This is a genomic window from Geobacillus sp. YHL (genome assembly GCF_022341265.1).
GTDB classification, from domain to species: Bacteria; Bacillota; Bacilli; order Bacillales; family Anoxybacillaceae; genus Geobacillus; species Geobacillus thermoleovorans.
This window is the reverse complement of sequence record NZ_JAEIGB010000019.1, coordinates 1-54,148: the sequence shown is the minus strand read 5'-3', so window position 1 is coordinate 54,148 and position 54,148 is coordinate 1. Positions and strand designations below refer to the sequence as shown.

65 protein-coding genes and 1 riboswitch are annotated in these 54,148 nt (G+C 54.0%); of the genes, 51 read left to right on the top strand and 14 right to left on the bottom strand.

What is annotated here, in order from left to right; all coding sequences use genetic code 11:
• Window positions 1-267: 267 nt before the first annotated feature.
• Both JCR24_RS14100 and JCR24_RS14095 read right to left on the bottom strand, forming a co-directional pair.
• Complete coding sequence (locus tag JCR24_RS14100) at window positions 268-603, bottom strand: spore coat protein (RefSeq protein WP_025949929.1); 336 nt, start codon at window positions 601-603, stop codon at window positions 268-270.
• Window positions 604-618: 15 nt separating this feature from the next.
• On the bottom strand, window positions 619-876 hold the full coding sequence (locus tag JCR24_RS14095) for a hypothetical protein (RefSeq protein WP_081130799.1): 258 nt from the start codon (window positions 874-876) through the stop codon (window positions 619-621).
• 164 nt (window positions 877-1,040) lie between these two features.
• Here JCR24_RS14095 and JCR24_RS14090 point away from each other — a divergent pair, with 164 nt between their 5' ends.
• Window positions 1,041-1,958, top strand: a complete 918-nt coding sequence (locus tag JCR24_RS14090) for a proline dehydrogenase family protein (RefSeq protein ID WP_238980834.1) — start codon at window positions 1,041-1,043, stop codon at window positions 1,956-1,958.
• A gap of 217 nt (window positions 1,959-2,175) precedes the next feature.
• Here JCR24_RS14090 and JCR24_RS14085 read toward each other — a convergent pair whose 3' ends face one another.
• Complete coding sequence (locus JCR24_RS14085; RefSeq protein WP_011232479.1) at window positions 2,176-2,325, bottom strand: YuzL family protein; 150 nt, start codon at window positions 2,323-2,325, stop codon at window positions 2,176-2,178.
• Window positions 2,326-2,512: 187 nt separating this feature from the next.
• Here JCR24_RS14085 and JCR24_RS14080 point away from each other — a divergent pair, with 187 nt between their 5' ends.
• The 12 genes from JCR24_RS14080 to JCR24_RS14025 all read left to right on the top strand — a co-directional run bounded on the left by JCR24_RS14080 (window position 2,513) and on the right by JCR24_RS14025 (window position 13,348).
• Window positions 2,513-4,900, top strand: coding sequence for a 3-hydroxyacyl-CoA dehydrogenase/enoyl-CoA hydratase family protein (locus JCR24_RS14080; protein WP_013524556.1), 2,388 nt, complete (start codon window positions 2,513-2,515; stop codon window positions 4,898-4,900).
• Between the two features lie 27 nt (window positions 4,901-4,927).
• Complete coding sequence (locus JCR24_RS14075; protein WP_011232477.1) at window positions 4,928-6,100, top strand: acetyl-CoA C-acetyltransferase; 1,173 nt, start codon at window positions 4,928-4,930, stop codon at window positions 6,098-6,100.
• A gap of 137 nt (window positions 6,101-6,237) precedes the next feature.
• Window positions 6,238-8,022 carry an acyl-CoA dehydrogenase family protein gene (locus JCR24_RS14070; RefSeq protein WP_011232476.1) on the top strand — a complete coding sequence of 595 codons (1,785 nt, stop codon included), beginning with the start codon at window positions 6,238-6,240 and terminating at the stop codon, window positions 8,020-8,022.
• A gap of 78 nt (window positions 8,023-8,100) precedes the next feature.
• The gene (locus tag JCR24_RS14065) at window positions 8,101-8,466 is read left to right on the top strand and encodes an arsenate reductase family protein (protein ID WP_238980833.1); all 366 of its coding nucleotides are present in this window, start codon (window positions 8,101-8,103) and stop codon (window positions 8,464-8,466) included.
• Window positions 8,467-8,562: 96 nt separating this feature from the next.
• Entirely contained in the window at window positions 8,563-8,946 is a 384-nt protein-coding gene (gene gcvH / locus JCR24_RS14060; protein ID WP_011232474.1) for a glycine cleavage system protein GcvH, read from the top strand.
• Between the two features lie 75 nt (window positions 8,947-9,021).
• Entirely contained in the window at window positions 9,022-9,258 is a 237-nt protein-coding gene (locus tag JCR24_RS14055) for a YusG family protein (protein WP_013144299.1), read from the top strand.
• Between the two features lie 98 nt (window positions 9,259-9,356).
• On the top strand, window positions 9,357-9,716 hold the full coding sequence (locus JCR24_RS14050; RefSeq protein ID WP_013524554.1) for a toprim domain-containing protein: 360 nt from the start codon (window positions 9,357-9,359) through the stop codon (window positions 9,714-9,716).
• A complete protein-coding gene (locus JCR24_RS14045; RefSeq protein WP_160270187.1) occupies window positions 9,713-10,030 on the top strand; it encodes a thioredoxin family protein in 318 nt (105 codons plus the stop codon). The genes JCR24_RS14050 and JCR24_RS14045 overlap by 4 nt, the downstream gene beginning before the upstream one ends.
• Window positions 10,031-10,176: 146 nt before the next feature.
• Window positions 10,177-10,524: a hypothetical protein gene (locus tag JCR24_RS14040; RefSeq protein ID WP_025039296.1), complete on the top strand. Its 348-nt coding sequence runs from the start codon at window positions 10,177-10,179 to the stop codon at window positions 10,522-10,524.
• 73 nt (window positions 10,525-10,597) lie between these two features.
• Window positions 10,598-10,707, top strand: a riboswitch (SAM riboswitch).
• Window positions 10,708-10,794: 87 nt separating this feature from the next.
• On the top strand, window positions 10,795-11,823 hold the full coding sequence (locus JCR24_RS14035; protein ID WP_160270183.1) for a methionine ABC transporter ATP-binding protein: 1,029 nt from the start codon (window positions 10,795-10,797) through the stop codon (window positions 11,821-11,823).
• On the top strand, window positions 11,813-12,481 hold the full coding sequence (locus JCR24_RS14030; RefSeq protein WP_011232468.1) for a methionine ABC transporter permease: 669 nt from the start codon (window positions 11,813-11,815) through the stop codon (window positions 12,479-12,481). The genes JCR24_RS14035 and JCR24_RS14030 overlap by 11 nt, the downstream gene beginning before the upstream one ends.
• Window positions 12,482-12,496: 15 nt before the next feature.
• The gene (locus JCR24_RS14025; protein ID WP_014196684.1) at window positions 12,497-13,348 is read left to right on the top strand and encodes a MetQ/NlpA family ABC transporter substrate-binding protein; all 852 of its coding nucleotides are present in this window, start codon (window positions 12,497-12,499) and stop codon (window positions 13,346-13,348) included.
• A 127-nt stretch (window positions 13,349-13,475) separates the two neighbouring features.
• Here JCR24_RS14025 and JCR24_RS14020 read toward each other — a convergent pair whose 3' ends face one another.
• Window positions 13,476-13,667 carry a hypothetical protein gene (locus JCR24_RS14020; protein ID WP_081130782.1) on the bottom strand — a complete coding sequence of 64 codons (192 nt, stop codon included), beginning with the start codon at window positions 13,665-13,667 and terminating at the stop codon, window positions 13,476-13,478.
• 177 nt (window positions 13,668-13,844) lie between these two features.
• Between JCR24_RS14020 and JCR24_RS14015 the strand changes: the two genes are divergently transcribed.
• From JCR24_RS14015 to JCR24_RS13980, 8 genes are all read left to right on the top strand, one after another.
• The gene (locus tag JCR24_RS14015) at window positions 13,845-14,207 is read left to right on the top strand and encodes a carboxymuconolactone decarboxylase family protein (RefSeq protein WP_238980832.1); all 363 of its coding nucleotides are present in this window, start codon (window positions 13,845-13,847) and stop codon (window positions 14,205-14,207) included.
• A gap of 232 nt (window positions 14,208-14,439) precedes the next feature.
• The gene (gene sufC / locus JCR24_RS14010; protein WP_011232465.1) at window positions 14,440-15,219 is read left to right on the top strand and encodes a Fe-S cluster assembly ATPase SufC; all 780 of its coding nucleotides are present in this window, start codon (window positions 14,440-14,442) and stop codon (window positions 15,217-15,219) included.
• Window positions 15,220-15,236: 17 nt separating this feature from the next.
• Window positions 15,237-16,547, top strand: coding sequence for a Fe-S cluster assembly protein SufD (sufD, locus tag JCR24_RS14005; RefSeq protein ID WP_011232464.1), 1,311 nt, complete (start codon window positions 15,237-15,239; stop codon window positions 16,545-16,547).
• On the top strand, window positions 16,544-17,764 hold the full coding sequence (locus JCR24_RS14000) for a cysteine desulfurase (protein ID WP_062898907.1): 1,221 nt from the start codon (window positions 16,544-16,546) through the stop codon (window positions 17,762-17,764). The genes sufD and JCR24_RS14000 overlap by 4 nt, the downstream gene beginning before the upstream one ends.
• Entirely contained in the window at window positions 17,754-18,203 is a 450-nt protein-coding gene (gene sufU, locus JCR24_RS13995; RefSeq protein ID WP_013144310.1) for a Fe-S cluster assembly sulfur transfer protein SufU, read from the top strand. The genes JCR24_RS14000 and sufU overlap by 11 nt, the downstream gene beginning before the upstream one ends.
• Window positions 18,204-18,209: 6 nt before the next feature.
• Window positions 18,210-19,607, top strand: coding sequence for a Fe-S cluster assembly protein SufB (gene sufB, locus JCR24_RS13990; protein WP_015375743.1), 1,398 nt, complete (start codon window positions 18,210-18,212; stop codon window positions 19,605-19,607).
• 478 nt (window positions 19,608-20,085) lie between these two features.
• The gene (locus JCR24_RS13985) at window positions 20,086-20,286 is read left to right on the top strand and encodes a transposase (protein WP_223810853.1); all 201 of its coding nucleotides are present in this window, start codon (window positions 20,086-20,088) and stop codon (window positions 20,284-20,286) included.
• A gap of 18 nt (window positions 20,287-20,304) precedes the next feature.
• Window positions 20,305-20,727 (top strand): hypothetical protein, encoded by a 423-nt coding sequence (locus JCR24_RS13980; protein ID WP_238980831.1) that lies wholly within the window; start codon window positions 20,305-20,307, stop codon window positions 20,725-20,727.
• A 547-nt stretch (window positions 20,728-21,274) separates the two neighbouring features.
• On the opposite strand, the gene JCR24_RS13975 is transcribed toward JCR24_RS13980, so the two are convergent.
• Window positions 21,275-21,427: a distal tail protein Dit gene (locus JCR24_RS13975; RefSeq protein ID WP_110107825.1), complete on the bottom strand. Its 153-nt coding sequence runs from the start codon at window positions 21,425-21,427 to the stop codon at window positions 21,275-21,277.
• Window positions 21,428-21,600: 173 nt separating this feature from the next.
• Between JCR24_RS13975 and JCR24_RS13970 the strand changes: the two genes are divergently transcribed.
• A complete protein-coding gene (locus tag JCR24_RS13970) occupies window positions 21,601-22,536 on the top strand; it encodes a hypothetical protein (RefSeq protein ID WP_238980830.1) in 936 nt (311 codons plus the stop codon).
• Between the two features lie 110 nt (window positions 22,537-22,646).
• Here the strand turns inward: JCR24_RS13970 and JCR24_RS13965 are convergent, their stop codons facing one another.
• The gene (locus JCR24_RS13965) at window positions 22,647-23,279 is read right to left on the bottom strand and encodes a LysE family translocator (RefSeq protein WP_011232456.1); all 633 of its coding nucleotides are present in this window, start codon (window positions 23,277-23,279) and stop codon (window positions 22,647-22,649) included.
• A gap of 195 nt (window positions 23,280-23,474) precedes the next feature.
• Between JCR24_RS13965 and JCR24_RS13960 the strand changes: the two genes are divergently transcribed.
• From JCR24_RS13960 to JCR24_RS13915, 10 genes are all read left to right on the top strand, one after another.
• A complete protein-coding gene (locus tag JCR24_RS13960) occupies window positions 23,475-24,323 on the top strand; it encodes a DUF72 domain-containing protein (protein ID WP_011232455.1) in 849 nt (282 codons plus the stop codon).
• 23 nt (window positions 24,324-24,346) lie between these two features.
• The gene (locus JCR24_RS13955) at window positions 24,347-25,249 is read left to right on the top strand and encodes a sulfite exporter TauE/SafE family protein (protein ID WP_014196670.1); all 903 of its coding nucleotides are present in this window, start codon (window positions 24,347-24,349) and stop codon (window positions 25,247-25,249) included.
• Between the two features lie 17 nt (window positions 25,250-25,266).
• Entirely contained in the window at window positions 25,267-26,649 is a 1,383-nt protein-coding gene (locus tag JCR24_RS13950) for a bifunctional metallophosphatase/5'-nucleotidase (RefSeq protein WP_011232453.1), read from the top strand.
• Window positions 26,650-26,710: 61 nt separating this feature from the next.
• Window positions 26,711-27,013: a YunC family protein gene (locus tag JCR24_RS13945; protein ID WP_011232452.1), complete on the top strand. Its 303-nt coding sequence runs from the start codon at window positions 26,711-26,713 to the stop codon at window positions 27,011-27,013.
• Between the two features lie 53 nt (window positions 27,014-27,066).
• Window positions 27,067-27,813, top strand: a complete 747-nt coding sequence (gene yunB / locus JCR24_RS13940) for a sporulation protein YunB (RefSeq protein WP_011232451.1) — start codon at window positions 27,067-27,069, stop codon at window positions 27,811-27,813.
• Between the two features lie 633 nt (window positions 27,814-28,446).
• A complete protein-coding gene (locus JCR24_RS13935) occupies window positions 28,447-29,643 on the top strand; it encodes an ABC transporter substrate-binding protein (RefSeq protein WP_025039318.1) in 1,197 nt (398 codons plus the stop codon).
• A gap of 105 nt (window positions 29,644-29,748) precedes the next feature.
• On the top strand, window positions 29,749-30,627 hold the full coding sequence (locus JCR24_RS13930) for a branched-chain amino acid ABC transporter permease (protein WP_238980829.1): 879 nt from the start codon (window positions 29,749-29,751) through the stop codon (window positions 30,625-30,627).
• Between the two features lie 16 nt (window positions 30,628-30,643).
• On the top strand, window positions 30,644-31,618 hold the full coding sequence (locus JCR24_RS13925) for a branched-chain amino acid ABC transporter permease (protein WP_021321780.1): 975 nt from the start codon (window positions 30,644-30,646) through the stop codon (window positions 31,616-31,618).
• Complete coding sequence (locus tag JCR24_RS13920; RefSeq protein ID WP_044742717.1) at window positions 31,593-32,372, top strand: ABC transporter ATP-binding protein; 780 nt, start codon at window positions 31,593-31,595, stop codon at window positions 32,370-32,372. The genes JCR24_RS13925 and JCR24_RS13920 overlap by 26 nt, the downstream gene beginning before the upstream one ends.
• 1 nt (window position 32,373) lies before the next feature.
• Window positions 32,374-33,081, top strand: coding sequence for an ABC transporter ATP-binding protein (locus tag JCR24_RS13915; RefSeq protein WP_238980828.1), 708 nt, complete (start codon window positions 32,374-32,376; stop codon window positions 33,079-33,081).
• Between the two features lie 59 nt (window positions 33,082-33,140).
• Here JCR24_RS13915 and JCR24_RS13910 read toward each other — a convergent pair whose 3' ends face one another.
• Window positions 33,141-34,130, bottom strand: coding sequence for a M23 family metallopeptidase (locus JCR24_RS13910; RefSeq protein ID WP_370643370.1), 990 nt, complete (start codon window positions 34,128-34,130; stop codon window positions 33,141-33,143).
• A gap of 166 nt (window positions 34,131-34,296) precedes the next feature.
• Between JCR24_RS13910 and lipA the strand changes: the two genes are divergently transcribed.
• The gene (gene lipA, locus JCR24_RS13905) at window positions 34,297-35,193 is read left to right on the top strand and encodes a lipoyl synthase (protein WP_013144325.1); all 897 of its coding nucleotides are present in this window, start codon (window positions 34,297-34,299) and stop codon (window positions 35,191-35,193) included.
• A gap of 118 nt (window positions 35,194-35,311) precedes the next feature.
• Here the strand turns inward: lipA and JCR24_RS13900 are convergent, their stop codons facing one another.
• A complete protein-coding gene (locus JCR24_RS13900; RefSeq protein ID WP_033012358.1) occupies window positions 35,312-35,998 on the bottom strand; it encodes a YhcN/YlaJ family sporulation lipoprotein in 687 nt (228 codons plus the stop codon).
• 112 nt (window positions 35,999-36,110) lie between these two features.
• On the opposite strand from JCR24_RS13900, the gene JCR24_RS13895 reads away from it, so the two are divergent.
• Window positions 36,111-36,386 (top strand): YutD family protein, encoded by a 276-nt coding sequence (locus JCR24_RS13895; RefSeq protein ID WP_013144326.1) that lies wholly within the window; start codon window positions 36,111-36,113, stop codon window positions 36,384-36,386.
• Between the two features lie 38 nt (window positions 36,387-36,424).
• On the opposite strand, the gene JCR24_RS13890 is transcribed toward JCR24_RS13895, so the two are convergent.
• A complete protein-coding gene (locus tag JCR24_RS13890; protein ID WP_013144327.1) occupies window positions 36,425-36,709 on the bottom strand; it encodes a hypothetical protein in 285 nt (94 codons plus the stop codon).
• 58 nt (window positions 36,710-36,767) lie between these two features.
• Window positions 36,768-37,040 (bottom strand): DUF3055 domain-containing protein, encoded by a 273-nt coding sequence (locus JCR24_RS13885; RefSeq protein WP_011232440.1) that lies wholly within the window; start codon window positions 37,038-37,040, stop codon window positions 36,768-36,770.
• Between the two features lie 98 nt (window positions 37,041-37,138).
• On the opposite strand from JCR24_RS13885, the gene hepT reads away from it, so the two are divergent.
• Window positions 37,139-37,576 (top strand): type VII toxin-antitoxin system HepT family RNase toxin, encoded by a 438-nt coding sequence (hepT, locus tag JCR24_RS13880; RefSeq protein WP_011232439.1) that lies wholly within the window; start codon window positions 37,139-37,141, stop codon window positions 37,574-37,576.
• A gap of 24 nt (window positions 37,577-37,600) precedes the next feature.
• Window positions 37,601-38,371, top strand: a complete 771-nt coding sequence (locus tag JCR24_RS13875; protein ID WP_238980827.1) for a TIGR01457 family HAD-type hydrolase — start codon at window positions 37,601-37,603, stop codon at window positions 38,369-38,371.
• Between the two features lie 83 nt (window positions 38,372-38,454).
• Here JCR24_RS13875 and JCR24_RS13870 read toward each other — a convergent pair whose 3' ends face one another.
• Window positions 38,455-38,952 carry a phosphatidylglycerophosphatase A family protein gene (locus JCR24_RS13870; protein ID WP_011232437.1) on the bottom strand — a complete coding sequence of 166 codons (498 nt, stop codon included), beginning with the start codon at window positions 38,950-38,952 and terminating at the stop codon, window positions 38,455-38,457.
• A gap of 295 nt (window positions 38,953-39,247) precedes the next feature.
• On the opposite strand from JCR24_RS13870, the gene yutH reads away from it, so the two are divergent.
• The 5 genes from yutH to thrB all read left to right on the top strand — a co-directional run bounded on the left by yutH (window position 39,248) and on the right by thrB (window position 44,732).
• Window positions 39,248-40,249: a spore coat putative kinase YutH gene (yutH, locus tag JCR24_RS13865; RefSeq protein WP_238980826.1), complete on the top strand. Its 1,002-nt coding sequence runs from the start codon at window positions 39,248-39,250 to the stop codon at window positions 40,247-40,249.
• 145 nt (window positions 40,250-40,394) lie between these two features.
• Window positions 40,395-41,369 (top strand): 2-hydroxyacid dehydrogenase, encoded by a 975-nt coding sequence (locus JCR24_RS13860; protein WP_238980825.1) that lies wholly within the window; start codon window positions 40,395-40,397, stop codon window positions 41,367-41,369.
• A gap of 92 nt (window positions 41,370-41,461) precedes the next feature.
• Window positions 41,462-42,760 carry a homoserine dehydrogenase gene (locus JCR24_RS13855; protein ID WP_011232434.1) on the top strand — a complete coding sequence of 433 codons (1,299 nt, stop codon included), beginning with the start codon at window positions 41,462-41,464 and terminating at the stop codon, window positions 42,758-42,760.
• Window positions 42,760-43,821: a threonine synthase gene (thrC, locus tag JCR24_RS13850; RefSeq protein WP_021321785.1), complete on the top strand. Its 1,062-nt coding sequence runs from the start codon at window positions 42,760-42,762 to the stop codon at window positions 43,819-43,821. The genes JCR24_RS13855 and thrC overlap by 1 nt, the downstream gene beginning before the upstream one ends.
• Entirely contained in the window at window positions 43,818-44,732 is a 915-nt protein-coding gene (gene thrB / locus JCR24_RS13845; protein ID WP_238980824.1) for a homoserine kinase, read from the top strand. Before thrC ends, thrB begins: the two co-directional genes overlap by 4 nt.
• A gap of 236 nt (window positions 44,733-44,968) precedes the next feature.
• Here thrB and JCR24_RS13840 read toward each other — a convergent pair whose 3' ends face one another.
• Window positions 44,969-45,211, bottom strand: coding sequence for a NifU family protein (locus tag JCR24_RS13840; protein WP_011232431.1), 243 nt, complete (start codon window positions 45,209-45,211; stop codon window positions 44,969-44,971).
• Window positions 45,212-45,295: 84 nt separating this feature from the next.
• Between JCR24_RS13840 and JCR24_RS13835 the strand changes: the two genes are divergently transcribed.
• Window positions 45,296-45,649 carry a YuzD family protein gene (locus JCR24_RS13835; protein ID WP_015375727.1) on the top strand — a complete coding sequence of 118 codons (354 nt, stop codon included), beginning with the start codon at window positions 45,296-45,298 and terminating at the stop codon, window positions 45,647-45,649.
• A 38-nt stretch (window positions 45,650-45,687) separates the two neighbouring features.
• Here JCR24_RS13835 and JCR24_RS13830 read toward each other — a convergent pair whose 3' ends face one another.
• Window positions 45,688-46,758 (bottom strand): NAD(P)/FAD-dependent oxidoreductase, encoded by a 1,071-nt coding sequence (locus JCR24_RS13830; protein WP_011232429.1) that lies wholly within the window; start codon window positions 46,756-46,758, stop codon window positions 45,688-45,690.
• Between the two features lie 171 nt (window positions 46,759-46,929).
• Between JCR24_RS13830 and JCR24_RS13825 the strand changes: the two genes are divergently transcribed.
• The 4 genes from JCR24_RS13825 to JCR24_RS13810 all read left to right on the top strand — a co-directional run bounded on the left by JCR24_RS13825 (window position 46,930) and on the right by JCR24_RS13810 (window position 49,216).
• The gene (locus JCR24_RS13825; RefSeq protein WP_011232428.1) at window positions 46,930-47,169 is read left to right on the top strand and encodes a YuzB family protein; all 240 of its coding nucleotides are present in this window, start codon (window positions 46,930-46,932) and stop codon (window positions 47,167-47,169) included.
• Window positions 47,170-47,302: 133 nt separating this feature from the next.
• On the top strand, window positions 47,303-48,175 hold the full coding sequence (gene dapF / locus JCR24_RS13820; RefSeq protein ID WP_238980823.1) for a diaminopimelate epimerase: 873 nt from the start codon (window positions 47,303-47,305) through the stop codon (window positions 48,173-48,175).
• A gap of 151 nt (window positions 48,176-48,326) precedes the next feature.
• A complete protein-coding gene (locus JCR24_RS13815) occupies window positions 48,327-48,692 on the top strand; it encodes a HesB/IscA family protein (protein ID WP_011232426.1) in 366 nt (121 codons plus the stop codon).
• A 221-nt stretch (window positions 48,693-48,913) separates the two neighbouring features.
• Window positions 48,914-49,216, top strand: coding sequence for a LapA family protein (locus tag JCR24_RS13810; protein WP_011232425.1), 303 nt, complete (start codon window positions 48,914-48,916; stop codon window positions 49,214-49,216).
• Between the two features lie 161 nt (window positions 49,217-49,377).
• Here JCR24_RS13810 and JCR24_RS13805 read toward each other — a convergent pair whose 3' ends face one another.
• Entirely contained in the window at window positions 49,378-50,376 is a 999-nt protein-coding gene (locus JCR24_RS13805) for an NAD(P)/FAD-dependent oxidoreductase (protein ID WP_011232424.1), read from the bottom strand.
• A gap of 276 nt (window positions 50,377-50,652) precedes the next feature.
• Here JCR24_RS13805 and JCR24_RS13800 point away from each other — a divergent pair, with 276 nt between their 5' ends.
• The 5 genes from JCR24_RS13800 to JCR24_RS13780 all read left to right on the top strand — a co-directional run bounded on the left by JCR24_RS13800 (window position 50,653) and on the right by JCR24_RS13780 (window position 54,076).
• Complete coding sequence (locus JCR24_RS13800) at window positions 50,653-51,876, top strand: NAD(P)/FAD-dependent oxidoreductase (protein WP_238980836.1); 1,224 nt, start codon at window positions 50,653-50,655, stop codon at window positions 51,874-51,876.
• Between the two features lie 119 nt (window positions 51,877-51,995).
• Entirely contained in the window at window positions 51,996-52,499 is a 504-nt protein-coding gene (locus tag JCR24_RS13795) for an NUDIX domain-containing protein (protein WP_238980822.1), read from the top strand.
• Between the two features lie 123 nt (window positions 52,500-52,622).
• Complete coding sequence (locus JCR24_RS13790; protein ID WP_013144343.1) at window positions 52,623-52,760, top strand: YuiA family protein; 138 nt, start codon at window positions 52,623-52,625, stop codon at window positions 52,758-52,760.
• 126 nt (window positions 52,761-52,886) lie between these two features.
• The gene (locus JCR24_RS13785; RefSeq protein WP_014196657.1) at window positions 52,887-53,210 is read left to right on the top strand and encodes a YuiB family protein; all 324 of its coding nucleotides are present in this window, start codon (window positions 52,887-52,889) and stop codon (window positions 53,208-53,210) included.
• A 227-nt stretch (window positions 53,211-53,437) separates the two neighbouring features.
• On the top strand, window positions 53,438-54,076 hold the full coding sequence (locus JCR24_RS13780; RefSeq protein WP_305054825.1) for a 3D domain-containing protein: 639 nt from the start codon (window positions 53,438-53,440) through the stop codon (window positions 54,074-54,076).
• Window positions 54,077-54,148: the final 72 nt, after the last annotated feature.

Below are 54,148 nucleotides of genomic sequence, written 5' to 3'. Positions count from 1 at the left end.
CCCGTACCCGCCGTATCCGCCGTACCCGCCGTATCCAGGCTGGTGGTATTAATCGTCTATTCATGAAAGAATAAGCATCCCTGTGGAACAAGAAGGGATGCTTATTCAATGATCCCGGTGTCGCGGATGCGGACGTCCGCTGTTTGCAGCATGCTCCATACCGATTCGGATGGCGCTGTCATCCCTTTCTCCCCTTTCTGCGCCCTGTCTTCTTAACGGATTGAGAAAGAGGATGTCCTTCTGCCGTTCGGACATCCCCTCGTTTTGTTATTGCATGGCATTTCGTTGATAAGGGAGCTGATTCGTATACCCTTGGAACTGCTGGTACGTTTGCTGAAGCTTTTGTGGATCGGCGGCTTCAAGCTTGTACCATCCTTTTTTGAACATCAAGTTGTACAAGTCGCGCTGACAGTTTTGCGTTTCGGTGAAAATATTCATCATATCTTGATATAACGGTTGGTTGCTCGCTTCATGCAAGTACACGCTGTATGACAACGTCATGTATTTTTCCGTCGCCAGCATGTCATTGAGAAAATCGCGCTCGTTCATTTGCGGCGTTTTCGGCACTTGTGTCTCCGGATTTTGCACTTGTTTCGTGTTCATGCATCGTTCCTCCTTTCACATCACCGGCGGCTGCGGCGGGTTTTGCAAATGGCGCAAAATCATGTCGTAATGGCGCTGATGCATCTGTCCAGCGCGCTCGATCGCCTGCACTACTTCAGGATCGCGGCATTGCGAGGCGAAAAAGTGCGCCTTTTTCGCCGCCAGCAAGTTCCATGACATCATATCGGAAAAATACATGGCGTCTTTGGTGGACACCATTTGCGGCGGCTCAGGCATCGCCGCCTGCGGGTTCGTTTGCGGTTGCTGTTGCATCGTTGTTCGCTCCTTTCGTCGGTTGTTCGCTTGTAGATTGTGCAGAGAGTGGAAAATTATGCGCATATAAAAAATAAACCGTGGGGAAAAAACATATTCAATTGAATTGAAACATGGTACAATAAGAATGGTGAATGCGTTTCCATACAAGGAGGCTTGCAACAGTGGAGCAGTTGATGCGCGATTTTTTCCTGTTCTTATCGAAAAATAAAACATTGACGAAATGGGCGAAACGATACGGCCTCCGCTTCGGCGCTTCACGGTTTGTCGCCGGCGAAACGATCGAGGAAGCGGTGCGCGTCATCCGCCAGCTGAACGAAAAAGGATTGGCGGTCACGGTCGACTATTTGGGTGAGTTTGTCGACAATGAGCAGGAAGCGAATGAGATGGCGCGCCATTGCTTGGAGGCGATTGAGGCGATCAGCCGGGAGAAATTGAACTCGCAGCTGTCGCTGAAAATGACATCGATGGGGCTTGATATTTCCGATGAGCTTGTCATGCGCAACATGCGCCGCATTTTGGATGCGGCAAAACAGCGCGGTGTGTTTGTGACGATCGATATGGAAGACTATTCGCGCTGCCAAAAGACGCTGGACATTTTTAAAACGTTGAAAAAAGAATACGACAACGTCGGCACGGTGCTGCAGGCGTATTTGTACCGGACGGAACAAGACATTGAAGACTTAAAGCCGTACCGCCCGAACTTGCGTCTCGTCAAAGGAGCGTACAAAGAACCGCCCGAAGTGGCGTTTCCGGATAAAAAAGATGTCGATGAGAACTTTAAGAAGATCATCAAAATGCATTTGCTAAACGGCAACTACACGGCGGTGGCGACGCATGACGACGCCATCATCGAATATACGAAGCAGCTCGTCAAAGAATACAACATTCCCAACAGCCAGTTTGAATTCCAAATGCTGTACGGCATCCGCCCGGAGCGCCAACTCGAGCTGGCGCGCGAAGGATATACGATGCGCGTGTACGTTCCGTACGGCACGGACTGGTATGGCTATTTTATGCGCCGGCTCGCCGAACGGCCGGCCAACGTGGCGTTTGTTTTAAAAGGCATCTTCCGCAAGTAGGGGCGCAAAACAGAGGAAAACGCCGGCGGCCGCTGAGCGTTCGGGCGCAGAAGAGGACAGGCATCCAGCGGCAACGGCCATCAAGCCTTTTTGGATTTCAGACAAACGCCGTTGCATGTCACGGGGCGTCGGGCGGTCATTTGAGGTAAACGCCGTTCAGATCGTGCGGCCTCTCTTTATTTGCAGCTATGACAGGCGGGAGCTGACGCCATGGGCGTCAGTCCCCTTGCATGTTGTGTTTTTTGTACTGCTGGTTTTGGCTTGTCCGCTTGCCGCCGCCGTCGGCTTCGACCGTCGGGCCGGCGTTTCCTTTGACGCTTGCGGCGCTGACGCCGCGTTCAGATGGATTTTTTTTCAACCGGGCCATCGGTGGTTCACCTCCTGATCGTTAGTATGAGCAACATTTCGGAGTGCGATGTCGGGAAAAATATGCGCAAATATATTGCGAAAATTATCAACATACTATATATTTAGTTATAGAGAGCGGTTTCAACGATATTTTTTTCATCAAAAAATGAATGACCATTCATTCAATGGTGTGAGGGGGAACCGAAATGGTAAAACGCATTCGGCGCGCCGCGGTGCTCGGGTCCGGCGTCATGGGTTCGGGCATTGCCGCCCATTTGGCGAACGTCGGCATTCCGACGCTGCTGTTGGATATCGTGCCGCGGGAATTGACGAAAGAGGAAGAAGCAAAAGGTTGGACGCTCGAGCATAAACAAGTGCGCAACCGCCTCGCCAATCAGGCGCTCGAGCGGCTGCTCAAGCAAAAACCGGCGCCGCTCATGTCCAAAGACAACATCGCTTTGATTGAAACGGGCAACTTCGAGGATGACTTCCACCGGCTCGCGGAAGTCGATTGGATCATTGAAGCGGTCGTTGAAAAGCTGGAAGTGAAAAAAGAAGTCTTCGCTCGCGTCGACGAGGTGCGGACGCCGGGGACGATCGTCAGCTCGAACACATCCGGCATCTCGATCGCCGCAATGGCGGAGGGGCGTTCCGACGATTTCAAAAAACACTTTTTAGGCACGCATTTCTTCAACCCGCCGCGCTATTTGAAGCTGCTTGAGATCATCCCGACGGAGCATACGGATCCGGATGTGGTCGCCTATATGAAATCGTTCGGCGAAGACGTGCTCGGCAAAGGCGTCGTCATGGCGAAAGATACGCCGAACTTCATCGCCAACCGGATCGGCACGTATGGCTTGCTCGTCACCGTCCGCGAGATGATGCAAGGCGGCTACAGCGTCGGCGAGGTCGATTCGGTGACGGGGCCGCTCATCGGCCGGCCGAAAAGCGCGACGTTCCGCACGCTTGACGTCGTCGGGCTCGATACGTTCGTGCATGTCGCCAACAACGTGTATGAAAACGTCGAAGGGGAAGAAAAAGAGGCGTTCCGCGTGCCGGAGTTTATGAAAACGATGCTTGAAAACGGCTGGCTCGGCAGCAAATCCGGACAAGGCTTTTTCCTCAAGCAAGGAAAAGACATTCTCGAGCTGAACTACGTCACGATGCAATACGAGCCGCGCAAAAAGCTTGTCACCCCGGCGGTGGAGATGGCGAAGCAGGCGAAAGGAGCGGCCGCCAAGCTGCAAACGCTCGTGTATGCCGATGGCGACCGCGCGGGAACGCTCCTTTGGAACATCATCGCGCCGACATTGCTGTACACCGCCCGCCTTGTCGGGGAGATCGCCGACGACATCGTGGCGATCGATCAGGCGATGAAGTGGGGGTTCGGCTGGGAGCAAGGTCCGTTTGAACTGTGGGATGCGATCGGCCTCGAGAAGTCGGTGCGCAAAATGCAGGCGGAAGGGCGCGACATCCCGTCGTGGATCACGGACATGCTCGCCGACGGAGCCACATCGTTCTATAAAACGGAAAACGGCCGGCTGTTCTATTATGCGCCGGGCGGGTATAAAACAGTAGAAGAAAACGAAAAAGTCATCCACATCCGCCGGCTGAAAGAGGCGCGCGGCGTCATCAAGAAAAATGCCGGCGCCAGCCTCATTGACCTCGGCGACGACGTGGCGCTTCTGGAGTTCCATTCGCCGAACAACGCGATTGGCGCCGATATTGTCCAAATGATCAACGAGGCGCTTGAGGAAGTCAACCGCAACTACAAAGGGCTCGTCATCGGCAACCAAGGGAAAAACTTCTGCGTCGGCGCGAACTTGGCGATGATGCTCATGGAGGCGCAAGACGAAAACTTTTTTGAATTGGAACTTGCCGTTCGCCAGTTCCAGCAAGCGCTTCTCAAAATGAAATACAACCCGAAGCCGGTCGTCGTCGCGCCGTTTGCCATGACGTTAGGCGGCGGGGCGGAAGTGAGCTTGGCGGCTTCGCGCATCCAAGCGGCGGCCGAGACGTACATCGGGCTCGTCGAAGTCGGCGTCGGCTTGATTCCGGGCGGCGGCGGCAACAAGGAGCTGTACATCAAACGGTTGAACAGCCTGCCGCGCGGCGTGGACGTCGACTACGTCAAAATCGCGGCCAGCGTATTTGAAACGATCGCCATGGCGAAAGTGTCGACGTCAGCGGCGGAAGCGCGCGAGCTTGGCTTCTTGAATCACCGCGACGGCATCACGATGAACGGCGACCATCTGCTGTATGAAGCGAAACAGGCGGTGCTCTCGATGTATGAGGAAGGGTACCGGCCGCCTGTAAGGAAGAAAGTGCCGGTGGCCGGCGAAAGCGGCTATGCCGCCATGCTGCTTGGGGCGCAGTCGATGTTCCATTCCGGCTACATCAGCGAGCACGATTTGAAAATCGCGAAAAAATTGGCGTATGTTCTAGCCGGCGGCAAAGTGCCGTACGGAACGGAAGTCGACGAGCAATATTTGCTCGATCTCGAGCGCGAGGCGTTTTTGAGCCTCATCGGCGAGCCGAAGACGCAAGCGCGCATGCAGCATATGCTTGTGAAAGGAAAACCGCTCCGCAACTAAAGCGGAGGAGATCAAGGGGGGATTGGCGTGAGAGAAGCGGTCATTGTCGCAGGTGCGCGCACACCGGTCGGCAAAGCGAAAAAAGGAACGCTCGCCCACGTGCGGCCGGATGATTTAGGGGCGCTCGTCGTCAAAGAAACGATCAAGCGCGCGGGGAACTATGAAGGAAACATTGACGACTTGATTATCGGGTGCGCCATGCCGGAGGCGGAGCAAGGATTGAACATCGCCCGCAACATCGGCGCGCTCGCCGGGCTGCCATATACCGTGCCGGCGATCACGATCAACCGGTATTGCTCGTCCGGTTTGCAGGCGATCGCCTATGCGGCGGAACGGGTGATGCTCGGCCATTCCGACACGGTCATCGCCGGCGGGGTCGAATCGATGAGCATGGTGCCGATGATGGGGCATGTCGTCCGCCCGAACGCCCGCTTGGCGGAAGAAGCGCCGGAATACTACATGTCGATGGGGCACACTGCCGAGCAAGTGGCGAAAAAATACGGCGTCAGCCGCGAGGACCAAGACGCATTCGCGGTGCGCAGCCACCAGCGCGCCGCCAAGGCGATTGCCGAAGGAAAATTCAATGAAGAAATCGTGCCGGTCGAGGTGACGGTGCGCAAAGTAGAAGGCAACAAACTCGTTGAGGAGAAAGTCGTCTTTACACAAGATGAAGGCGTGCGCCCAGACACGAATATGGAAACGCTCGCGAAACTCCGGCCGGCGTTTGCGGTAAACGGCACCGTCACCGCCGGCAACGCGTCGCAAATGAGCGACGGGGCGGCGGCGGTCATGGTGATGGACCGCGAAAAAGCGGAGTCGCTCGGCTTGAAGCCGCTCGGCAAGTTTCGTTCGTTCGCGGTTGCCGGCGTGCCGCCGGAAGTGATGGGGATCGGCCCGGTCGCTGCGGTGCCGAAAGCGTTGAAGCTGGCCGGCCTTGAGCTGTCCGACATCGGTTTGATCGAGCTGAACGAAGCGTTCGCCTCGCAATCGATCCAAGTCATCCGCGAACTTGGGTTGGATGAAGACATTGTCAACGTCAACGGCGGGGCGATTGCTCTAGGCCACCCGCTCGGCTGCACGGGCGCGAAGCTGACCTTGTCTTTGCTTTACGAAATGCGGCGCCGCAACGTGCAGTTCGGCATCGTCACGATGTGCATCGGCGGCGGCATGGGAGCGGCCGGCGTGTTTGAGCTGCTGTAGCGGCAGCTGACAGCGAGCGGGCTTCATCAGCTCGCGCGAGGCATGCATCCGCATTTGCCCGGCTGCATGGAACGTCTATTTCCCGGGCGGCGTTGCCGCCCGGATCATCAATCATCTTTCGGGGGAGGAAATCAACGATGGCCAAAACGATGGAAGAAGCGATCAAAGGCGGCAGCTTTTTGATTGAAGACATTCCGGCGGAGCGCGTGTTTACGCCGGAAGATTTCACCGACGAACATCATATGATTGCCAAAACGACGGAAGAGTATGTCAACAATGAAGTGCTCCCGCAGCTCGAGCATTTGGAAAACCACGAGTTTGACCGTTCCGTGAAATTGCTTCGCAAAGCGGGCGAGCTCGGCTTGTTAAGCGCTGACATTCCGGAAGAATACGGCGGTTTGGGCCTAGATAAAGTCAGTTCGGCCATCATTGCGGAAAAAATGGCGCCGGCCGGCGGTTTTGCCATTTCGCACGGGGCGCACGTCGGAATTGGCTCGCTGCCGATTGTGTTGTTTGGCACGGAAGAACAAAAACAAAAATATTTGCCGTATTTAGCGACCGGCGAAAAAATCGCCGCCTACGCCTTGACGGAGCCTGGCTCGGGTTCGGACGCCCTCGGCGCGAAAACGACGGCGAGATTAAACGCGGAAGGCACGCATTACATTTTAAACGGCGAAAAACAATGGATCACCAACTCCGGTTTTGCTGATGTGTTTGTCGTCTATGCAAAAGTCGACGGCGAACATTTCACCGCGTTCATCGTGGAACGCGACTTCCCGGGCGTTTCAACTGGTCCGGAAGAAAAGAAAATGGGGATTAAAAGCTCGTCGACAAGAACGCTCATTTTGCAAGATGTGCCGGTGCCGAAAGAAAACGTGCTCGGTGAAATCGGAAAAGGCCATGTCATCGCCTTCAACATTTTGAACATCGGCCGCTACAAGCTTGGGTTAGGGGCGGTCGGCGGCGCGAAGCGGGCGCTTGAAATCACGCTCAAATACGCCAATCAGCGCCAGCAATTCAAACGGCCGATTTCGCAGTTTACGTTGACGCAGGAAAAATTCGCGACGATGGCGTCGCGCCTGTATGCCGCCGAAAGCTCGGTTTACCGCACGGTCGGCTTGTTCGATGAACGGATGGGCCTGCTTGATGCGGAAAAGGCGAAAGATGGCAAAGAAGTGGCGAAATCGATCGCCGAATATGCGATCGAATGCTCATTGAACAAGTTTTTTGCCACGGAAGTGCTCGATTACATCGTGGATGAAGGCGTGCAAATCCACGGCGGGTACGGCTTTATGCAGGAATATGAAATTGAGCGCGCCTACCGCGATTCGCGCATCAACCGCATTTTCGAGGGGACGAACGAAATCAACCGCCTTCTCGTGCCGGGCATGTATTTGAAAAAGGCGTTAAAAGGCGAGCTGCCGCTCTTCCAAAAAGCGCAGCAGCTTCAGGAAGAACTGATGATGATGGCCGCCGAAGAGCCGGGGACGGGCGCGCTGGAACAAGAGAAATACTTGGTGCGCAACGCCAAAAAAATCGCCTTAATGGTCGCCGGCTTAGCGGCGCAAAAATACGGCCAGCGCATTGAAGAAGAGCAAGAAGTGCTCGTCAACATCGCCGACATCGTCTCGAACATTTACGCGATGGAATCAGCGCTTTTGCGCACGGAAAAAGCGATTCAGGCGAGCGGTGAGGAGAAAAACAAACAAAAATTGCTGTACACGCAAATTTTCTGCCAAGAGGCGTTCAATGAAATTGAAGCCCATGCGAAAGAAACGCTCGTCGCCGTCGAACAAGGCGACACGCTGCGGATGATGCTCGCCGCGCTCCGCCGGCTGACACGCCATACGCCGATCAATGTGATCGCGAAAAAACGCGAAGCGGCCGCCGCGCTCATTGAAGCCGAACGGTATATTGTGTGATAATGGGAAGTGCCAGGCAGACTGCCTGGTGCTTCTTATTTGTTTGCCAAACAGCGGAAATGAAAGGGAGGAGTGAAGATGGCGCTCACGCTCTATTGGTATCCAAAATGCGGAACGTGCCGGAAGGCGAAGCGTTGGCTCGATGAACACGGCGTTGACGTGCGGACGGTGAACTTAGTCGACGAGCCGCTGACGAAAGAGCAGCTCGCCCGTTTGCACCGTCAAAGCGGGCTGCCGCTCAAAAAATTTTTTAATACGAGCGGCATGAAATACCGCGAGCTTGGCTTGAAGGACAAGCTCGATCGCGCATCGGAAGACGAGATGCTCGATTGGCTCGCCTCGGACGGAATGCTCGTCAAACGGCCGATTTTGACGGACGGCGAGCGGGTCGTCTTGGGCTTTCGCGAACAAGACTACGAGGCGTTTTTCGCGGCGGGGACATAAAAAATTTTTTGCAAAATCGGGTGAATTCAGTGAGTTTTTGCGGAAAATCGGTTATGATGAAAAGGAATATACATTTTGTCGCAATGGAGGGATACGATGAACACGCCGAAAGAACTTCGCTATACAAAGGAGCATGAGTGGGTGCGCGTGGAAGGAGAGAACGTGCGCATCGGCATTACGGATTACGCCCAATCAGAGCTTGGCGACATCGTCTTTGTCGAGCTGCCGGAAGTCGGCGCAGAGGTTACGGCGAACGAGCCGTTCGGCAGCGTTGAATCGGTGAAAACGGTCTCGGAATTGTATGCGCCGATCAGCGGCACGGTCGTTGAAGTGAATGAGGCGTTAAATGACCATCCGGAGTACGTGAACGAATCGCCGTATGACAAAGCGTGGATGATCGTCGTCAAACCGAATGATTTGAGCGAAATCGACAATTTGTTGACGGCGGAACAATACGAGGCGATGATCAACGAAGGATAAACGTTCCTGCAATCTTCGCTTCGATTCGGGCACTCTATACATACCGGAATTTGATTGAAAAAAGGGGTGCTCGCGATGGCGCTGCAAACGACGCGCATAGATGTCACGGACCGGATCATCGGCAAACTGAACGGCCGCTCGCTGGAGTTGTACGAGGAAGGAGAGCTCATCGGGCGCCTTCCGCTTCCGGCGGCCGTCCCGTTGAAAAATGGGTATACCGAACAAAACGGAAGAATTTACAAACAGGTGACCGCTACCGTTGAGCCGGACCAAAAATATGTCGATTGCGACGGGGAAGCGGGCTGGTGTTGAAAGGCAACGGTGGATGGCCGTTGCTTTTCATTTTCAACATTTGGCCGGCGCAAGACATACAATAATAGTATCCTCATTTGAAGTTAGGTGGGTCGGACATGCGACGCGTGGAAAAAGTGATCATCGTCGAAGGGCGATCAGACAAGCAAAAAGTGGCGGCGGTGCTGAACGAACCAGTCGTCATCGTCTGCACAAACGGCACGATCAGTGATGCGCGCCTTGAGGAGCTGGCTGATGAGCTGGAAGGATGCGATGTATACGTCTTGGCCGATGCCGATGAGGCGGGAGAAAAATTGCGCCGGCAGTTTCGCCGCATGTTTCCAGAGGCGGAGCATCTTTACATTGACCGGGCGTATCGCGAAGTGGCGACTGCTCCGCCTTGGCACTTGGCGCAAGTGCTGTTGCGCGCTCGTTTCGACGTCCGCATCGAATCGCTCATGAGGGGAAGAGGCGAGTGAAAGCGATCGACCGAAACGATGTCATGCGAGTGGTGGAAGTCGAGCCGCTTCTGGCCCTTTACTTGTATACCCCGCTGTGCGGCACGTGCCAGCTGGCGCGGCGGATGCTCACGGTGGTGGAGCAGTTGTTTCCGGCGCTGCCGTTTTACGAAACGGACATCAACTATATCCCTGAGCAGGCCGTTGCGTGGAAAATTGAAAGCGTTCCTTGCCTGCTTCTTTTTAGGGACGGAACGATCGCAGGCAAGTGGTATGCCTTTCATTCCGTTCCGTATTTGTACGAAGTGATTCAAGCCTGCTTGCCGTCCCGATGATTCGCCTTTTTTTGACGCTGTTTGACACATTTCTTGGGAAATGACAAAAACGGCGCTCGTTCGTCAACGGGTTGTCGAGATTTTTGTAAAGGATTTCTCCTCTTCAGGTGGAAGTGAAAAAAATAAAAATGGGGGAGGGGATATCCATGGAAATGCGTGAATTAGTTGGGCAGTTCGTGGAACGGATGCAAGTGTTGCGCCATTTGGTGCCGATTTTGCCGGATGAGCAGCTGTATGTTCGGTTTGAAAGCGATGACGAAACCGCCTTGCTGTTGATCGGCAAGGAATCAGCCGCTAGAGGGATGGAAAACGATGAACGGAAAACATTGACGGTGCGCGGTTCCAAAGAGGCGCTCGCGTCCCTGCTGAACGGCGAACTGAAGCTGCAGCAGCTCGTCCGGTTGCGTGAAGTGCACGTGTCAGGAAGCTTCCGCCAGCTTTTGCTTCTTGAATCGCTCCTCCATTTGGCCAAGCCTTATCGGGACGTCGGATAAAAAAGATGTTGACACGCTTCGACAGACAATGATACAATCACATTCGTAGTCAATTGAATAGGCGATTGTTGCGCTCTTATCAAGAGAGGTGGAGGGATGTGCCCAATGAAGCCCGGCAACCGTCAGCGCATGTGCTGAAATGGTGCCAATTCACACAAAGCGGCCTGCTTTGAGAGATAAGAGACGGAATGGTGCACAATACCTTTCTGTTCTCTGCGGGCAGAAAGGTTTTCTTTTTGCGCTCTGCCGCTTGGGGAGGAAGGTGAAACGATGATTACACTCGAACAAGTGACGAAAATCTATCAAGCGGCCAACGGTTCGGTCACGGCAGTCGACAATGTGTCGCTTGAGATTCGCGAAGGGGAAATTTTCGGCATTATCGGCTACAGCGGCGCGGGGAAAAGCACGCTCATCCGCTTGCTCAATGGGCTCGAGAAGCCGACGAGCGGCCGGGTGGTCGTCGCCGGGCGCGATATGACGCGCGTGAAAGGTCGGGAGCTGCGCAAGGCGCGCCAAGAAATCGGGATGATTTTCCAGCATTTCAACTTGCTTTGGTCGCGCACGGTCAGGGAAAACATTGCCTTTCCGCTTGAAATTGCCGGCGTCCCGAAAGAGGAGCGGAACAAGCGGGTGGATGAATTGATCGAGCTTGTCGGCCTTTCCGGGCGCGAGGATGCCTACCCGTCGCAGCTGAGCGGCGGGCAAAAGCAGCGGGTCGGCATCGCCCGGGCGCTCGCCAACAACCCGAAAGTCTTGCTGTGCGACGAGGCGACATCGGCGTTGGACCCGCAGACGACCGATGCGATTTTGGACTTGCTCGTTGACATCAACAAGCGCCTCGGGCTGACGATTGTGCTGATCACCCATGAAATGCACGTCATCCGCAAAATTTGCGACCGCGTTGCGGTGATGGAAAACGGCCGAATCGTCGAGCAAGGCGACGTGCTGCATGTGTTCCGAAACCCGCAGCAACCGATTACGAAACGGTTCGTCAAGCAGCTGATCGAGCCTGAGGAGACGGAAGAGGCGATTTCCCATTTGTTTGGCCAATACCCGAGCGGGCTGATCGCGCAGCTGACGTTCGTCGGCGCGGCAGCCGGAAAGCCGCTCATCACCGAAGTGGTGCGTCAGTTTGCCGTCGATGTCAACATTTTGCAAGGGAAAATTTCGCAAACCCATCAAGGCGCCTATGGGGTGCTGTTCGTGCACCTCGACGGGGCGAGGGATGAAATCGACCGGGCGCTTGACTATATTCAACGCCAGCAGGTGGCGGTGGAGGTGATTCACGATGCTCGCTAACCTCCTGCCGAACGTGCAATGGGAGACGATGTGGGCGGCGACGGTCGAGACGCTGTATATGACGGGAGTGGCGGTGGCGGCCACTTTCGTCCTCGGAATCGTTCTTGGCTTGCTTCTATTTTTGACAGCGAAGGGCAACCTATGGGAAAACCGGTTTGTCAATACAGTGATTGCTGCGTTTGTGAACATTTTCCGCTCTATTCCGTTTATTATTTTGATCATTTTGCTCATTCCGTTTACAACATGGCTCGTCGGGACGATGCTTGGCGCCAATGCGGCGCTGCCGGCTTTGGTCATTGGGGCCGCGCCGTTTTACGCCCGCATGGTCGAAATCGCTCTTCGCGAAATTGATAAAGGCGTCATCGAAGCAGCCCAAGCGATGGGCGCCTCAACGTGGACGATCATTTGGAAAGTGCTGCTGCCGGAGTCATTGCCGGCGCTTGTCTCCGGCATTACGGTGACGGCGGTGTCGCTCGTCAGCTATACAGCGATGGCTGGAGCCATCGGCGCCGGCGGGCTTGGGAACTTGGCGTATTTGGAAGGGTTCCAGCGCAACCATAACGATGTGACATTTGTCGCAACCGTATTGGTGTTGGTCATTGTATTTATCATTCAGCTGATCGGTGACTTTGTCACTTCGAAAATCGATAAACGATAAAGGGGGAAACAACTGATGAAGAAATGGTTGGGTGTGTTGCTCGCCGCCATTCTCGTGCTCGCTTTGGCGGCATGCGGCGGCAACAATAACGACAGCGCGGAAGGCGGCAAAGACGGCAAATTGGTGAAGTTGAAAGTCGGTGCGTCGAACGTGCCGCATGCGGAAATTTTGGAAAAAGCGAAACCGATTTTGAAGAAAAAAGGCATCGACTTGGAGATCATTACGTTCCAAGATTACATCTTGCCGAACAAAGCGCTGGCTGAGAAGCAAATCGACGCAAACTATTTCCAACACATTCCGTATTTGGAATCGCAAAAGAAAGAGTACGGCTATGATTTCGTCAACGCCGGCGGCATTCATATCGAGCCGATCGGCTTATACTCGAAAAAATACAAAAGCATTGAAGAACTGCCGGACGGCGCGACGATCATCATGAGCAACTCGGTCGCCGACCATGGCCGCATTTTATCGATGCTGCAAGAAAAAGGGCTCATTAAATTGAAACCGGGCGTCGATAAAACGAAAGCGACAGTCAATGACATCATCGAAAATCCAAAGCATTTAAAATTTAAGGCCGATGTCGACGCCGGGCTTCTGCCGCAAATTTACAAAAACGGCGAAGGCGATGCGGTGCTGATCAACGCCAACTATGCGCTTGACGCCGGTTTGGACCCGGCGAAAGACCCGATCGCCGTTGAGTCGCCGAAAAACAATCCGTATGTGAACATTATTGCGGTGCGCAAAGGCGATGAAAACCGGAAAGAAATCAAAACGCTTGTCGAAGTGCTGCAATCGAAAGAAATCCAAGATTTCATTAAAGAAAAATACCACGGCGCCGTCATTCCAGCGGCGGAAAACAACCAATAACGGGAGCATTTCGCTTCCGTTTCTTTTTTGTCCCCAAAAAGCCGCTCCCCTTAAACGAAAAGAAAGCAGCAAAGGTTAAAACGATTCTGAATCCGAGGGCGCCGCGGCCGACCTGTTTCTCCGCTCTTCATCGGCCGTTCAAACGCGCCAGTACGGCGGCGAGCATAACGATGATGACGCAGTTTTGCAGGACGATCACAGCCGTTAAGCTGAAGGCGCCGTCTCCCTGTTCACCGAGGGTGTTGCCGATGATGATCCACGTCAAAAACGAAGCGAAAGCGGCGGTTAAGGCAAAGACAACCCAACGAATCAATGGCATTCCCCCCTTTCCTATGATGATGGAAGTGGAACAGAACCGTTCGTTTTCATCATGACATTCCGTCGATGTTGGCGAAACGGTGGTGTTTCCACAAGCTTTTAATACCATTCGTTGTTTAATATCGTTTTCCTTCATCCATACTAACAGCGGATAAGCAAAATAAGGAGGACAACGATCATGAACAACGAAACACATGCATCGGTCGAATCCGCGCTTCGCCACTACAAGGAAGGGCTTGGGGCGTTTACCCAAAAACTTCCGAACGTAGCGGAACGGTTTAACGCATTTACGGAAGCTTGTTTTGCCGAGGGAGCGCTGTCGAAAAAAGAAAAACAATTGATCGCCCTTGGCATCAGCTTGGCGACGCAAGATGAGTATTGCACGATTTACCATGCGAAAGGCTGCCTTGATGAAGGAGCGTCCGAACAAGAAATTTTGGAAGCGTGCGCGGTGGCGGCCGCGTTTGGCGGCGGGGCGGCGATGAGCCAGGCGGTGACGCTCGTGCAAGAATGCCTCCGCGAGCTGCGGGCGGCTCACTAGACTCCGGAAAAAACGGGGTCTTTTTTTTGCAAAAACTCGTACAAGCTTGAGGTTTTCGTGTAAAATAGTAAAAGGCGCTGTTTTTTCACACGGTCATAGTGAAAACAGAGCGGGAAAGTTGCAGGTAGTTTTCATTTGTTATAAAATTATAATGAGAATAAAATGAGAATGAACGATCGCTAGAAGACAAGCGAGCGAACTGACTCTCAATCGGGAATTGGAGGTATGCTGCATGGCGGTATTGACGATTCGCAATCTCCACGTCGCCGTGGAGGGAAAAGAAATTTTAAAAGGAGTGGACTTGGAAGTCAAAGGCGGGGAAATCCACGCCATCATGGGTCCGAACGGAACGGGGAAGTCGACGCTGGCATCGGCCATTATGGGCCATCCAAAATATGAAGTGACAGAAGGATCGGTGACGCTCGACGGCCAGGATGTCCTTGAGATGGAAGTCGACGAACGGGCGCGCGCCGGCCTGTTTTTGGCGATGCAATACCCAAGCGAAATCAGTGGAGTGACGAACGCCGACTTTTTGCGCGCTGCGATCAATGCCCGGCTTGGCGAGGGCAACGAAATTTCGCTCATGAAATTCATCCGCAAGCTCGATGAAAAAATGGCGTTTCTCGAAATGAACCCGGATATGGCGCACCGTTACTTGAACGAAGGATTCTCGGGCGGGGAGAAAAAGCGAAATGAAATTTTGCAGCTGATGATGCTTGAACCGAAAATCGCCATTTTGGACGAGATCGACTCCGGATTGGACATTGACGCGCTGAAAATTGTCGCCAAAGGCGTCAACGAAATGCGCAGCAGCGAATTCGGCTGTTTGATCATCACTCACTACCAACGGTTATTGAACTACATCACGCCGGATTACGTGCACGTCATGATGCAAGGGCGCATCGTCAAATCCGGCGGTCCGGAACTGGCGCAGCGGCTTGAGGCGGAAGGGTACGACTGGATCAAAAAAGAGCTTGGCATTGAAGACGAAACGGTCGGACAAGAAGCGTAAGCGTTAGGAGGAGGATTATGGCGACAGAAACGAAAATCCCATTCGATGAAACATACATCCGCACGTTCTCAAGCGGGCGCGGCGAGCCGGACTGGCTGACGGCGCGGCGCCTTGAGGCGCTTCGGCTGGCGGAGCGGCTGCCGCTTCCGAAACCGGAGAAAACCAAAATCGACAAATGGAATTTCACCGAGTTCGCCCGCCACACGGTCGACAGCGCGCCGTATGATGGTCTTGACGATTTGCCGGAAGCGGTCAAGGCGCTCATCGAGGCGGGCGAAGGAACGAAAAACTTGTACGTGCAGCGCAACCATACGCCGGCGTACGTGTCGCTGTCCGATGAATTAAAAGAAAAAGGCGTCATTTTCACCGACATCTTCACAGCAGCGCGCGAGCATGGCGACTTGCTGAAAAACTATTTGATGACGGCGGTCAAGCCGGATGAGCACCGCCTTGCCGCGCTCCATGCGGCGCTGCTCAACGGCGGCGTGTTTGTCTATGTCCCGAAAAACGTGGAGATTGAAACGCCGCTTCAGGCGGTCTATATTCAAGACGAAGATGACATCGCCTTGTTTAACCACGTGATCATTGTCGCGGAAGACAACAGCCGTGTCGTGTTTGTCGAAAACTATATATCGGCAAGCCGAGAAGGAAAAGCGGTCGTCAATGTGGCCGCCGAGGTGTTTGCCCAAGCGAACGCAAGCGTCTTTTTCGCCGCCGTCGACCATTTGGCCAAAGGCACAACGACGTATGTCAATCGGCGCGGCATCGCCGGGCGCGACGGACGGATTGAATGGGCGCTCGGGCTGATGAATGACGGCAACACGGTCTCCGAGAACATCACCCGCCTTGTCGGCGACGGCTCGTTCGGCGATACGAAAACAGTCGCGGTCAGCCGCGGCGAGCAAGTGCAAAACTTTACGACCAGCGTCGTCCATTACGGCAGGCATACGGAAGGTTACATTTTAAAACATGGCGTCGTCCGCGACAGCGCGACCTCGATTTTCAACGGCATCGGCAAAATTGAGCACGGCGCGTCGAAGTCAAACGCCGACCAGGAGTCGCGCGTCTTGATGCTGAGCGAAAAAGCGCGCGGCGATGCGAACCCGATTTTGCTCATTGATGAAGACGACGTCATGGCGGGCCACGCGGCATCGGTGGGACGCGTCGATCCGATCCAGTTGTATTACTTAATGAGCCGCGGCATTCCGAGACGCGATGCGGAACGGCTCATCATCCACGGCTTTTTGGCGCCGGTTGTCGAGGCGATTCCCCTTGAAGGCGTGAAAAACCAATTAATTGAAGTGATTGAAAGGAAAGTTCAATCATGAATGTGAACGAAATTCGCGCGTTGTTTCCGATTTTGCATCAGCAAGTGAACGGCCATCCGCTCGTCTATTTTGACAGCGCGGCGACGTCGCAAAAGCCGCTGCCGGTGATTGAGACGCTTGACCGCTACTACCGCGAGTACAACTCGAACGTCCACCGCGGCGTCCATACGCTCGGGACGAAGGCGACCGATGCGTACGAAGGCGCGCGCGAAAAAGTGCGGCGGTTTTTAAACGCCCAATCGGCGCAGGAAATCATCTTTACGCGCGGCACGACCGCTGCGCTCAACTTGGTCGCTGCAAGCTACGGGCGCGCCAATGTCAAAGAAGGCGACGAGATCGTCATCACGTACATGGAGCATCACAGCAACTTAATCCCATGGCAGCAGCTGGCGAAACAAACGGGCGCAACGCTGAAATACATTCCGCTGCAGGAAGACGGCACGATCGATTTGCGCGACGTTGAGGCGGCCATCACCAAAGCGGCGAAGATCGTCGCCATCGCCCATGTGTCCAACGTTCTTGGGACGATCAACCCGGTGCGGGAGATCGCCCGCATCGCCCATGAGCGCGGGGCGGTCGTCGTCGTCGATGCGGCGCAAAGCGCTCCGCATATGAAGGTCGATGTTCAGGAACTTGATTGCGATTTTCTCGCCCTTTCCGGCCATAAAATGTGCGGGCCGACGGGAATCGGCGTATTATATGGCAAAAAGAAATGGCTTGCGCAGATGGAGCCAATCGAGTTCGGCGGTGAAATGATCGATTTTGTCGAGCTGTACGACTCGACGTGGAAAGAGCTGCCGTGGAAGTTTGAAGGCGGCACGCCGATCATCGCCGGGGCGATTGGCCTTGGTGCAGCGATCGATTTCCTTGAACAAGTAGGCTTGGACGCCATCGCCGCCCATGAGCATGAGCTGGCGCAATATGCGCTTGAACGAATGGCGGACATCGAAGGCGTCACCGTCTATGGCCCGAAAGAGCGGGCGGGGCTTGTCACGTTCAACATCGACGGGGTGCATCCGCACGATGTGGCGACTGTCCTTGACGCCGAAGGAATCGCCATCCGCGCCGGCCACCATTGCGCCCAGCCGCTCATGAAATGGCTCGGCGTGACGGCGACCGCCCGGGCGAGCTTTTACCTTTACAATACCAAAGAGGAAATCGATGCATTCATCGCCGCATTACAGAAAGCGAAGGAGTACTTCAGCCATGTCTTCTAACCATCCGTTGGATCAGCTTTACCGCCAAGTCATTATGGATCATTATAAAAACCCGCGAAACCGCGGGGTGCTTGAAGGAACGAACGTCGATGTCAACATGAACAACCCGACGTGCGGCGACCGCATCCACTTGACGATGAAAGTCGAAGACGGAAAAGTCGCCGACGTCAAATTTGAAGGCGAAGGCTGTTCGATTTCAATGTCGTCGGCGTCGATGATGACGCAGGCGATCAAAGGAAAAACGGTGGAGGAAGCGCTTCGGCTCGCCCACATTTTTTCCGACATGATCCAAGGGAAAGAGTACGACGATTCGGTCGATCTTGGCGACATCGAGGCGCTTCAAGGCGTTTCCAAATTTCCCGCCCGCATTAAATGCGCGACGTTGGCGTGGAAAGCGCTCGAAAAAGGGCTGCACAATCATGAACATGAAGGAAGGTGAACCGAGATGGCGAAAAAAGCCCCGGAAATTGGTGAATACAAGTACGGCTTCGTCGATAAAGACGTCTCCGTCTTCCGCGCCCAGCGCGGCCTGACGCGTGAAGTCGTCGAAGAAATTTCGCGGATGAAAAACGAGCCGCAATGGATGCTCGAGTTCCGCTTAAAAGCGCTCGACATCTTCTACAGCAAACCGATGCCGCAATGGGGCGGCGACTTGTCAAGCCTCGATTTCGATGAAATTACGTACTACGTCAAACCGACGGAAAAATCGGGCCGTTCGTGGGATGAGGTGCCGGCGGAGATCAAAGCGACGTTCGATAAATTAGGGATTCCAGAGGCGGAACAAAAATATTTGGCCGGCGTCTCGGCGCAATACGAATCGGAAGTCGTCTACCACAACATGAAAGAAGACCTCGAAAAACTCGGTGTCATCTTTAAAGACACCGACTCGGCGCTGAAGGAAAACGAAGACTTGTTCCGCGAGTATTTCGCCAAAGTCGTGCCGCCGACGGACAACAAATTTGCGGCGCTCAACTCGGCCGTCTGGTCGGGCGGTTCGTTCATCTACGTCCCGAAAGGCGTCAAAGTCGATACGCCGCTTCAGGCGTACTTCCGCATCAACTCGGAAAACATGGGGCAGTTTGAACGGACGCTCATCATCGTGGACGAAGGGGCGCACGTCCATTACGTCGAAGGCTGTACAGCGCCGATTTACACGACGAACTCGCTTCATAGCGCGGTTGTGGAAATCATCGTCAAAAAAGGCGCCTACTGCCGCTACACGACGATCCAAAACTGGGCGAACAACGTCTTCAACTTGGTGACGAAGCGCGCCGTCTGCGAAGAAAACGCGACGATGGAATGGATCGACGGCAACATCGGCTCGAAGCTGACGATGAAATACCCGGCCGTCATCTTAAAAGGCGAAGGGGCGCGCGGCTTGACGCTGTCGATCGCCATCGCCGGCAAAGGGCAGCATCAAGACGCCGGGGCGAAAATGATCCATTTGGCCCCGAATACGTCATCGACGATCGTCTCGAAGTCGATCTCCAAACAAGGCGGCAAGGTGACGTATCGCGGCATGGTCCATTTCGGCCGCAAAGCGTCCGGCTCGCGCTCGAACATCGAATGCGATACGCTCATTCTCGACAACCAGTCGACATCGGACACGATTCCGTACAACGAAATTTTAAACGACAACATCTCGCTTGAGCACGAAGCGAAAGTGTCGAAAGTGTCGGAAGAGCAGCTGTTCTACTTGATGAGCCGCGGCATTTCCGAGCAGGAAGCGACGGAAATGATCGTCATGGGCTTCATTGAGCCGTTTACAAGAGAGCTGCCGATGGAATACGCGGTCGAGATGAACCGCTTGATCAAGTTCGAGATGGAAGGAAGCATTGGGTAAGCTTGATGAATCAAGGGTGGAGCGTTCGCTTGGGGGTGCTTCCCCCACAAAACGCCCACATGATCGACGCAGGACAAAGCAAGGGAGCGGTCGGCGCTTATTCTTTCCGGTGATCTCCGGAAGCGCCAAGGCCGCTCCGCAGGCCATTCCTCCTTCAGTTTTTAGGGGAGCGCTCTTTTTTGGGCGCTCCCCTGTCGTTCCTTTTCCATGCCAGGCGGCTCTGTTCAGCCGTGTACGATCTCTCGGCTTAGTAGCCTTTTTAGGCGTGAAGTTAACAGCCATGTATAAAAAACATGATTTTATTCATTTTTCCCGATAGGGACTACGAAAGAGATGTTTAAGTTAAGTGCAACTTTTTATTGACAAATAATTTTCTTTTTTTTTACAATTAAACTGTAGATGAGCATTTTTCACTACAATAATTTCTATGGTTAAAAGAGACAAACAGAGACCCCCTTACACGATGCGGAACTGTTTTTTGACTACATCAATGGTCATATCCTCCTATTCGCCACAGCTGAACCCGATCGAGCACTTGTGGAAATGGCTGAAAGACACCGTCATTGCCAATGTGTTTCACCAAGATCGAAACGATATCGCCCAAGCCATTGCTCGGTTTATGGATGACATCCATGAACGCCCGGAGGAAGTGCTGCAACGCTTGGGGTGTGCAGGATGACTGAGAAACTCACTCTTCATGTTGTATGTATATACTTACATTCTACAGGAAAGGTGCTCTTTTTTCTATGATGTGTATGGGTATTATTGGTTAATCAACACGCCTGAAAAAAGAGGTGTTCAACAGCAACAAGAAAAAGGTATGACTAATCCAAATCATTATAAGGTAGGTGGCATTTTATTTTTGGCTCTTCACCAAAAGTTGTACTTGATTTTTTCTGAACATACCCCATTTACGCTTGTGAGGGAAAATCAACAAGTCCGTGATTTTGGCACATCTTTGTGCAGGAAACCGTATTGCTTGTCAAGTACATGTTGTGGTGAAGAGCCTTATTTTTATGAAACTTATATTTTCTGGAAAAAGTGGAATATTCATAAAGGTTATCTTGTTAGTTATTTCATGGTTTATTATTTTATTCAGCTTGATGATTCAAAATTCTGATGCGTTCATTTATTGGTTTAATCCAAGCGTAGTATCCATTAGCGATGAAAGGTATTTTTATACTTTAGTGCCTACCTTTTTTAATATTCTACTTTTATTTTTCCAAATTAAGTTTTTGGGGGTTAGAGAGAGAAAAACAACTATCTACAAAATCTTGTTTGTTACGCTTGTCATTAATACTATATTGTTTTTATATTATGCTATTTATCAATTTTTTGGATAAATCCAAAACCAATTATTGGCGTGTTAACACAACATGTACATGGCAAGCGAGGTGTTTTCTTAATCCGCCAGTGATGTGTGATTTACTTATTTTTCCTATGGGTGCAAGTAAGATATGATCTAAAATCGTCAAGTACAACTTTTGTTAAATAGCCAAATTATTTATTGAATAACAGTATGAGTAACATCATTGCTTGATTTTGCAATATTTCGCCAACGCTCTGAACGAAATCTTTCAATGTTTGATGGATCGCATTGAAACCTTATACGAATGCTTGGATACAAGTAGAGGCATTTCATGATTATCTTGTTGACAAAAAAGGTTTCAACAGTTATGAAACTTGTCCGACTCGTCTTCGAAGATGAGTGGCTTTGGCTCTCCCTTGTTTAGCTTCCCAGCCAAGAAACGTTTCAGTTCAAAAAACGAAAGACCGCTTGCTCGGTGAACCGGTTCCGGTGGTTGAACCGGCACTGGCATGATTTCGAGCAAATAGGCTAATAATGGAGGTAACAAGCTTGTCACTCCTTCTTTGTTTTGGCTGTTGAGTGTGTGGTTACCTCAATGATGGCCGAAAACAATGGGGGTGGCAAGCTTTTTTTCTTCCGACCGTTGAAACTCAAGGAAAAACCGTGAGTGTGGAGGATAAACTTTTGACAATACCTTACGGTGAAGAGGGTGGCTTATCATTGAAACGGATCCTCCGTTATGTTTTGTTGTGTACAATGCTAGCTGGCTGCGATCATCAGGAGATGAATTTACAGGCTCATCATTTGGATGCAAAAAGACAAGGTTTTGATCAAGAAGAGATAGAAAATCTCATTAGAGAGCCGGAAAACGCCAATAAAGTCAACCGACAGCTCAAAAACAAGGAGGCTGCGGCTTTCTTTCGGCTGGGGATGACGAAAGAAGAGATTCGTCACTTGGATCGGGAGGAGATGGATTTTTTTCGCGCGAGAAGTGCGGCGAATCAATGGCATGAGCTCGATGAACAAACGGTGAAGGAGATTTTCAAGAAACAGGCGGATCATCAAATGATCCGGTGCCATATCGAGAAACAGAAATTATGCACCGCGTCCACGATTTACACCGATCAAAAAAAGAACATCATGGAATTGACCATATCCGTTTCCTTGTTAAGTCGAGAAGAGCATCGATATGCCGTCGTCTTGTCGTATGAATGGCTTATCGATCCGAAAGAAAAGGAGACGGATTTTTACGGGATTTTGACGACTGAAAATGCGGTTGTCGATTATCATCAGCTTTATAGCTCCTACAAGACGTATCGGGATGCGTCTCACGTCAGCATACAACATAGTAGGAAACCTTACCAATCTTCTGTTGTAGGGTATATGATCAAAAATTCTCTGCACAAGGAAAACAACCGCCACTTTGGATATGTGTATTCTGAAATTGTCCCTTCGGATCACGCGCAAACGTATATGGATGTTGAGGGATTTTATGTTCATGCTAATCGGACATGGAGAGAAAAGGATTTGTTTTCTTTCCAAGATGTTTATAACTGGAATGAAAAGGCTGACGCGGTGATGTTCAAGTCTCCGGTGATCCGAATCTCCATCCGGCCGTGATGAAGCGGGATGGAATGTTTTGTTTCGAGGGAGCGCTCTTTTTTGGGCGCTCCCCTGTCATTGATCTCACATGCCAGGCGGCTCTGTTCAGCCGCGCCCGGTCTTCCTGTTTAGCTCTGGACTTTTTCAAGCGCCAATTTGATGCCGAACCCGATCATCACCGTGCCCGTGATGCCTTCGATCCATTTCTTCGTTTTCGGCCGCTTCATGAAATCGCTGATATAATGGATGAAGGAAATGTAAAACAAAAACCATATCGCGGTCATCGCCGTATAAGCCGCCCCCATCAGGAGAAACGGAACAAAGGAGTGCGAGCCCGGTGCTACGAATTGCGGCAAAAAGGTTAAGAAAAAGGCCGCCACTTTCGGATTTAAGAAATCGGTCAGAAACCCTTGCTTGAAGCAGGCGGTATGTTCTCCTCCTCCTCTGATGTCCGTTTCCACACTGGGGGCTTCGCCTTTTTTCATGACCCCATATAATGCCTTAACGCCTAAATACGTTAAGTACACAGCACCCACATACTTCAGGATCGAAAACAGCAAGGCCGATTGCATAATGACGGCGGAAAGCCCGAGCGACGCCGCGGCGGTGTGGAGAAACAAGGCGCAGCAAACCCCTAGTGCGGTTTTCAAGCCGCCGATCTTCCCTGCGGAAATGGTGTTTTTGGTCACCACCGCTGTGTCGGGGCCGGGCAGCACAATCAAAAATATCGATAAGAGAAGAAACGGGTACAGATGGATCATTGGACAGCCCTCCCATTGTCAGAATGTTTCGATGGGTATCATTGTATCGCAATCGTTCCTCGATTGTAAATTATGGACGTTATGAATCTATGAACTGACATTGCCCTTGATGGTGCGGCGGTCATTTTTATTTCGCGCCGCCCGCGCTTATGGTATAGTGAAGATAGCTGGAAATCGAACGAATTGGTGATCGTGATGATTTACATCGGACTGACTGGTTGGGGGGATCATGACAACCTCTATCCGCCAGGTCTTGCGGCGAAAGACAAGTTGCTGGAATACGCGGCCCATTTTCCGACGGTCGAGGTCGATTCGTACTTTTACGCCATTCAGCCGCGTTCGAACGTGGAAAAGTGGATTCGCGAGACGCCGCCGTCGTTTCAGTTTATCGTGAAGGCATACCAAGGAATGACCGGGCATGAGCGCGGCCCGATTCCGTATGAAAGCAAGGAAGCGATGTTTGCCGCGTTTCTGGAATCGATCGCGCCGTTTCAGGAAGCGGGGAAATTGGCGATGGTGCTGTTTCAGTTTCCGCCGTGGTTTGACTGTCGGCGCGAGCATGTGGCGTACTTGCGCTGGACAAAAGCGCGGATGGGGGAGGTGCCGGCGGCGCTCGAATTTCGGCACCAATCATGGTTTTCGCCGCGCTTTTATGAAAAAACGCTTCACTTTATGGAAGAGGAAGGGTGGATTCACACAATTTGCGACGAGCCGCAGGCGGGGGAAGGGTCGGTGCCGACCGTTTTGCATCCGACTGATCGAGAAAAGACGCTCATCCGCCTGCACGGACGGAATGTTCACGGCTGGAACAAGGCGACGGCCGGCGAGAACTGGAGGGCGGTCCGCTATTTATACCGGTACAATGAGCGCGAGCTGCGCGAGTGGGTGCGCCATATAGAGGCATTAAAACAAAAAACGAAACAGATTTACGTGCTGTTTAACAACAACTCCGGCGGCGATGCCGCCGACAACGCCAAACAATTGATCGATTTGCTTGGCATTGAGTACACGGGCCTTGCGCCGCGGCAGCTTGGTTTGTTTTGAAGCGGGGAAGAGGGGGATGGAGGATGGCGTATGCGTTGCTTGTCTTGATCGGCTTTATCGCGGGGACGGTCGGCAGTTTGGCCGGCCTTGGCGGCGGGGTGATCATCGTGCCGTCGCTTCTGTTTTTCGGCGCGCTCGGCTGGCTGTCGGCGGTGACGCCGCAAGTGGCGGTCGGCACGTCGCTTGTCGTCATTATTTTCAATGGCTTATCGTCCACATTGTCGTATATGAAAGACAAAATGGTCGACTATCAAAGCGGCTTGCTCTTTTGCCTTGGCAGCGTTCCCGGGGCGGTCATCGGCGCTTGGGTGAACAATACGCTGAGCGCCGCTCATTTTTCATTGTATTTTGGGCTGTTTTTAATCGCCATGTCGCTCTTTTTGTCGCTGAGTCAAAAGAAAACGAAGCGTTCGGCTGACGAGACGGCGGCGGCGACGGAGAATGAACGGGAGTCATCCCGATCCGAGACGAAAGCGGAAACCCGCTTGAAACGGGCATCGTGGTGGGCGCGGAAAGTCATGCGCACGTACACGGAGCGGAACGGGGAGACGTTCGTGTACGGCTATTATCCGCTCGCCGCGATCGCCATCGCGTTTGTGGTCGGCTTTTTCGGCGGGTTGTTTGGCATTGGCGGCGGCTCGCTCATGGTGCCGGCGATGATCGTGCTGTTTCGCTTTCCGCCCCATGTGGCGGTCGCCACGTCGATGTTGATGATTTTTTTGTCCTCGCTCGTCGGTTCTCTCACCCATGTCGCGATGGGAAATGTGCAATGGTCGTTTGCCCTTGCCCTCATTCCCGGCGTATGGATCGGCGCGAAAACCGGGGCGTGGATCAATAAGCGGATGCCAAGCCGGACGCTTGTCGTCGTGCTTCGGATGGTGCTCGTTTTGCTTGGCCTTCGGCTTGTGATCGAAAGTTTTTCGTAACCAAGGAGGCTTGCGCATTGAAGCAAACCGTCTATATTTATCATACGAACGACGTGCACAGCCATTTTGAACATTGGCCGCAAATCGCCCGCTTTTTGTCAGAACGGAGAAGGGAGCATCGCGCGCGCAACGAGGCGATGCTTTTGTTTGATGTGGGCGATTTTCTCGACCGCGTGCACCCGATTACCGAGGCGACGCGTGGAAAAGCGAATGTGGACTTATTGAACGATCTTCACTATGATGCGGTGACGATCGGCAACAACGAAGGGATCACCCTTGATCATGATGAACTGGATACGTTGTACGAACAGGCTCGGTTTCCGGTCGTTGTCGCCAATTTGTTTCGCCGCGATGGCGTGCGGCCGCATTGGGCGTTGCCGTATGTCGTCATCCCGGCGACGGAGACGTTTCGCATTGGGGTGGTTGGCGCCACCGCTCCGTTTTCTCACTTTTACGAGCTGCTCGGCTGGAAGATCGTTCCGCCGTTTGACATGTTGGCAGCGGCGGTGGAGGAAGTGAGGCAAAAGGCCGATTGCGTCGTTGTGCTGTCTCATCTTGGGGTGAATGAGGATGAAAAAATCGCTGCGACGATCCCAGGCGTGGACATTATTTTAGGCGCTCACACCCACCATGTGTTTCCAGAAGGAAAAACATTGAATCAAACACTGCTTTGCGCGGCGGGGAAATACGGAAAATATGTTGGGGTGGTCAAGCTGGAGATTGACCAAAACCGGCTGTCCAGGGCATCCGCGACGGTCGTGGATGTCGAACCATTGCCCCGCTCCGAGGCGGTCGAGCGCCATCTTGTTTGTCTTGAGCAGGAAAGTTTGGCGCGGCTTGAAGCGGAACAAGTCGCCGTGCTCCATGATGACTTGCCGCTTGACTGGTTCGCCCCGTCGCCGCTTGGGAATTTGCTTGCTTCCGCTTTGCGTGAGTGGTGCCAAGCGGACATTGGCATGGTTAACGCCGGCGTGCTGCTTGCGCCGCTTGCGAAAGGGCCGGTGACGAAAAAAGATTTGCATCGCATTTGCCCGCATCCGCTCAACCCGTGCAAGGTGAAGCTGCGCGGCGCGGAGCTCAAAGAGATTATCCTTGAGGCCAACACGGAACGGATGAAGCATTGGCAGTTTAAAGGGTTTGGCTTCCGCGGCGAAGTGATGGGGGAAATGGTGTACGACGGCGTGGACATCGAGGCCGGGCTCGAGGAGGACGGTCAATGGCATATCCGCCGCATTATGATCAACGGCGAGCCGCTCGATCCCGAGCGCACGTATGAGGTGGCGACGACCGATATGTTTGCGATCGGCCACTTTTATCCGCAAATTCAGCGGGCGGCGGAAAAAACGTATTACATGCCGGAGTTTTTGCGCGATCTTCTCGCTTGGAAATTGGCCCAATAGGCAGGCACTTCTTTTTCCATGCTTCATACATTGGAGTATGGAAAGGAGAGTGACTGCGGCGATGGTCGAAGTGAAGCCGATCATCATTGACGGACATCCGTTTATTGCTGTGTCCGTCCAGCTGCCGAAAACGAATTTGTTGGCGGTGGCGGGTGAAAAAGGGTACATTATGTGCGGAGCGCTCGATGTGGCGCTGTTGAATGAGAAATTGCGTGATCGCGGCATTATCGCCGGGCGGGCGGTCGGGGTGCGTACGATTGAACAGCTGCTCGAGGCGCCGCTGGAATCGGTGACAGTCGCCGCTTTGGAGCTCGGCATTGAAGAGGGAATGAAAGGAAGAGAGGCGCTGTTGAAAATGCGGTGAAAAAATCCCTCCTTGCAAGCATACATATAGCTTGTAAAGGAGGGATTTTCATTTTGTTGCGCCCCCGATTCGTGCGGAAGGGGCCGCTCCCGTTCCGCTATGTGTTTTTATTGACGTTCGTTTTTTTTATGTTCTCGACGGCGGTAAGCCTTTGGATTGTCAATAAAGGCATTAAGCCGGTGCTCATGGAGATTGCGGAAACGGAAACGAAGCGGATTGCCAACTTGGTGATCAATAACGCCATTGAGCAGCAGTTTCAAAAAGACAACCCTGAATTTCGGCAGCTGGTCACGGTTCAAAAGGACGAAAGCGGCAAAATTGTGTCGGTCGATTTTGACACCGCGGTGATCAATCGCATCTTATCGGAGACGGATGATCATGTGATGGAAAGCTTAAAGGCGGCGACAGAAGGACGGCTTGAACGGATGGTCCTTCCCGAAGTCGAGTCCGGAACTGGAAACAGCCGCGGCATCATTTATTACATTCCGCTTGGAAAAATCACGGATAATGCCCTCTTGGCCAACCTCGGCCCGCGCATTCCGGTGCAGTTTCAGATCGTTGGCAATGTCGACTCGGAAGTGACGAAAGAAATTCGAGCGTATGATATTAACAGTTTTTTTATTGAAATTGATATTCATGTATCGGTCGACATCCAAGTCGTCATTCCTTTTGCATCGAAAATTTCCAATGTGACAACAGATATTCCAGTTGTGATGCGCTTTATTCCGGGAGAAGTGCCGCAATTTTACAACAAAAACGGCGGTCAAGTCGGCCCGTCCATCCAGCTTCCGAAGCGGTAGTGGGAAAGGCTGTCAATGCGCGCCTCTAAAAGGCCGGCGACTGTCATCTTCCTAAATCGATCGTTCTCGTTCGACTGTCGAAGGCAAGCCAAGGCGTGACGGAGGATCGAACAACCGCCTGCTTCACAGACCCATATATGGGTCTTTAAGCGGCGTTGTTCGGTCGCCCGACAGTCGATCAAATACTCGGGTAAAAGCTGCAAATGGCAAAGCTTCAAATTGCATCTATATAGTTCCGTTAGGTTGACGGGTGCCCGCGTCAGCCGTTGGGAATGGTTTTGACAGAAACATGGAAATGTTATGCAAAAAAAGTGTTCTTCCCGGCGAAGGGGCTTTGGCTGTTTCTCTGGCGTTTGTCAAGAGGAAACAGCTTTTTTGTTTTTCAAATAGAAAACAACTAGACGAGTTGGTTCGAATTTTGTAATATTATATTAAATTGAAAATAGTTTTATTATTTACATAGCAGTTTGAGAGGGGGAATGAACGGCCGGCATCGGAAGGCATGCATCAGTTTGCGGCGCCATCCGGCGCGGCGCACGAGCGCACAAGGCAGACGGACTCTATCGATATAGTATGCAGAAAAAGGTGTGCGCTCTGGTGACAGAACATTTTGAACAATGGGGGGAACAAGAAATGAAGAAAAAAAGAGCAGCAGGTGTCTTTTTCTCATTGATGCTGACGGCGGGTCTTTTGGCCGGCTGCGGCGGCAACCAGCAAGGAGGCAGTTCTTCAGGCGGAAACAGCGGCGGAGGCGGGGGCGGCGATGTGATTAAAATCGGCGCCAACCTTGAGCTGTCCGGCGGGGTCGCGTCATACGGCCAGTCGATTGCGGAAGGGCTCGACTTGGCGCTTGAGGAAATCAACAAAGAAGGAATCAACGGCAAAAAGCTGGAGTTGGTGAAAGTCGACAACAAATCGGAAGCGGCCGAAGCGACGAACGGCGCGATCAAGTTGATCAGCCAGGATAAAGTCGTCGCCATCATCGGCTCGGCGACGAGCACGAACACGCTCGCTCAAGTGCAAGTCGCCAACGACAATAAAGTGCCGCTCATTACGCCGACAGGCACGAACCCGACGATCACGAACAAAGACGGCAAAGTGAACGAGTTCGTCTTCCGGACGTGCTTTATCGACCCGTTCCAAGGGACGGTGGCGGCCAAATTCGCCTTGAACGAACTGAAAGTGAAAAACGCGGCGGTGTTGATCGACAGCTCGAGCGACTATTCGAAAGGGCTGGCCGCTTCGTTTAAAGACGCGTTCACGCAAGGCGGCGGCAAAATTGTCGCTGAAGAGGCGTATGTCGCGAAAGACACCGATTTCCGTGCGACGCTGACGCGCATAAAATCAAAGAATCCAGAGTTCATTTTCCTGCCGGGCTATTATGAAGAAGTCGGCCTCATCGTCAAGCAGGCGCGCGAGCTTGGCTTGAACGTGCCGATCATGGGCGGCGACGGCTGGGATTCGCCGAAGCTGGTCGAGATCGCGGGCAAAGACGCGTTGAACAACACGTACATCACGAACCATTATTCGTCGGGCGACCCGGATCCGAAAATTCAAGAGTTTGTGAAAGCCTTTAAAGCGAAATACAACAAAGCGCCGGATGCGTTCAACGCGCTTGGCTATGATACAGCCTACTTCCTGGCCGACGCCATCAAGCGGGCCGGCAGCGCCGATCCGGTGAAAATTAAAGACGCGCTGGCGCAAACGAAAGATTTGCAGCTCGTCTCCGGCACGCTGACGCTCAATGAAAACCATGACCCGGTCAAATCGGCGGCCATTTTGGAATACAAAGACGGGCAGCAGCAATTCAAAACGAAAGTGAATCCGTAATGAAAGGCTGGATGGATGCATGGACGGGGGAGGCCCCTAAGGGGCGCCCTCCTGTCCGGCATTTCTTTTGGTCAACGACGAGTTTTCGTTAAGGAGCGTGCGATCATGGAACTCATTCAACAGCTGGTCAACGGCATTTCGCTAGGCAGCATTTATGCGCTCATCGCGCTTGGCTATACGATGGTGTACGGCATCGTCCGCCTCATTAACTTCGCCCATGGCGACGTCTTTATGATTGGTTCATTCGTCGGGTTTTATGCTGTGACGATGCTTCACGTCGGCTTTGTTCCGGCGCTGTTGCTGGCGATGGCCTCTTGCGCCGTGCTTGGGATGATCATCGAGCGGATTGCCTACAAGCCGCTGCGCAATGCGGCGCGCATCGCGGTGCTTATTACGGCGATCGGCGTATCGCTCTTGATTGAGTACGTCACGATTTATTTGCGCGGGGCGCAGCCGGAAGCGTATCCGAGCACATTGCTTCCGGATCGGAACTTGGAGCTGTTTGGGATTGTCATCAGCAGCCAGTCGCTGTTCATCCTCGGCACGTCCCTCGTTTTGATGGTCCTTCTTCAGTTCATCGTTCACCGGACAAAAATCGGGAAGGCGATGCGTGCTGTTTCCCATGATGCGGAAGCGGCCCGGTTGATGGGGATTAATGTCGACAATACGATTTCGGCCACGTTCGCCATCGGTTCGGCGCTCGCGGGGGCGGCAGGCGTTATTTTCGGCATTTATTATACAAAAATCGAGCCATTGATGGGCATTCTTCCCGGATTGAAAGCGTTTGTCGCCGCCGTGTTGGGCGGAATCGGCATCATTCCGGGAGCGATGGTCGGGGGGCTTTTGCTTGGCGTCATCGAATCGCTCGTCAGCGGGCTCGGCTACTCGCTTTGGCGCGACGGAGTGGCGTTTGTCATTTTAATTCTCATTCTCATTTTCCGGCCGGCCGGATTGTTTGGCAAGAACGTACGAGAAAAAGTGTAAAGGATGGTAGGGGACAATGGCAACTTGGAAGCGGACTCGTGGATTTTGGGTTTCCGTCATACTGGCCTTCGCCTTTTTCGCTGTTGTCGAGTGGCTGATTGCAAGCGGGACGCTCAATGTGTTTTACGTCAACACGCTCTTTTTCATGGCGATCAACGTCATGCTGGCGGCGAGCCTTCACTTGATCATCGGCATCACCGGACAGTTTTCGATTGGACATGCCGGCTTTTTCGCCGTCGGCGCTTACGCTTCAGCCGTCATGACGATGAAGCTAGAGCTGCCGTTTGCGGTCGGCGTCTTGACCGCTGGGGTGGCGGCGGCGCTCGCCGGCCTCATCATCGGCGTGCCGAGCCTGCGTTTAAAAGGCGATTATTTGGCGATCGCCACGCTCGGCTTTGGCGAAATCGTCCGCATTGCGCTCTTGAACATCGATTACGTCGGCGGGGCGAGCGGCATGACGGTGACGCATATGACGACATGGCCATGGGTGTTCGCCTGCTTGTTTGCCACGATTTTGGTGATCGCCAACTTCACGAACTCGACGCACGGGCGGGCGTGCATCTCGATCCGCGAAGATGAAATCGCCGCCGATGCCATGGGGATCAACACGACGTATTACAAAGTGGCGGCGTTTGCGATCGGTTCGTTTTTCGCCGGCATCGCCGGAGCGCTGTACGCGCATCACTTTTACATCATTCAGCCGTCGAACTTTGGCTTCCTGAAATCGTTCGACATCTTGATTTTCGTCGTGCTCGGCGGGCTCGGCAGCCTATCCGGCGCGGTGGTGGCGGCGGTGCTGCTGACGATCGTTTCGACGTTCTTGCAAAACTATCCGGAAACGCGGATGATCATTTACAGCATCGTCTTGATTTTGGTGATGCTGTACCGTCCAACCGGGTTGATGGGGACGAAAGAACTATCTTCGCTCTTCAAATGGCGGAAGGCAGCGCAGGGAGGAATGAATCATGGCGGCAAAAACACCGTTGCTTAAAGCAGAAAACGTCGGCATCCAGTTTGGCGGGCTGAAGGCGCTCTCCGGTGTGACGATGGAGCTATATCAAGGGGAGCTTGTCGGGCTCATCGGCCCGAACGGCGCGGGGAAAACGACGCTGTTTAACTTGTTGACGGGCGTGTATGTGCCGACTGACGGGCGGATTATGCTTGACGGCGAGACGTTGAACGGACTGCCGCCGTATAAAATTACGCGCAAAGGGATCAGCCGGACGTTTCAAAACATTCGCCTGTTCGGCGAGCTCTCGGTGCTCGACAACGTGAAAGTCGCCTACCATGCGCACGCCCGCCATTCGATCGCGAGCTCCATTCTCCGCCTCCCGTCCCATTTCCGCGGGGAAAAGGAAATGGAAGAAAAGGCGATCGAGTTTTTAAAAATTTTCCAGCTTGACGGCGTCATGCACGAGAAAGCGAAAAACTTGCCGTACGGCCAGCAGCGCCGGCTTGAGATCGCCCGGGCGCTGGCGGCGCAGCCAAAAGTGCTTTTGCTTGACGAGCCGGCCGCCGGCATGAACCCGCAAGAAACGAAAGAATTGATGAACTTGATCGCGTTTATCCGCGAACGGTTTGCGTTGACGATTTTGTTGATCGAACACGATATGTCGCTTGTGATGGGCATATGCGAGCGCATTTACGTGTTGGACCACGGCCAATTGATCGCCCACGGCACGCCGGAACAAGTGCGCAGCAACCCGAAAGTGATCGAGGCTTACCTTGGCGAGGAGGTGTCGTGACGTGTTGAAAGTGGAGGCAATCGATGTGTTTTACGGCAACATTCATGCCTTAAAAGGCGTATCGCTTGAGGTGAACAAAGGCGAGATCGTCACGCTGATCGGGGCGAACGGCGCGGGGAAAACGACGCTTCTGAAAACCATTTCCGGGCTGCTTAGGCCGAAAAACGGCGACATCGTGTATGAGGGAGCCTCGATCGCCGGCAAGGCGGCGCAGACGATCGTCAAGCAAGGCATTTCCCACGTGCCGGAAGGGAGGCGCGTTTTCGCCAATATGACGGTCGAGGAAAACTTGGAGCTCGGCGCGTTTTTGCGCAAAGACAAAGAAGGCATTCAACAAGACTTTGCCAAAGTCTTTCAGCTGTTCCCGCGCCTTGAGGAGCGGCGCAAGCAGCTGGCCGGCACGCTTTCGGGCGGCGAGCAGCAAATGCTCGCCATCGGCCGCGCGCTCATGGCGCGCCCGAAGCTGCTCTTGCTTGACGAACCGTCGATGGGGCTCGCGCCGCTGCTGGTGAAGACGATTTTCCGCATCATTCAGGAAATCAACGAATCGGGAACGACGATTTTGCTTGTCGAACAAAACGCCCACATGGCGCTCTCCATCGCCGACCGCGCCTACGTCATCGAATCCGGGCGCGTCGTCCTGTCGGGGGCGGCGAGCGAGCTGCAGGCGAGCGAGCAAGTGAAACAGGCGTATTTGGGCGGGCATTAACGAAAGCAGAAAGACGAAAAGAGGCCGACATCGGCCTCTTTTTTGTCCAGCCGCCGCGGCTAGCGGCGCCGTTGTTGCCGCTCGGCCCGCTCCCATGCTTTTAAGTGCGGGTACGGGTCAAACGCCCATTCGGTATAGCCGTTGTCTTTGTACATGCCGTAGTGAAGATGGGGCGGAAATTTCCCCGCCGTGCCGGGCGGACCGTAGCCAGAGCTGCCGACCGAACCGATGATCGTCCCCGGCTCGACGATTTGCCCCTCGCGAAGATCGGCGGCGAAGCCGTTCAAATGGGCAAAGTAATGGTACGTGTTGTTGATGTCGCGGATGCCGATGCGCCAGCCGCCGTATTTGTTCCACCCTTTCAGCTCGACGATGCCATAGCACGTCGAGCGCACCGGAACGCCGTAGCCGGCGAAAATGTCGGTTCCTTCATGAATGCGGCGCCCGCCCCAGCCGCGCGCATCGCCCCACGTGTCGCGGTAGCTGTAATTCGCCCGCAACGGGAGCGGAAAGACATGGTCATCCAGTTTCAATGTCTTGTATTTTTTGTAAATCTTCACTTTTCCTAAAATCAAATCCACCGTTTTGGAGCGCTGGTAATAGTTCCAAAGCGCGATTTTAATATGGCGATGATCGATGCCGTATGTCTGCAAATAGCGGGCCATGGCCATGATCACATCGTCATCGTCATCCGCCCGCGCATAGCCGTCGCCGTCTCCGTCCACGCCGAGGCCTCCAAACTGGGAGATGGTGAACGGGTCTGTATCATGCGGGTTTTTGTTCAGCGGCCCGGCCCATATTTCCGGCTTCATATAAATGCCGAGAACGCCGGTCGGTTTGGGCAAGTCGCGGCGCACTTGCCGGACGTTTCGCTCATACTGGTCAATGGCCGCAAAGTAATACCACGGGATCAAGGAAACGGCCTCGGCCTTTTTGTACAGCTCCATTCGCTTTTCATACACCGCTTCTTCCTGTTCCGCCGCCGAAGCCGCGCCGGCGGCGATCCACAGCATCGCTGCCGCCGATATGGCGGCAAGCCATCGATGCACGCGTATTCCCCCTTTCCGCCCGTTTCATATGTTTAGTTTGGGGAGAAACGGGAATTTCATAAATGTTAAAAGGAGGAAAATCGTCTGATGGACGATTTTTTTGTGTTTTCCTGCGCTTTTCATTATAATGAGAAATGAACAATCATCGACAAGTGGAGTGAGAACGATGGCGACGAAAGAAGAACACGTCCGCAAGCCGGACTGGTTGAAAATCAAGTTGAACACGAACGAGAATTATATCGGTTTAAAGAAGCTGATGCGGGAAAACCGTTTACATACCGTTTGCGAGGAAGCGAAGTGCCCAAACATTCACGAATGCTGGGCCGTACGGCGGACGGCGACGTTTATGATTTTAGGCAGCGTCTGCACGCGCGCCTGCCGCTTCTGCGCCGTCAAAACCGGGCTGCCGACCGAGCTCGATTGGCAGGAGCCGGAACGCGTCGCGGAATCGGTGCGCATCATGAACTTGAAACACGTCGTCGTCACCGCCGTCGCCCGCGATGACCTAAAAGACGGCGGGGCGGCGGTATTCGCCGAAACGGTGCGCGCCATCCGCCGGAAAAACCCGTTTACGACGATCGAGGTGCTGCCGTCGGATATGGGCGGGGTGTATGAAAACTTGAAAATTTTGATGGATGCCCGCCCTGACATTTTAAACCATAACATCGAAACGGTGCGCCGCTTGACTCCAAGGGTGCGCGCCCGCGCGACGTACGAACGTTCGCTTGAGTTTTTGCGGCGCGCGAAAGAATTGCAGCCGGACATTCCGACGAAATCGAGCATCATGGTCGGCCTTGGGGAAACGAAAGAGGAAATCATTGAAGCGATGGATGACTTGCGCGCCAACCATGTCGACATTTTGACGATCGGCCAGTATTTGCAGCCGACGAAAAAGCATTTGAAGGTCGTGAAATATTACCATCCGGATGAGTTTCAAGAGCTGAAAGAAATCGCGTTGAGCAAAGGGTTCAGCCATTGTGAAGCCGGCCCGCTCGTCCGCTCGTCGTACCATGCCGATGAGCAGGTGAGCGAGGCGGCGAAAGCGCGGCAGTTGAAAGCGTAACATCCAACGAACGGCGCGAAAGCAAGTGTTGTTTCAGCGGCTGAAAGCATCATCCCGGCCGGATGGACGCGAAGAAACGGTCATGCCTTTCATAAAGAAGGCAGACCGTTTCTTTTCCCTAGCGCCCCGCTTTCGTCGCCCGCGGCGTGCCGTCGCGGAAATCGCGGTCTAATTCATCGTTTGTTTCGTTGATCATTTCGCCGTTTTCATTTTCCCCGTCGCTCAGTTTTTTCCCTTGCGGATATTTCAACATCCGCTGAATCGTCGCATCGAGAATTTGGTCGATGTTGCGCGTGTTCGAATCAAGGCGCCCGAAGCGCTCAATGTCCTTCATCAGCTGCGGATTGTCGGCGACATACACATGGTAGTAGCGTGGAACGACGGAAAGCGCTGTTTTTTTCACTTGATCGGCCGTTTGCTGCCGGTTGTTCGTGTCCGCGTCATACACGACGAGCACTTCCTCATCCGTGACGAGCGTGGCGACGTCTTTGACGCCCGGCAGCTGGGTGCACAATTTGCTGATTAAATCAGCCGCTTTCTCGCGGTTGAAGGACGGCATGTCGTTATAGCCGTTTGCATCGCCGAGGATCGGGCTTTTTTGATGGCGGACGTAGCCGAAGTTGTTCATCGGCGTGTCATCGCCGTTGGGCACCCCGTTTTCATTGTACAGCTCGTTGCGGTCGGTGACATTGATCGTGTTGCCGCTCCGCTTGTAAATATCGGTGTTTTCGTCCTGAGCCGTCTGCGCGCAGCCGGCTAGGGCGACGGCCGCTCCGAACGCAACGGCCAACCATGGTTGTCTCATCGTCAGCACCCCCTTCGCTTTTAGGGTGGCACACGGATGATGGTTTGATGACAGTAATTGATTGGGGGCGATGCATCGTTTATGATGGAAGTGGAAAGGCGAGGTGAGAACAGTGATTTGCATTAACAATCATTGTTACGAACTGGTGGAAAATGTGAAAAACGCCTTTAATGAAGAAGCCTTTCGCGCCCGATATGCGGACATTTTGGCGAAGTACGACTACATTGTCGGGGATTGGGGATACAACCAGCTCCGGTTGCGCGGGTTTTTTGACGACCATAACCAAAAAGCGACGTACGATACGAAAATCAGCACGTTGTCCGAATATTTGTATGAATATTGCAACTTCGGCTGCGCGTATTTTGTGCTGCGCAAGGTGAAACGGTAAGCACGGCAGCCGCCCGCTTGCCGCGAGCGGCTGCCTCGTCATTCGCCTTCGTTGTACGGAAACTGTTCGCTTTGATGCGGATCGTCGTGCGGCGGGTGGGCGGCTGGGTCGCGCCTTGGAATGTTTTGGTGGAACGATTTAAACTCGTAGTTGAAGGCGCTGTAATGCCGCTGGCCTTCCTTCCAAGGCGTGCTTTTGTTTTCGACCGGCGCGTCGTCGCGGCGCGGCGAGCCGTACGGCCCTTCTGGGAACTCTTCAGCGGTCAAGAAATTGCGCTGTTTCTCGACGACGGAAAAATCGGCGTATGTTTCCCGTTCCGCCATTCGTCTCACCTTCCTTCGTTCGTGGGCTGTTTCATAAGATGCCCGAAACCGAGGAAGGTTATGAGAGATACTCCTCCAAAAAGGCGCGCAAATCGTTGGCATCTTGTTCATGAAGCTGGTAAGCGTGCTCGATATAGCCTGGCTCCTCCAAATCGTCGCGCCCGAGAATGGCAAAGCGGTTGCTTTGCAAGTCGAGCACGAGCCACTTTCCGTAAAAACGATCCGTTTCGATGAGCGCCAAATCAAACCGCTGCCGCTCGCCGACAAAGCTGACGAAGCGGACGGCCGCTTCGACGGTGTCGTCGTATAAATAAAACCGTTCACCCATCATTTGAGCCCCTCCTGTTTTTTCGTCTATGTCCATCATAGCAGACAGGCGGCGAAAACGGGAGACAGCAAATCGCACAAAGGAACGAGGAGGGATGACGGATGTATTTTGTCGATCGCAAAAAACTGGAAGAAACGCTCAGCTACATGGAACAAATGCTGGACCGTTACAAGGCCGAGGAGCGATGGGACGAGCCGCTTCGGCAATTGGCGCTCGAACGGATCGCTCATATCGTCATCGAGGCGGTGTTGGACGTCGGCAACGCCATGATCGACGGGTTTATTATGCGCGACCCGGGCAGCTATAACGACATCATCGACATTTTGGCTGACGAACAGGTGATCTCGCCGGCGGATGCTGACCGATTGAAAGCGTTCATTGCCCATCGGAAAATGCTTGTGCACGAATATGCGCGCGTCGATCACGCGAAATTGCTCGCCGATCTGAACGAACATTTGCCGGCGCTGGAGGCGTATCCGAAGGCGGTGCGCGCTTACCTTGAAAACGAGCTCGGCCCGGTGTCGGCGTTTCGCAATTGATGGCGGGAAAGGAGAGCAAATGCATTGAAACGATACAACGGCTACCTCATCGATTTGGACGGGACGATGTACCGCGGCACCGAATGCATCGCTGAGGCGCGTACGTTTGTCAACGAGCTGCACCGCCGTGGCATTCCGTATTTGTTTGTCACGAACAATTCGTCGCGCACACCGGCGCAAGTGGCGGAAAAATTGCGTTCGTTCGGCGTGCCGGCCGAGGAGAAGCATGTGTTTACGACAAGCCAGGCGACGGCGAATTACATTTTTGAAAAAAAACCGGATGCTTCCGTGTATGTGATCGGTGAAGAAGGGCTCCAAACCGCCTTGGCGGACAAAGGATTCCGTTTGGCCGGCGAAGATGCGGATGTCGTCGTCATCGGGATTGACCGGCAAATTACATACGAAAAGTTCGCTGTCGCTTGTCTCGCTGTCCGAAATGGAGCGATGTTCATCTCAACCAACGGCGACATCGCCTTGCCGACGGAGCGGGGGCTGCTTCCGGGCAACGGGGCGCTGACGTCGGTCGTCGCTGTATCGACGCAGGTGAAGCCGACATTTATCGGCAAGCCGGAAAAAATCATTATGGAGCAGGCGCTCAAAGTGCTTGGCGTCCCGAAGGAGGACGTGCTGATGATCGGCGACTATTATGAAACCGACATTTTAGCCGGCATGAACGCTGGCATTGATACGCTTTTAGTCCATACGGGCGTTACGACAAAAGAAATGCTCACCCGCTACGAACGGATGCCGACGTATACGGCTGATTCACTTTTGGAATGGCTTGACCGCTTGTAAACAACGCCGCTTTGCCAAAAAAGGCAAGGCGGCGTTTCATGTTGCTCGGCGCGGATGGAGGGCGCGCATGGGCGGAGCCGGCGTTACTCCGCATTGGCGGCCCGATGCGCCAGGCGGCTTGACGCCGCTGCGGCGATGGCGCCGACAATGTCGTCCAAAAACGTGTTGCATTTGCCGGTCGATTTATCATTTAAATATTGCAAAATGCCCGGTTTTTGCTTATCGATATATCCGTAGTTCGTAAACCCGATCGATCCGTACACATTGACGATTGACAGCGCCAAAATTTCGTCGACGCCATACAGCCCTTCATCGCGGCGGATGATCGACTGCAGCGGTTCATCGAGCCGACCGTCTTCGGCGAGTTTATCCAATTGGATGCCGGTTAGAATCGCATTTTGCACTTCGCGTTTCGAAATGACGCGGTTGACGTTTTCGATGCACTCCTCCATCGTTAAATCGGGATGATATTTTGATTGCAAGTAATAAACGAGCTCCGCAATTTTTTCCACGGTCACCCCCCGTTCCTCAAGCCAGCGCCGAGCCGTTTGTTCCAGATTGTTCATAATGAATTCGCTCATGAACTTCACCTGTTTCTTTTAGAAAGTCGTTTTCTATATATATGTATCATGTCATAAATAAGTCCGCCATATAAAGAAAAATGCTCATCGGCTTTTTTGGCGCCCGCTGTCATATATAAAAAGTAGCCCTCTTTTTCCGCGGCCATGCGCTGGCTGATCAGCATAGGCGCGTGAATGGGGCCGTTTCATGCTGGAGCGGAGGCGGAATCGGCTCATCGATGGGGCGGCGATGAGATGAAGGTGTGGAACGAGCGGAATGACTGGTTTCGGCAAAAAGGAAAAAGGAGGCGCGGCGATGGAAGAATGGGTGCGTGAACAGTATGGCATGCGCGTCGAGAGGTTGGAGCGAAGCGGACGGCATGCGGCCTTTTGGCATCGGCAGGAGCGTTTTTTGCTCGTTCCCGCCGATGGGCAAAGCGAAGCGGAAATGGAAGAGCGCCAGCGAATGAGCCGCTATTTGCGGGCAAAAGGAGTGGACGGCGTCGGAGAACTGGTCAAAACGACGTCCGGAACGTATATCGCTTCCTATAATGGACAGCCGTTGGCGCTCGTTCGCGCTCCGCTTCCGGCGGCTCGCTTTCGTTCGCTCGGAAGGGAATTGGCGGTGATGCATGAATGCGGGAGAACATGTCCATGGCCGATCGTCGCCTGCCGGCGCATCGGCCAATGGCGGGAGCTGTGGGCGAAGCGGATCGATCAAATGGAGGCGTTTTGGTCGAGCAAGCTCGCTTCCGGGCCGTCGTCGCTGTTTGATCGTCTGTTTATCGAATCGTTCCCGTATTATTTAGGCTTGGCGGAAAACGCGGTGCAATACGTGGCGGACACGGAGATTGACGAAGAACCAGGGCGCATCGATTACGCGGCATTTTGCCATGAGCGTCTCCCCGAGGCGAAGTGGGTTGGGGGGATCGAAGCGAAGCTGCCGACCGACTGGGTGTATGACCATTGCGCCCGCGATTTGGCGGAATGGGTGCGCCATTTGTACGAAAAGAGCGGACTTGGCTGTCAGCGGGCGGTGCGGCAGTTTTTTCAAGAGTATGAACATGCGGCGCCGCTGTCGCCGTTTGCTTGGAGACTCGTTTACGCCAGGTTGTTGTTTCCGCTTTCCTATTTTGAATGTGTCGAGGCATATTATATCGCTGTGGATGAGAGCGAACGGACAAGGCGGGAGGGGGAGTTGCGGCGCTTGCTCGATCGATCGCACGAGTACGAGCGGTTTTTGGCTTCGTTTGCCAAGATCGCCGGCATCTCGAACCGCATCCGCCTGCCGGCGGTCGAGTGGCTGCCGCCGGCGTAACGCAGGGAAGACAGCCTCTCGCTTTTTTTTGGCCCAAACGAAAAAACGACCGCTTCCCTGCCGTTAAACCCTAAGGACAACTTCCCGTTTTTTTTCGGCCAAAGTTGTGATAAGATTTAGAAAAAACGATGCGGGAGGCTGCACCATGACGAAGCCGTATGTATTCATTACGCGAAAATTGCCCGAGGACGTGGTCGCGCCGCTTTTGGCCATCGCTGAAGTAGAGATGTGGCCCCATGAAGATATGGCCGTGCCGCGCGATGTGCTCGTGGAAAAGGCGAAACGGGCGACGGCCATCTTGCCGATGGTGTCTGATCCGATCGATGAAGACGTCTTGTCCGCCGGTTCGGCGCTCCGAGTCGTCGCCAATATGGGCGTCGGCTACGATAACATTGATGTAGCGGCGGCGACCCATCGCGGCATTCTCGTTTGCAATACACCCGATGTATTGACCGATACGACGGCCGATTTGACGTTTGCGCTTTTATTGGCCACCGCCCGCCGCCTCGTGGAAGCGGCTGAATTTTTGAAGGAAGGAAAATGGAAAAGCTGGAGCCCGTTTTTGCTTGCGGGCGCCGATGTCCATCATAAAACGATCGGCATCGTCGGCATGGGGAACATCGGCCAGGCAGTGGCGAAACGGGCGAAGGGGTTTGACATGAACATTCTGTATTACAACCGCTCCCGCCGTCCGGAGGCGGAAGAGAAGCTTGGCGCCGTCTACCGCCCGTTTGCCGACTTGCTGGCGGAGAGCGATTTTGTCGTCTGCTTGACGCCGCTCACCTCCGAGACGCGCCATTTGTTCAACCGCGAGGCGTTCCGGCAAATGAAGAAGTCCGCGATTTTCATTAACGCGGCGCGCGGAGCGGTCGTCGATGAACAGGCGTTGTATGAGGCGCTGGTCGGCGGGGAGATCGCCGCGGCGGGATTGGATGTATTTGAACACGAGCCGGTCGCGGCCGATCATCCGCTCGTTTCGCTTCCGAACGTCGTCGCCTTGCCGCATATCGGCAGCGCCACGTACGAAACGCGGCGCGCCATGATGACATTGGCGCGCGACAATATCATCGCCGTGCTCGAAGGACGGCCGCCGCTGACGCCTGTGAACCGGATCTCATAAAAATTTTCATTGCCAAATGGCCGATCGTCTTTTATAATGTCTACTATAAAAATACAAATGTCTACTGTACGTAAACAGAAGGGGCGGGAATCATGGAAAAACCAATTTTGGTCGGATTGTTAGGATTAGGAACGGTCGGGAGCGGCGTGGTCAAAATTATTGAAAACCATCAGGAAAAGTTGATGCATCAAGTCGGGTGCCCGGTGAAGGTGAAAAAAATCCTTGTCCGGGATGTACAGAAACCGCGTGATGTCGCCGTTGACCCGTCGCTCCTTACGACGAGTGCGGCTGAGGTGATTGACGATCCAGACATTGATGTCATCATCGAAGTGATGGGCGGCATTGAGGAGACAAAAGAGCTGCTATTGCGGGCGCTGCGCCAAGGGAAGCATGTCGTGACCGCCAATAAAGACTTAATGGCCGTCTACGGGTCGGAGCTGCTTCGGGTGGCGGCGGAATACCGCTGCGATTTGTTTTATGAAGCGAGCGTCGCCGGCGGCATTCCGATTTTGCGCAGCTTGGTTGACGGCTTGGCGTCGGACCGGATTACGAAGCTCATGGGCATTGTGAACGGGACGACGAACTACATTTTGACGAAAATGTCGCAAAACGGTGCTTCCTATGAGGACGTGCTCGCTGAAGCGCAGGCGCTCGGGTTTGCGGAAGCCGATCCGACGTCAGACGTCGAAGGGCTGGATGCGGCGCGGAAAATGGCGATTTTGGCCCGCCTTGGCTTTTCCATGGACATCGACTTGGACGATGTGCAAGTGAAAGGCATCACTCAAGTGACGGAGGAAGACTTGAACTACGGGAAGCGGCTCGGCTACACGATGAAATTGATCGGCATCGCCCAGCGCGACGGGCAGAAGGTCGAGGTGAGCGTCCAGCCGACGTTTTTGCCGGATTCGCATCCGTTGGCGTCCGTGCACAACGAATACAATGCGGTGTACGTATACGGCGAAGCGGTCGGAGAGACGATGTTTTACGGGCCGGGGGCCGGGAGCTTGCCGACGGCGACGGCGGTTGTCTCCGACTTGGTCGCGGTGATGAAAAATATGCGCCTTGGCGTCAACGGCCGCTATGCCGTCGCGCCGCAATATGAAAAGCAGTTGAAGACGCCGGCGGAAATTTTCTCGAAATACTTTTTGCGCATTCATGTCAAAGACCAGGTCGGCGCGTTTGCCAAAATTACGACGCTGTTTTCCGAGCGCGGGGTGAGCTTTGAGAAAATTTTGCAATTGCCGCTGAAAGAGGATGGCCTAGCGGAAATCGTCATCGTTACGCATGACGCCTCGCAGCAAGACTACGAAGACATTTTGCAGCAGCTCGGCGATTTGGAAATCGTCGAACGGGTGCAAAGCTCGTATCGAGTGGAAGGAGAGAAACGGTAATGGCATGGAAAGGACTGCTTGACGCCTACGGCGATTTTTTGCCGCTCTCTGCGGCGACGCCGAGGCTGTCGCTTTGCGAAGGGAATACGCCGCTCATCCCGCTGCCGCGCTTGTCGGAGGAGCTCGGCATTGCGCTCTATGTCAAGGTCGAAGGGGCGAACCCGACCGGTTCGTTTAAAGACCGCGGCATGGTGATGGCGGTGGCCAAGGCGAAAGAGGAAGGAAGCCATACGATCATCTGCGCCTCAACCGGCAATACATCGGCTTCAGCGGCCGCCTACGCGGCGCGCGCCGGCATGCGCTGCCTCGTCGTCGTTCCGAACGGCAAGATCGCCCTCGGCAAGTTGGCGCAAGCCGCCATGTACGGCGCGGAAATTTTTGCGATTGACGGCAACTTTGACGAGGCGCTGAAGATGGTGCGCCGGTTGAGCGAAACGGCGCCGATTACGCTCGTCAACTCGGTCAATCCGTACCGGATCGAAGGGCAAAAAACGGCGGCGTTTGAAGTGTGCGACCAGCTTGGGCGCGCCCCGGACGTGCTCGCCATTCCAGTCGGCAACGCCGGCAACATCACCGCCTATTGGAAAGGGTTTAAGGAGTACCATGAAGCGAAAGGAACGGGCCTGCCGCAAATGCGCGGCTTTGAAGCGGAAGGAGCGGCGGCGATCGTCCGCAACCGGGTGATTGAACAGCCGGAGACGGTGGCGACCGCGATCCGCATCGGCAATCCGGCGAGCTGGGACAAAGCGGTCGAGGCGGCGAGCGAGTCGCGCGGGAAAATTGATGAGGTGAGCGACGCAGAAATTTTGGCCGCCTACAAGCGGCTCGCCCGGACGGAAGGCGTTTTTGCCGAACCGGCGTCATGCGCGGCGATCGCCGGGGTGATCAAGCAGCGCGAACGGAACGAAATCGAACGCGGCAGCCTCGTCGTCGCGGTTCTCACTGGCAACGGATTGAAAGACCCGGCCATCGCCTTGGAGACCGCGGCGATCGAACCGATCGTGCTGCCGAACGATGAACAAGTTGTCTTGGAGCATTTGCAAGGGGTTGTCCGGGCATGAAAGAAGACGAGATGTTGAAGATCGTCGTGCCGGGAAGCACGGCGAACCTAGGGCCCGGGTTTGACTCGATCGGGCTCGCGATCAATCGCTATTTGACGCTTGACGTCCGCTTGGCGGATGCGTGGTCGTTTGCGCCGAAAACGGCGGAAGTGAGCGGCATTCCGCGCGGGACGGACAATTTGGTGTATCAAGTGGCGGCGGAGACGGCGCACGTTTACGGCCGCCGGCTGCCGAGCTGTGCAGTCGATGTGTACAGCGACATTCCGTTTACGCGCGGGCTCGGGAGCAGCGCGGCGGCGGTCGTCGCCGGCATTGAGCTCGCCGACGCGCTGATTGGGCTTCAGTTGCCGCGCGAGCAAAAGATGGAATTGGCGACCCGATACGAAGGACATCCGGACAATGTCGGCGCCTCGTTGTACGGGGGGCTTGTCATCGGCTGCTGCCGCGAGGCGGGCGTGGATGTCGTCCATATTCCACAATTGGATGTGGAGCTTGTCGCTATTATTCCGGAGTATGAACTGGAAACGAAAAAAGCGCGCGGGCAGCTGCCGGAACAATGGCCGAGAGAGCGGGCGGTCGAGGCGAGCGCCGTCAGCAACGTTCTCGTCGCCGCGTTGCTCACGAAAAACTGGGAGCTTGCCGGCCGGATGATGGCCGCCGATTTGTTCCATCAGCCGTATCGGAGACAGCTCGTTCCGGAACTCGAGCGGGCGGAGGCGCTCGCTCTTGAATACGGAGCGATCGGTGCGGCGCTGAGCGGAGCGGGGCCGACGGTGCTCGTCTTTGCCGAACCGGGCCAAGGAGAGCGGCTCGCGCGCCGGCTGCGCCCGCATTTTCCGACGTGCGAAATCGCGCGTCTTTCCGTCGAGCCGCGCGGCAGCCGCGTCTACAAGCTGGCGCTTGAAGCTTGAACCTTCTTGGGCGCCGGCGCGAACAGAAGTCCGTTCAGCGGCCTGGCCGTTTCGCCGCCGCGCTTGGGAGCGGGCGAAAGATATGACGGTTTTCCTTGCACAATTGGAAGGAAACGAAAACGGAGAAGCGCCCGATCAGGCGGGTTGTGGCTGCCCATCACCAGCCTTCCCGTCGGCTCGCCGCCCCGCTGGCGATAAAAAAATCCGAACAGCGGCCGCTGTTCGGATTTTTCATATTAAAACACTTGTTCCACTTCGACGACGCCCGGCACTTCTTCAAACAAGGCGCGCTCAATTCCGGCTTTGAGCGTAATCGTCGAGCTCGGGCAGCTGCCGCACGCGCCGAGGAGGCGAAGTTTCACGACGCCGTCTTCGACATCGACGAGTTCGCAGTCGCCGCCGTCGCGAAGCAGGAACGGACGCAGTTTATCTAAAACTTCTTGCACTTGTTCTTTGATTTCTTGATCCGTCATTTCCATCGACTCCTTTCCTTAGTTTTTATTATAATCATAGTGACAAAAAAAATCTAATGATAAATTTTGCTTTTGCAAAGGGTGACAACGATGACATTCAAGCCGGTTGAAATTTGTGTGTACGGGGCCGACGTCATTTGCCCGGCATGCGTGCAGCTGCCGTCGTCGAAAGAAACGTACGAGTGGCTCGAGGCCGCGCTGCGCCGCAAGTATCCGGATCAGCCGTTTGTGATGACGTACGTCGACATTTTTGCGCCGCCGGCCGATGACGAGGAGAAGCGGGAGCTCGCGCAGACGATCGTCGAAGAAGATTGGGTGTATCCGGTCGTGGTGATCGAAGGAAACGTCGTCGCCGAAGGCAACCCGCGGCTCAAGGCGATTTGTGCAGAAATGGAAAAATTCGGGTATCAACCGTCGGCGCCGGAAGGGAAAAAGGCGGAATGAACTCCGCCTTTTTCGCCGAATAAGGGCCAGTTGTGCTGTCAGTACCCATGGTGATGCTTGTACATCCACAAAATGCCTGATTTCAACAAACGCGGCACCCGGCCGGTGAGCGGGCGGTCGGCGAGCAAGCCGAAGCCGTGCTTTTTGCCGAGCGAGCCGAGAATGCCTTTTAATTTGATCGGCGGGAATTCGCTCGGTGGTTCTTCGCCGTTCCACCGCTTTTGCAGCACTTGGACGATTTGCTCGGCTTGCGCTTCAGCGAGCTGGGCGCTCGGGGAATGCGGCAGGCTCGCACAGTCGCCGACGACGTAGGCGTTTTCATAGCCGGGGATGTGATGGCGCTTCGTCAGCACGACGCGGCCTTGCTTGTCCTTTTCGACATTCAGTTCGCGGACGACGCGGTTGGGCTGAATGCCGGCCGTCCAGACGATGACGTCGCACTTGACCGGCTCGTCGTGGTTGTACAAGACGCCAGGTTCGACTTTCGTGACGTTGGAGTTGCGGACGATTTCCACCTTGTGTTCAACGAACCATCCTTCCACATAATCGCTCAACCGTTTCGGAAACATCGGCAAAATGCGCTCACCGCGGTCAAACAGCTTGATGTGCAAGTCCGGACGGCTCTCCGCCAGTTCGCTGGCCAGCTCGACGCCGCTCAATCCCGCGCCGACGATGCCGACCGTCGCTTTCGGCGGCAAATTGTTCAGCGCTTCATAGGCGGCGCGCGCCTTATCGATCGACTGGATGCTGTACGTATGCGCCTCGGCGCCCGGCACCCCGTGGTATTTGTCTTCGCAGCCCAATCCGATCACGACATCATCGTAGCGGACGCTGCTCCCATCCTTTAAATGGACGAGCTGCTGGTCGAGATCAATCGAGACGACTTCGCCGAATTGGTACACAAGCTGCGGATGTTCCGGAAACGGGACGCGGATGTGATGGTCGCTGACCGTTCCCGCGGCCAAGGCGTAATATTCCGTTTTTAAACAATGGTACGGAACGCGGTCGATGAGGATAATATGAATGTCGTTTGGCAATTCGTCCGGGAGGAGGCGCTGCAAAATGCGCATATTGCCGTATCCTCCGCCAAGCAATACAAGTTGTCTCATCGTGAAAAATCCCCTTTTGTCGAGTTTCTAAAGCCGACAATGCCATAGAAAAGTATAACGAAATTGTGACAAAAGAACAATCATTTTTCCGCTTCCTCGATCGAACGAGCATGTTCATTGACGCCGCGCCGGAAAACCGCTACGATGGGAAGCAGGAAGGTGAACATGCGCATGATGTTGCCAATCATCGAATTTTGCATCAGCAACTTAGCCAGCGGGTCGTACAAAGCAATGGAAATGTTGGAAAAGGATCCGAACTTGGACATCATTGAATACAGTTGCTTAAGCTATTGCACACGCTGCGCGGAAACGCTGTTTGCGCTCGTCAACGGCGAGTTTGTCAGCGGCGAAACGCCTGAGCAGCTCGTGGAAAATATTTATCGGCATCTCGAGGAAAACCCAATGTTTTAACGAAAAAAGGAGGATGTCCGCGATGCGGCATCCTCTTCAATGTATAATGAAAAAACGGGGGATATTCCCATTGTGCCCAGGAGATGCCGCCATTATACATGCGAAGCGCAAAAAATGTTCAGGAGGGAGTCATGTGCGTTCTTTTTCGTTTACGAAAATGCATGGATTGGGTAATAGCTACATATACGTTGATCTGTTCCGGGAAACATTGCCCGAGGAGGAGCTGCCGGCGATCGCCCGCAGCGTCGCCGATGTCCACACAGGCATCGGCTCCGATGGCTTGATTCTCATTTGTCCATCGGAGAAAGCGCCAGTCAAAATGCGCATTTTTAACAGCGATGGCTCGGAAGGGAAAAACTGCGGCAACGGCTTGCGCTGCGTGGCGAAATACGCGTACGAGCACGGCATCGTCCGCGACCGCACCTTTTTGATTGAAACGCTCTCCGGGCTTGTCGAAGCCCGTGTTGCAGTAGCAGATGGCGAAGTGACAAGCGTGACGGTCGATATGGGCGAGCCGCGCCTTGAGCGGAGCGCCATTCCGATGCTTGGTCCGGAAGCGGAGCGGGTCGTCGCCGAGCCGTTTGCCATCGGCGGGGCGGAATATGAAATCACGGCCGTCTCGATGGGCAATCCGCACGTCATCTTTTACGTCGACGACATCCGCCGTGCGCCGGTGACGACGCTTGGCCCGCTCGTGGAAAAGGACCCGCGCTTTCCGGAAGGGGTGAACGTCGAGTTTGTCGAAGTGGTGAACGAGCGCGAGCTTCATTTCCGCGTCTGGGAGCGCGGCTCCGGCGTGACGCAGGCGTGCGGGACCGGAGCGTGCGCGGCGGTCGTCGCTTCCGTGTTAAACGGCAAAACGGCGCGCGGGGAGGAAACGGTCGTCCATTTGGCCGGCGGCGATTTAACGATCGTATGGGGGCACGACGGGCGCGTGCGCATGACCGGTCCGGCGGAGACCGTGTGCACCGGCGTTTATTACTACCGAGGCGGGCGGAACGGTTGAGCATCGAAAGGCAAAGACGGTATACTATGAAGTAAGATCGGAATCATTCAAGGGATTCGCCCCATCTGAGCCGTCGGGTGAAAGCGGGCGAACCTGTCGAAAAACGGCCAAGTTGTTTGGCCAGTGTCAACCGTTAAAGGAGGGATCATGGATGGCAGAGGCAGTTATTACGCTGACAGAAGCGGCAGCGTTTCAAATCAAAGATATGATGAAAGAGCAGGAAGAAGAGGGCGCGTACTTGCGCGTCGGCGTCCATGGCGGCGGCTGTAGCGGGTTGTCGTACGGCATGGGCTTTGACCATGAGCGGCGTGAGGATGACATCGAATTTGAGCAGCACGGCATCAAAATTTTGGTGGACCGCGACAGCGCGCCGATTTTGCGCGGAACGGTCATCGACTATAAACAGTCGCTGCTTGGCGGCGGGTTTACGATCAACAATCCGAACGCCATTGCGACATGCGGCTGCGGCTCCTCGTTCCGCACAGCGACCAATGCCGGCACGCCGGAGCAATGCTAAGCAGGCGGGGTGACGTCCATCTGCCTGGCAGAGGCAAACGGCCTGCCTTGCCGTGATCGTCGGGCTCTTGAGAAGGCCGGTTTTCGCCGCACGGCCGGTTGAAAACGCGGGCGTGTACCGACTGGCGAAATGTTGGAAGGGTGGTCTTTCCCTCACGAAATTGGGGAAAACGGCCGCGCTCCAACATCGGCCTTTTCGGGAGCGCCAAAGGAGGAGAAACGATGAAAGGACAAATCAATGTCATCTTGGCGCTTGTCTTGGCGCTCATTGTGGCGCTGCTGGCGGTGGCGAATGTCGAGCAGGTGACGATCCATTATTTAGTCGGCGAAACCCGCTTGCCGCTCATTATCGTCATTTTAGGTTCGGCCGTCCTTGGCGGCCTTGTCGTCGGCATGCTCGGATGGGTGCGTTTGTTCAGCCTGCGCCGGCAGGTGAAGCTGCTCGAGAGAGAGCGGGAGGAATGGACGAAAAACAAGGCTGGGAATACTGATGGCGAGTCGGTTTCGCTGGAGCGAGAGGGATGAGGCATGAGCATGGCGCCCCCAACAAAGAGGGGCGCCTTTTGCTTGAAAAACGGGTGTGGACGGGGCGGGCTATATGAATGGCTCCAATCAGTCGGGATGCGGCGTTAAGGCGAAATGCCGAGCGCCCCTTCGCTTCCGCTTGTTTTCCCGACGGAGCGCCATTAAAACAGCGATGTCGAGTGCGCCGGCTGCATCCGCGCCGTCGGGTCGATGTACGTTTTGGCGCTGCTGATGGCGATCGGCGCTTCGCCAAAGCCGCAGGCGATCAGCTTGATTTTCCCGTCGTACGTGCAAATGTCGCCCGCCGCATACACGCCGGGGATGTTCGTTTCCATCCGCGAGTTGACTTTGATCGCATTTTTTTCGATGTCAAGCCCCCAGTTTTTGATGGGGCCAAGCGAAGAAATAAAGCCGTAGTTGACAATGACGGCGTCGACATCGATCGTTTCTTTCGTTCCTTCTTTCACATGCTCGAGGATGACTTGGCGGATGGCGTGTTCATCGCCGACGAGTTCAACGGGCACAAACGGCGTTTTCACTTGCACGCTGGACTTCTTGAGCTGCTCGACGCTATGTTCATGGGCGCGGAATTTGTCGCGGCGATGCACAATCGTGACGCTTTGGGCGATCGGTTCGAGCATGAGCGACCAGTCAACAGCCGAGTCGCCGCCGCCGCAGACGAGCACGCGCTTTCCGGAAAACTGCCCCAAGTCGTTGATGAAGTAATGCAAGTTTTTTCCTTCATAGCGGGAAGCGCTTTCGATTTCGAGCCGACGCGGCTGAAAGGCGCCGTTTCCGGCGGTGATGATGACCGTTTTCGAATAATGGATTTGTTGATTGGTGACGAGTTTAAACGTTCCGTCCTCCTGCTTTTCGAGCGTGTCGACCGACTCGTTCAGGCAGACGGTCGGCGAAAATAGGTCCATCTGCTCTTTCAGCTGGTTGACAAGCTCTTGGGCGCGCACTTTCGGAAATCCGGCGACATCATATATGTATTTTTCCGGATATAACGCGGCCAGCTGCCCTCCAAGCTGCGGAAGGCTTTCGATAATTTTGACTTTCATTTGCCGCAAGCCGCCGTAAAACGCGGCAAACATCCCGGTCGGCCCGCCGCCGATAATGGTGACATCGTAGACGTTGCGATCTTCTTTCACCGACATCCCTCCCTGCGCGAAGTCATGGCATTACAAGTTTATCTTACCATAAATGGGCGTGGTTATAACGATCCTTTTTGTTGGACGAACAGAAAAAAAAACTTGAAAAGGGAAAGAAAAAGGACTAATATGTTTTGTGGAGAGATTGTTAATTTTTTGTGACAGTCCCTCGACATTTTTTTGGCGGTTAACGTGAATTATTTCACAAACTTCGCTCAATAAAAACGGGGGCGGCCGCAAAAGCTATAACAAATGAATGAGAAAAAATGAAAAAGGGTGGAAGTGATCCAGGTGAGAAAACCAAACGTTGTCATTTTAGGCGCTGGCTATGGCGGGTTGATGACGACCGTTCGCCTGCAAAAGCTCATCGGCGTGAACGAAGCGAACATTACGCTCGTAAACAAGCACGATTACCATTATGAGACGACATGGCTTCATGAGGCATCGGCTGGGACGCTGCATCATGACCGCGTTCGCTATCCGATCAGCGATGTCATCGACCGGAACAAAGTGAAATTCATCCAAGATACGGTGACGAAAATCATTCCAAACGAAAAGAAAGTGCTGCTTGAAAACGGCGAGCTGACGTACGATTATCTCGTCATTGCCCTTGGGTTTGAATCAGAAACGTTCGGCATCAAAGGGTTGAAGGAATACGCATTTTCGATCGCCAATGTCGACGCCGCGCGGCAAATCCGCGAACATATCGAGTACCAGTTTGCGACGTACAACGCAGAAGAGGAAAAGAAAGAGGAGCGATTGACGATCGTCGTCGGCGGGGCGGGATTTACCGGCATTGAATTTTTAGGCGAGCTCGCCAACCGGATGCCGGAGCTGTGCCGCGAGTATGACATCGACCCGCACAAAGTGCGCATTATTTGCGTGGAGGCGGCGCCAACGGCGTTGCCGGGCTTCGATCCGGAGCTCGTCGAGTACGCGGTCAGCCAGCTTGAGCGCAAAGGAGTCGAGTTTCGAATCGACACGGCGATTAAGGAATGCACGCCGGATGGCATCATTGTCGCTAAAGGTGATGATGTCGAGGAAATTAAAGCCGGCACGGTCATTTGGGCGGCCGGCGTGCGCGGCAGCCGCGTCATCGAGGAATCTGGGTTTGAAGCGGCGCGGGCGCGCATTAAAGTGGACCCGTACTTGCGTGTCCCGGGGCATGAAAACATTTTCGTCGTCGGCGACTGTTCGCTCGTGATTGATGAAGAAACGAACCGCCCGTATCCGCCGACGGCGCAAATCGCCATGCAAGAAGGCCAGCTGTGCGCGAAAAACTTGGCGGTGCTCATCCGTGGACAAGGGGAGCTGGAGCCGTTTAAGCCGGATATTAAAGGGACGGTTTGCTCGCTCGGCCATGATGACGCCATCGGCGTCGTGTTCGGCAAAAAGCTGTGGGGCGCCAAAGCGAGCTTCATGAAAAAAGTGATTGACAACCGCGCCCTGTATTTGATCGGCGGTTCGTCGCTTGTGATGAAAAAAGGCAAATTTAAATTTTTCTAATCGATTCAAAAAGCTCCCGTGATGGCGGGAGCTTTTTGTATGGCAACGAAACAGGGATCCGCCGCTCGATTGTCGAAATACAAACGGTGCATAACGATAGGGAGAAAAGGATGAGGACGATGGACAACAAACGAGGAAACGTTTGGATTGCGGCGGCCGGACTGGTCATAAACGAGAATGGGGAATGGCTCGTTGTCAAGAAAAAATACAGCGGGCTAAAAGGCAAATGGTCGCTGCCGGCCGGGTTCGTCCAGCCGGGGGAAATGCTCGATGAGGCGGTGGTTCGGGAAGTGAAGGAAGAAACGGGGATCGACGCCGAACCGGTCGCGCTTCTTGGCTTGCGCACCGGCGTCATCGCTGGGGAGATCAGCGACAATATGGCGATTTTTCTGTTGCGCCCGCTCTCGCGCGACATCGTCGTGCAGACGGATGAGCTGTATGCCGCCGCGTTTTTAAGCAAAACGGCGCTTCAGAATGATCCGAACACATCAGGCTTGCTTCGCTATTTGTTGGCGCTCGAGCCGCTTGATTCCCTTTCGCTGCATGATGGACTCAATCCCGGCGATCCGTTCGGCTACACGAAATACCGCCTTTACTTCGAATCATCGAAATTGAAAGAATAGTCAAGAAAATAAAAGCGATCGAAAGATGTATCCGCTTACACGGACGAAAATGGGGGAGAATCGCCGTTTGTTTTTACAGAAAATTTTGATATATTAACAAAAAAGAAACGGAGGGGAACATCGATGACAAAAACATGGACCATAAACGACTGCCCGTACTGCGAGGGGCATGGATACGTTCAGCTGCTTTTGGGCGGATCGGAAACGTGCTACAGTTGCCAAGGAACCGGAAGCGATGGCGAAGAGGATGACGACCATTGACGTTCGTCTGAGGATATGAAACATCGTTTGGAAACAATCAGGCGATCATAAAGAAGAGAACGAACATTGACGGTCATCCGCCCGATCCAGTACACTGAAAACGGGTGTACGGGAGGTGAAGGGCGGATGCAAATGAGTTTGCCGGTTGTTTTGATTTCGATGGTTTTATTTTTTGTGTTGTTTTTTGGCATTGGGTTTTTGGTGAATATGTTGCTGCGCATGACATGGATTACAGCGGTCTGCTTTCCGTTGATTGCGGTTTTCATTATTGATGATGTGCCGTTGACGCGCTATTTCACCGCACCGTCCGAGGCGTTCGCCGCGCTCGGCCGGAAAATCACTTCGCTGGCGGCGGCGGATCTGTTGATTTTGTCAAGCGGATTTGCCGGCGCTCTTTGCGCCGGATGGGCGATCCGCACGCTGCGGGCGAAAGGGTATCAAATGTTTTAGAGCGTCTCTGCCTTGGGCAGGGGCGTTTTTTTTGTGAACAGCGCTGATGAGCGCCCGAGCGGATCACAACGTCGGTTCGTGTATGTTTTTGGCAAAACGCACAAGCTTTGCGCTCGGGTTTCACAATGAGGTTGTTCATGGACGGTTTTTTCGTTTTTTGTCTCATTCGCAATGAATATTTCGATTTTGGATGGAGATAAATAGAGGTGTGAGAGGAGTTGAGAGCATTGAATGGGTTTAGGCAGTTCGTGCGCCGAACCGCGATGACGCTGCTGTTTTTGGCGGCGCTCTTTGCGACATTCGAGTCCGTTTCCGGGGTTGACGCGAAGACGGTTCTCCATCCCTTTCCGAGCGCTTTATCGATGGATCATCAGCCCGTCTGGGGAATGAAAGAGCTCGCGAAAAACGGGGGCCGCTCCGTTTTGCGGCTTGAGGATCATTTTGACTGGTCAAAATATCCTTCCGTTGAAGTGGTCGCCACCGGCTATACAGCCGGCATTGAATCGACCGGGAAAACGCCCGATCACCCTGAGTATGGCATCACGTACTCCGGCGTCCGCGTCAAGCGCGACCTTTATTCGACGATTGCCGCGGATTTAACTGTGTTTCCGATCGGCACGATTTTGTTCATCCCCGGATACGGGTTCGGCGTCGTCGCCGACAAAGGCGGGGCGATCAAAGGCCATCGCATTGACTTATACTATGAAACAGTCGAAGATGTATATAAATATTGGGGAAAACGAAAAGTCAATGTCTATATCGTGCAAAAAGGCGATGGCAAGCTGTCAGAAGAAGAGTTGAAGCGGCTGAACGAAGATGAAACGATGCAAGTGTTTCGTCAACCAGGCGTGTTGATTATCCAATAAAATCCAAAGGGTATAGAAAAAAGAGCACCTTTCCTGTAGAATGTGAGTAGCGACACAAACAAACCCAGGAGG

What these genes read in the sequence shown, in the direction of transcription:
- JCR24_RS13930 (WP_238980829.1), top strand. Translation starts at nt 29,749, where the DNA reads ATGGAACTCATTCAACAGCTGGTCAACGGCATTTCGCTAGGCAGCATT.
- JCR24_RS13795 (WP_238980822.1), top strand. Translation starts at nt 51,996, where the DNA reads ATGGACAACAAACGAGGAAACGTTTGGATTGCGGCGGCCGGACTGGTC.
- yutH (WP_238980826.1), top strand. Translation starts at nt 39,248, where the DNA reads ATGGAAGAATGGGTGCGTGAACAGTATGGCATGCGCGTCGAGAGGTTG.
- hepT (WP_011232439.1), top strand. Translation starts at nt 37,139, where the DNA reads ATGTATTTTGTCGATCGCAAAAAACTGGAAGAAACGCTCAGCTACATG.
- thrC (WP_021321785.1), top strand. Translation starts at nt 42,760, where the DNA reads ATGGCATGGAAAGGACTGCTTGACGCCTACGGCGATTTTTTGCCGCTC.
- JCR24_RS13835 (WP_015375727.1), top strand. Translation starts at nt 45,296, where the DNA reads ATGACATTCAAGCCGGTTGAAATTTGTGTGTACGGGGCCGACGTCATT.
- JCR24_RS14030 (WP_011232468.1), top strand. Translation starts at nt 11,813, where the DNA reads ATGCTCGCTAACCTCCTGCCGAACGTGCAATGGGAGACGATGTGGGCG.
- JCR24_RS14000 (WP_062898907.1), top strand. Translation starts at nt 16,544, where the DNA reads ATGAATGTGAACGAAATTCGCGCGTTGTTTCCGATTTTGCATCAGCAA.
- JCR24_RS13830 (WP_011232429.1), bottom strand. Translation starts at nt 46,758, where the DNA reads ATGAGACAACTTGTATTGCTTGGCGGAGGATACGGCAATATGCGCATT.
- JCR24_RS13975 (WP_110107825.1), bottom strand. Translation starts at nt 21,427, where the DNA reads ATGCCAGTGCCGGTTCAACCACCGGAACCGGTTCACCGAGCAAGCGGT.
- JCR24_RS14020 (WP_081130782.1), bottom strand. Translation starts at nt 13,667, where the DNA reads ATGCCATTGATTCGTTGGGTTGTCTTTGCCTTAACCGCCGCTTTCGCT.
- JCR24_RS14015 (WP_238980832.1), top strand. Translation starts at nt 13,845, where the DNA reads ATGAACAACGAAACACATGCATCGGTCGAATCCGCGCTTCGCCACTAC.
- JCR24_RS14040 (WP_025039296.1), top strand. Translation starts at nt 10,177, where the DNA reads ATGGAAATGCGTGAATTAGTTGGGCAGTTCGTGGAACGGATGCAAGTG.
- sufC (WP_011232465.1), top strand. Translation starts at nt 14,440, where the DNA reads ATGGCGGTATTGACGATTCGCAATCTCCACGTCGCCGTGGAGGGAAAA.
- thrB (WP_238980824.1), top strand. Translation starts at nt 43,818, where the DNA reads ATGAAAGAAGACGAGATGTTGAAGATCGTCGTGCCGGGAAGCACGGCG.
- JCR24_RS13900 (WP_033012358.1), bottom strand. Translation starts at nt 35,998, where the DNA reads ATGAGACAACCATGGTTGGCCGTTGCGTTCGGAGCGGCCGTCGCCCTA.
- JCR24_RS14070 (WP_011232476.1), top strand. Translation starts at nt 6,238, where the DNA reads ATGGCCAAAACGATGGAAGAAGCGATCAAAGGCGGCAGCTTTTTGATT.
- lipA (WP_013144325.1), top strand. Translation starts at nt 34,297, where the DNA reads ATGGCGACGAAAGAAGAACACGTCCGCAAGCCGGACTGGTTGAAAATC.
- JCR24_RS14100 (WP_025949929.1), bottom strand. Translation starts at nt 603, where the DNA reads ATGAACACGAAACAAGTGCAAAATCCGGAGACACAAGTGCCGAAAACG.
- JCR24_RS13885 (WP_011232440.1), bottom strand. Translation starts at nt 37,040, where the DNA reads ATGATGGGTGAACGGTTTTATTTATACGACGACACCGTCGAAGCGGCC.
- sufB (WP_015375743.1), top strand. Translation starts at nt 18,210, where the DNA reads ATGGCGAAAAAAGCCCCGGAAATTGGTGAATACAAGTACGGCTTCGTC.
- JCR24_RS13855 (WP_011232434.1), top strand. Translation starts at nt 41,462, where the DNA reads ATGGAAAAACCAATTTTGGTCGGATTGTTAGGATTAGGAACGGTCGGG.
- JCR24_RS13805 (WP_011232424.1), bottom strand. Translation starts at nt 50,376, where the DNA reads ATGTCGGTGAAAGAAGATCGCAACGTCTACGATGTCACCATTATCGGC.
- JCR24_RS13945 (WP_011232452.1), top strand. Translation starts at nt 26,711, where the DNA reads ATGGTCGAAGTGAAGCCGATCATCATTGACGGACATCCGTTTATTGCT.
- JCR24_RS13815 (WP_011232426.1), top strand. Translation starts at nt 48,327, where the DNA reads ATGGCAGAGGCAGTTATTACGCTGACAGAAGCGGCAGCGTTTCAAATC.
- JCR24_RS13890 (WP_013144327.1), bottom strand. Translation starts at nt 36,709, where the DNA reads ATGGCGGAACGGGAAACATACGCCGATTTTTCCGTCGTCGAGAAACAG.
- JCR24_RS14065 (WP_238980833.1), top strand. Translation starts at nt 8,101, where the DNA reads ATGGCGCTCACGCTCTATTGGTATCCAAAATGCGGAACGTGCCGGAAG.
- JCR24_RS13870 (WP_011232437.1), bottom strand. Translation starts at nt 38,952, where the DNA reads ATGAGCGAATTCATTATGAACAATCTGGAACAAACGGCTCGGCGCTGG.
- gcvH (WP_011232474.1), top strand. Translation starts at nt 8,563, where the DNA reads ATGAACACGCCGAAAGAACTTCGCTATACAAAGGAGCATGAGTGGGTG.
- JCR24_RS13935 (WP_025039318.1), top strand. Translation starts at nt 28,447, where the DNA reads ATGAAGAAAAAAAGAGCAGCAGGTGTCTTTTTCTCATTGATGCTGACG.
- JCR24_RS13810 (WP_011232425.1), top strand. Translation starts at nt 48,914, where the DNA reads ATGAAAGGACAAATCAATGTCATCTTGGCGCTTGTCTTGGCGCTCATT.
- JCR24_RS13840 (WP_011232431.1), bottom strand. Translation starts at nt 45,211, where the DNA reads ATGGAAATGACGGATCAAGAAATCAAAGAACAAGTGCAAGAAGTTTTA.
- JCR24_RS13960 (WP_011232455.1), top strand. Translation starts at nt 23,475, where the DNA reads ATGATTTACATCGGACTGACTGGTTGGGGGGATCATGACAACCTCTAT.
- JCR24_RS13955 (WP_014196670.1), top strand. Translation starts at nt 24,347, where the DNA reads ATGGCGTATGCGTTGCTTGTCTTGATCGGCTTTATCGCGGGGACGGTC.
- JCR24_RS14095 (WP_081130799.1), bottom strand. Translation starts at nt 876, where the DNA reads ATGCAACAGCAACCGCAAACGAACCCGCAGGCGGCGATGCCTGAGCCG.
- JCR24_RS13980 (WP_238980831.1), top strand. Translation starts at nt 20,305, where the DNA reads ATGTTGTATGTATATACTTACATTCTACAGGAAAGGTGCTCTTTTTTC.
- JCR24_RS13965 (WP_011232456.1), bottom strand. Translation starts at nt 23,279, where the DNA reads ATGATCCATCTGTACCCGTTTCTTCTCTTATCGATATTTTTGATTGTG.
- JCR24_RS13860 (WP_238980825.1), top strand. Translation starts at nt 40,395, where the DNA reads ATGACGAAGCCGTATGTATTCATTACGCGAAAATTGCCCGAGGACGTG.
- JCR24_RS14085 (WP_011232479.1), bottom strand. Translation starts at nt 2,325, where the DNA reads ATGGCCCGGTTGAAAAAAAATCCATCTGAACGCGGCGTCAGCGCCGCA.
- JCR24_RS14055 (WP_013144299.1), top strand. Translation starts at nt 9,022, where the DNA reads ATGGCGCTGCAAACGACGCGCATAGATGTCACGGACCGGATCATCGGC.
- JCR24_RS14080 (WP_013524556.1), top strand. Translation starts at nt 2,513, where the DNA reads ATGGTAAAACGCATTCGGCGCGCCGCGGTGCTCGGGTCCGGCGTCATG.
- sufD (WP_011232464.1), top strand. Translation starts at nt 15,237, where the DNA reads ATGGCGACAGAAACGAAAATCCCATTCGATGAAACATACATCCGCACG.
- JCR24_RS13925 (WP_021321780.1), top strand. Translation starts at nt 30,644, where the DNA reads ATGGCAACTTGGAAGCGGACTCGTGGATTTTGGGTTTCCGTCATACTG.
- JCR24_RS14025 (WP_014196684.1), top strand. Translation starts at nt 12,497, where the DNA reads ATGAAGAAATGGTTGGGTGTGTTGCTCGCCGCCATTCTCGTGCTCGCT.
- JCR24_RS13785 (WP_014196657.1), top strand. Translation starts at nt 52,887, where the DNA reads ATGCAAATGAGTTTGCCGGTTGTTTTGATTTCGATGGTTTTATTTTTT.
- JCR24_RS13790 (WP_013144343.1), top strand. Translation starts at nt 52,623, where the DNA reads ATGACAAAAACATGGACCATAAACGACTGCCCGTACTGCGAGGGGCAT.
- JCR24_RS13920 (WP_044742717.1), top strand. Translation starts at nt 31,593, where the DNA reads ATGGCGGCAAAAACACCGTTGCTTAAAGCAGAAAACGTCGGCATCCAG.
- sufU (WP_013144310.1), top strand. Translation starts at nt 17,754, where the DNA reads ATGTCTTCTAACCATCCGTTGGATCAGCTTTACCGCCAAGTCATTATG.
- JCR24_RS13825 (WP_011232428.1), top strand. Translation starts at nt 46,930, where the DNA reads ATGATGTTGCCAATCATCGAATTTTGCATCAGCAACTTAGCCAGCGGG.
- JCR24_RS14050 (WP_013524554.1), top strand. Translation starts at nt 9,357, where the DNA reads ATGCGACGCGTGGAAAAAGTGATCATCGTCGAAGGGCGATCAGACAAG.
- JCR24_RS14035 (WP_160270183.1), top strand. Translation starts at nt 10,795, where the DNA reads ATGATTACACTCGAACAAGTGACGAAAATCTATCAAGCGGCCAACGGT.